This is a genomic window from Ruminococcus flavefaciens (assembly GCF_900108555.1).
Classification (GTDB): domain Bacteria; phylum Bacillota; class Clostridia; order Oscillospirales; family Ruminococcaceae; genus Ruminococcus; species Ruminococcus flavefaciens_P.
This window is the reverse complement of record NZ_FNWV01000001.1, coordinates 666,673-724,343: the sequence shown is the minus strand read 5'-3', so window position 1 is coordinate 724,343 and position 57,671 is coordinate 666,673. Positions and strand designations below refer to the sequence as shown.

Below are 57,671 nucleotides of genomic sequence, written 5' to 3'. Positions count from 1 at the left end.
ATCATGCAGAGCCTTGCAAATCCAAATAAGTACGGACTTACAGGTTCAGACAATAGCCATATCACCGATAAGGGCTCAAAGAACGCAGATGTTTACAACACAGGTGACGGAGTTACAACAAATGACGCAGTATCAATACAGAGATACCTGTTAAAGCTTATTCCTTCACTTCCCGAAAAGGCTGAAAAGTAATATCCAATTTTTAATACCTCTCATAAAAAAGGACTCCGAAAGGAGTCCTTTTTGCTTGACATTGGCGGTAAAATGCGATATAATATTTTTAACAAACATTGAAATGAGGGACTGAAAATGGCAGACAAAAAGGCACTTATCGTAATTGATATGCAGAATGATTATCTCTGGGACAAGAGAATGAAGAAATTCAGCTATGATACCGACAAGCTTACCGCAGAAGTGAACAGGAGCATAAATGAATTTCATGCAAACGGCGATGATGTTATCTATATTGCGCAGATGTTCCCGAATATATTCACAAATAAGTGGTTCATCGGCTTCTCAATAAAGGGAACAGAGGGCGCGGAGCTTTATAAGGGAATGGATAAGGTAACAGACTTGTATTTCGAGAAAAATCTTCCCGATACCTTTACAGCTTCAAAATTCAGGGAGCACATGAAGTCTCAGGGCTATAAAGAGGTAGTTCTTTGCGGACTTGACGAGTGCGGCTGTGTAGGAGCTACGGCAAAGGGAGCAGTCAAGGCAGGACTCACCGTAAGTATAATCGAAAAGAGCACAGGCTGCCGTTTCTCCGATGCAAAGCATAAGAAAATGAGAGATAAGCTCACATCTCTCGGCGTTAAATATATCTGAAAAAAACAAAAACGGAAGGTATCCTGCCTTCCGTTTTTTAATCAGTGAACTCTGTATGGTTCTTGCCGTTGTTTTTGCCTTTATAAAGGCGTTTATCGGCTTTTGTGATAACGCTGTCTATCTTATCTGTCTGTATTCCCGTGTTAACGCCGAATGTCATGGTAACGCCGAATTCACAGTCCTCTATCTCGAAAATATGAGCTCTCAGAGACTTATGTATCTTTTCCGTGAACTCAACACCGTCTTTTATCGTAGCTTCGGGGATAACGAAGAGGAATTCCTCACCGCCCCAGCGGGCAGCGTATCCTCCCTTTGGGATAAGGCTTATGAAGAGATTTGCAACATAGACCAGTACCTTATCGCCTATATCGTGTCCGTAGGTGTCGTTTATCCGCTTGAAGTTGTCGATATCACCGATACCGATAACATAGCTTGTAGAAGGAGTAGGACACTCTCTGCGGATAGTCCTTATGTTCTCGTTCATAGCACGGCGGTTGTAAAGCTGTGTAAGAGGGTCGATAGAAGCGAGATTTTTGAACGTTTCACGCTGATTGATGAGCTTGAACTCCATATATTCACGATGAAGCATAAATATCGCAGAAGAAAAAACCATTATAAATACACATATGAAAACATTAGTCATATGCATGGCTCTGAGAGTACCTGCGTCTTCAAGAACATATTTAAATACGGTATCATCTGTAACTGTCAATTTCAAATAAAGATATGTACCCATTGAAATGAAGGTGATGATAAAAGGTATATAGAACCGTCTGCTCTGAGTAAGAAAGGTTGCAGGGATTATCAGCAGCAGGAACATTGCAAAATCGGGCTTCCAGCCGAGAAGATGTGTGGCGTATGTAGCATGAGCTATGATCTCGATGTCAGATAGATAGATCAAAAGGCTTTTTTCATTTTTTAATATCGGTACAAAAATCAAAGTAGCTAAATAAAATGCGATGCTGCCAATATTGAAGTACATCATTTCCTTGATATTAAGCATATAAAACATGATCAAATAGGAAATATGTGTAAAAAGGCAACTGCTAAGACCGATTATATATATCGTCTTTTCGTGTGTTTTGTCAAATAAATGCTGATGATCTTCTATAAACTCACGCAGGATCTCCGAACTGTTTCGGAAGGTCATATAAAAAGTCACTTCCCTTCGGGTGAGTTTTTACTCATAAAAATCTATTATAGAATAGTATACACCAAATCAATACAAATTTCAATAAATAAATTGTAAAAAATAGCCTGTACAGGAAAAAATCACAAACATTGCTGTATTTTCGGCTTTATTTGGTGGAAAGGAAGAGGGTAAAAACTTTTGAGCGTGAAAGCGCAATTTTTGTAAAATACGCCATAGGAGAGCAATTTGTGACTATATGCACAAAAATGTTATATTGTCGAAAATTAGCCGTTTGCAGGTGGGTTTTCAGATAAATATTTGTCCATTATTTCAGCAGCAGTACGAACGAACCTTACACAAGGGCGCACCTTGTAATATTCCTCTGTTCTTTTCTCCGGCTCGGGAGTGCTTGTGACAGCCAGTCCTTTCAGCAGTTCGCGGCAGATAATGGTATCATGCGCCTCTTTGAACTGAGAAGCGAGATACTGTATCCTCTTGTAATGCTCCGATTTATCCTCGTGTGAGAAGCTTTCGCCCGGACCGTAAACTATACCTGCTATCATAAACATGGCAGAGCAGGTACCGCAGACCTCGCGCATACGTCCCATTCCGCCGCCGAATGAGGAGGAAAGCTTTACAGCAAGCTCTCTGTCAAGTCCTGTAACATCGCAGAAAGCCACAAGGACAGACTGAGCACAGTTGAGTCCGTCTGCAAAAAGCTGACAGGCTTTTTCAGCATGATCGTATTTCATAAAAACAGCTCCTTAATATGTATCAGTGGAATAATTATATAACTTTTTCGGCATAAAATCAACGCAGAAAGGATAAAAAGTCTGCATTATTGTTATTATATACTAACAATAATGGGGGTTATTTTTGAGCTTTTTTCTTGATTAACCTAATGAAATGTAGTATAATGTTTACTGTATGCAAGGGCAGTTTATTCGGCTGTCTAAAAACCGAAAGGAGTATTTATAATGATTTATTCGCACGAAGTTGAAACAATGTGCCCTATCGCACAGGGCGTTGCTCACGGCGCAGCTCCGATACCTGAGGAAGCAAAATGGGTAAAGGCTAAGGAGATAAAGGATATTTCCGGATTTACACACGGTATCGGTTGGTGTGCACCTCAGCAGGGTACCTGCAAGCTCACACTTAACGTTAAGGAAGGTGTTATCCAGGAAGCTCTCGTTGAGACTATCGGATGCTCAGGTATGACTCACTCCGCTGCTATGGCTGCTGAGATCCTCCCGGGCAGAACAATTCTTGAAGCTCTTAACACAGACCTCGTTTGTGATGCTATAAACACAGCTATGAGAGAGCTCTTCCTCCAGATCGTATACGGACGTTCACAGTCTGCATTCTCTGAGGGCGGTCTCGTTATCGGTGCAGGTCTTGAGGATCTTGGTAAGGGACTCCGTTCACAGATCGGTACTACATACGGTACTCTCAAGAAGGGACCACGTTATCTTGAACTCACAGACGGATATATCACAGGTCTTGCTCTTAATGAGGACGACGAGATCATCGGCTACAAGTTTATCAACTTTGGTAAGATGATGGACTTTATCAAGGCAGGCGATGACGCAAACACTGCATTTGAAAAGGCTCAGGGCCAGTACGGCAGAGTTGCTGACGCAGTTAAGATCGTTGATCCAAGAAAAGACTAAGGAGGACTTGTAAAAATGGCTTTATTTGAATCATATGAGAGACGTGAGAAGCAGATTCTCGCTGTTCTTAAAGAATATGGCATCAGCTCTATCGAAGAGTGTGCTGACGTATGCAAGGCTAAGGGACTCGACATCTACAAGCTCGTAGAGGGTATCCAGCCAATTTGTTTTGAAAATGCAAAGTGGGCTTACACAGTAGGCTGCGCTATCGCTATAAAGAAGGGCTGCAAGAGAGCTGCTGACGCTGCTGCAGCTATCGGTGAAGGTCTCCAGGCTTTCTGTATCCCTGGTTCTGTTGCAGATCAGCGTAAGGTTGGTCTTGGTCACGGTAACCTCGGTAAGATGCTTCTCGAAGAAGATACAGAGTGTTTCGCATTCCTCGCAGGTCACGAGTCATTCGCTGCTGCTGAAGGTGCTATCGGTATCGCTGAGAAGGCAAACAAGGTTCGTCAGAAGCCACTCCGCGTAATCCTTAACGGTCTCGGTAAGGACGCTGCTCAGATCATTGCTCGTATCAACGGCTTTACATACATTGAGACAGAAATGGACTACGCTACAGGCGAAGTTAAGGAAGTATTCCGCAAGGCTTACTCAGATGGTCTCCGTGCAAAGGTTAACTGCTACGGTGCAAACGATGTAAGAGAAGGCGTTGCTATCATGTGGAAGGAAAACGTTGACGTATCTATCACAGGTAACTCAACAAACCCAACACGTTTCCAGCACCCGGTTGCAGGTACATACAAGAAGGAGCGCGTTGACGCTGGCAAGAAGTATTTCTCAGTTGCTTCAGGCGGCGGTACAGGACGTACACTCCACCCAGACAACATGGCAGCAGGCCCTGCTTCATACGGTATGACAGATACACTCGGCCGTATGCACTCTGACGCTCAGTTCGCAGGTTCTTCATCTGTTCCTGCTCACGTTGAGATGATGGGACTTATCGGTATGGGCAACAACCCGATGGTTGGTGCAACAGTTGCTTGCGCAGTTGCTGTTGAAGAGGCTATGAAGTAATTTATTACCGAATATACAGAAAGAGCAGTCCGTTTGGACTGCTCTTTCTTATGTGAGAATAATGTTGATGTATCAGAAGAGAAAAAGGACCGCCTATAAAAGGCGGTCCTTTGCGTTGTCAGATCTTGCAGAATACGTTTGAGATAGCACAGCTGAGTGCCTGATACTGATGACCTAACTCGAGGTCTTCAACGTATTCATTGATTTCTTCTCTCAGATCCCTTGGTGTCTCATCTTCGTCGATGAGAACGCTGTCAACCGAATACCAGAAGTTGCTGTCCATAGTGAAAACAAGAACTCCGCACTGCTCACACTTTCTTCCTAAGATCTGGTTGACAAACTCTTTGCTGACAGGCAGATATAAGCAGTCATAATCCTCATCGTAGATGTAGGAATTTGCACCTGTCGTGATGTCGTCGTAAATTGCTCCTAACATTGAAAAAAGTTTCATAAAAAAGCCCCCTATAAAATAAAAAATTATGTTATTATAATACCTGTAATAGGGGGATTTGTAAACCCCTTTTTTTGAAATGTTACAGTTTATTAATTTTATTCGTTATACTGCCTTAAAAAAATTCCGCAATGTTGTCTATATTGCTGTAGAAAAATAGGGTGTAGACTTGTAGAAAACGACGATATGTTGCTATTTTGTAAACTCGCTGTTTGAATGAACAAAGAAACACTGCGGTAACATTCATAGTTACCGCAGCAGATAAACATATTTAATAAAGCAGGCTTTCATCTGAAGGGAATTTTACTCTTGTAAAGAGCACTTCTTCATTGCCGTCCGTAACAGACATTTTATCTCCCTCGATCTTTATTGTACCCGGACCATTAAACAGTACCATAAGGTTTTCATTTTCTGATAATTCAATTCTGTTTCCGTTCAGATCATAAGAGTAGTAATTTTTGAAAACTATCTTGCTCTGACCGTTTTCGTAGAAGTCAAGTATAGCATAAATAGGATTTACTTCTGATTTGCGGTCAAGCTTGAAGCCGTTTATCAGAATGTCGTATAACTTACCGCCATAGAAGTGGTATGTTCCGAGATATCCGTTTGTACTTTTTATCCTTTCCATTTCGATAATATTTTCTTTACTGTCGTTGATCACGATCTTGCCGTTATCATCAGAGAAGAGCGGTGAGGGGACAACTGTATCGGATAAAATGAAATCATCTCCGTCGAAACGGAACATATCGGAGGAAATTTCGTATACTCCGCCTGTACCGTCTTTAGCAAAGAAGAGACCCATTTTGTCGGTATCATCTTCGTCATCGGGAACAAGCTCCCAGAAGCCTATGATATCCTCGCTGTAATCTACAGATACAGCAGTTACCGTGGTGGTAACAGCGGTCGTAGTCGTTGTTGTAGTGGTTGTGGTTACAGCCTTAGTAGTCGTAGGGGGATCGTTTACGTAAGTTTCAAGGTCGAGAGTACCGCTTGTGGACTTGTATGCGTAGTATGCAAGGATATGTGAAGCATCAACTGCATCAACATGATCATCATGGTTGACATCAGCGGCTTTTCTCTGTTCAGTCGTGAAGCTTCCGCCTTTCTCAGTCGCGCTGCTTGCGTATTCCGACAGAATGAGCGATGCGTCTACTGCGTCTGCAAATCCGTTGTTATTGACATCACCGAGCTCATATGCAGCAAATGCGTGAGCAGCAGATGATATCATCAATACAGAAGCAGAAAGAAAAGCCGTTACTAATTTTGTTACTGTGTTTTTCATATGTTACCTCCATAAAAAATAAGATACATTTATTTTAGCAGACTCGGCATATAATGTCAATGATTATGTATACCGTCCTTTGCGGTTGTTGACATCAAAAATCCAAAGTGGTATAATTAACAGAAAGCAAGGGGGAAAGAGCAATGAAAAAAGTACTGAAAAGAGTATTCATAGCATTATTTTTATTTCTGATAATATCTTTTGTAATAGCATACATAATAACGTCAAAGGAAATGTCGAAGAGCTTCGGACGAGGCGATTATCCTGACAGGAACAAAGCTGCAACATGGTTCTACGACCACTATGAGAATGAATATCCCCGTGAAGAAGTAAGCTTTAAGTCGGGGGACAATACTCTCAAAGGCTACATATACGGCATGGACAACAACAAGGGACTTATCGTATTCGCTCATGGCATAGGCAGCGGTCACGAGATGTATCTCTCGCTTATTACGCGGCTTGTGGACTGCGGCTGGCGTGTATTCGCCTATGACGCTACAGGAAGCGGCTACAGCGAGGGTGAGGGTACAAAAGGACTTGCACAGTCGGTCCTCGACCTTGATAACGCACTTACTTATGCGGAAAGCGATGCGCGTCTAAATATACTTGATAAATTTGTGCTGGGACACAGCTGGGGCGGATATGCAGCGGCAGCCGTGCTCAATTTTGACCATGATGTAAAAGCAGATATAACTATGTCTGGCTATAATACACCGTTTGAAGAGCTTTCAGAGACTTGCGGCGTAAGATATGGCTTCTGGGGCAAGCTGCTTGATCCTGTGGTATGGCTGTATAATAAAATGGAATTCGGCAGCAATTCCTCAATATCGGCAGTTGACGGCATAAACAAGTCTGGAATACCTGTGCTTGTGCTCCACGGAAACGATGATGATGTCATAGGCTATGACGGAGCTTCCGTTATTGCGCATAAGAGCGAGATAACAAACCCGAATGTGGAATACAAGGTGTTTGACGAAGAGGGCAGGAATGGTCACAACAGCTATTTCTATACTCCTGAGTACAAGAAATACAAGGAAGAAGTCATTAATCCAAAGCGTGAGGAGCTTGAGGAGAAATACGGTGACGATATTCCCGACGATGAATACATAAAGTTCGTTGATATGATCGTCAAGGAGCTGTATAACGGTACGAATGATGAGCTTGTGGAGCTTATAGATGAGTTTTTCAGCAAAAATCTGTAATAACGAGGGCTGCTTATCAGTTACTTCATCTTAACGGAAAAGTGGGTTACCGAGCCTGTGATCATGGGTTCGGTAATTTTATGCCGCGATCTCACCGTAGGGGCTCTCCTTTCAGCAGCCTTTTTTCTGGAAAAAAGTTTTTATGCGGCTTGATTTTTTGAAAATATAGTGGTATAATATGATTGAAAATGAAATTGATTATCAATTTATAAGGAGCGTAAAAAGATGTCTTTAAAAAGATCTTTATTTATACCGCTGCTTTTAGCAGCGAGCCTTTGTTCCTGCGGAGCACAGAAAGAAAGCGCATCATCTGATGCTGATACATCTGCAAAGTCAGAAGCAGCTGTTGCTGTAAACGGATACGATGTGGATCTGACAGAGCTGAATTCACAGATGGTCTATGCACAGGTCTATGATATGGTATCAAATCCTGACAATTATATGGGACAGAAAATACGTGTAAAAGGTCCTTTTTCATATTTCAAGGACGATCAGACAGGCAATGAGTACTTTGCTGTGCTCATAAGTGATGCTACAGCCTGCTGCTCACAGGGAATAGAGTTCGTACTTGACGGCGAGCACAAATATCCCGATGATTATCCTGCTCTTGACAGTGAAATAACGGTATCAGGTACTTTCAATTATTACAAAGAGGGCGTAAATCTGTACTGCCAGCTTCTTGACGCTAAGATAGAGGACAATAAGCTCTCATGGTGAGATGATAGTGAAAGAGCTTCGGACAAAGTAATTGCCCGAAGCTTTTTTATGTCCGCAAGCCGAGTTCTATTGACAATATCGGCGTATAATGGTATAATCACCTATGGGAAATTTGCTCTGCTGGTGCAGAGATGTATAAAGCTGATGGAAACGAGGAAAACTGAATGAGAACTGCGGTCATGACTGACACTAACAGTGGTATATCACTTGAGGAGGGCAGCCGATACGGCATATATGTTTTGCCAATGCCTGTTATTATTGACGGAAAGGATTATCTTGAGGAAGTGACACTTACCCATGACGAACTTTATAAGGCACTGAACGAAAACAAGGATATTGTTTCGTCTCAGCCGTCCCCGGGAGCAATGACGGAAATGTGGGACAAAATACTTTCCGAGGGGTATGACGAGCTTGTCTATATCCCAATGTCAAGCGGTCTGAGCGGTTCGTGCAGTACAGCTAAGGCACTTTCGGCAGAATATGACGGAAAGGTGGTCGTTATCGACAATCACCGTATATCCGTAACCCTTCTTGACTCTGTTTACGATGCTAAGTATCTTGCGAACAAAGGAAAGAATGCTGCCGAGATAAAGGAGCTGCTTGAAAAAAATGCGTATCAGAACGATATATATATAACGCTCCACAGTCTCAAGCGCATAACAAAGACAGGCAGAATAACCGCCGCAGGTGCTGCTATTGCGACTGTGCTCAATCTGAAGCCCATACTTAAAATACAGGGCGGCAAGCTTGATGCATATGCGAGAGTCAGGGGAATGGCAGGTGCCGAGCAGAAAATGCTCGAAGCCGTTCACAAGGATATTGCTGAAAAGTATGCAGGCATACCCAAGGACAAGCTGAGCATAGGTGCGGCAGGTACTTTTGAGGACAAACGTGCTGCGAAACAGTGGTTTGACAAGGTCAAGGCTGAGTTTGTAGGATATAAGGTAGTATACCGTCCGCTTTCGTGCAGCATCGCCTGTCATGTGGGAACGAACACACAGGGCGTAGCAGTGGGAATGACCGAGCGTACACTTAAAATAGACTGATAAAAAGCCCGAAGGCAGTTTATTAGCTGCTTTCGGGCTGTATTTTTATGTGTATTTATAAAAGTATCCTGTTCATCTTTCTGTAATCGCTGTCAGGGTGTCTTTTCTGAGCGACCTCAACAAGCTTGCGTGAAACTGCCTTGTACATTGACTTGTCGCTTTCCTGGTTAAGACATTCGATATGTTTCTGGACTGTCTGGACATCATTTCGCTCAATAGGACCTGTAAGAGCTTCCGCAGGACCTACCTTGAAGATATGGCGGATATTGCTCATTACAAGGGGCTGGAGAGCTGCTAAAGCTTCGTTCTCGCTGAAACCGCACTTTTTGAGAAGATCAACGCTTTCCTCCGCAAGTGCGCATACGAGATTGCTGGAAACAGCGCAGGCTGCATGATATTCATGCTTGTGGCTGCTTGAGATGACTCTCACGGGATTGCCCATGTCCTCAAATATCTTTTTCCACTGCATAACATGAGCTTCGCTGCCTTCAAGGCAGAAGAAAGCATTATGGAATTCCCTGTATGAGTCGTATTTGCTGCTGACAGGGAAAAGCGGGTGTATAGAGCAGCCGCTGCCGCCGTATCTTGCGATATCGGGGAAAGCTTCAAGTGCAGACATCGCACCGCTGCAATGGCATATCAGTTTTCCTGCTATGCCGATATCCCTTATCTGCTCATATACTTCCCTGATAGCGCTATCGGGGACGGTTATGAACACCGTATCGCTGCTGTTTAAAAGATCAGCCAGCTCGTCGAATGCCTTTGTTCTTGTGAAGCGTGAAGCTTCCGTTCGTGACTGGATATTACGGCTGTAATATCCGGATACGGTAAGTCCGTTTTCAACGAAATATCTACCGAGTGAAAACCCGACTTTACCGGCACCAATAAAACCAATTTTCATTTTAATATCCTCCTGTAACCCAATATTGTTACTATACTAATTATATCACGATTGTGCTGTGCATACAATAATTTGTGCTAAAAATCTGCAAAAAATCAACTTGTACGCATCAATTTGCAGTTGTATTATGTCCCCTGACATATGGTCAGTTTTATTTTTGTGCAATTTGATAGAGGAAAACAGGCGTTTTTTAGCAGAGGAGTTGTTTTATCCGATATTTTGTGATAAAATATAACGGAAAAAATTTTTTTCATACAGCGTCACAGTCGTTTTCGGGACTGCGAGTATATATTACAGAGCGTGACAAATGCATTTGAACAGCTTAAAAAATAGATCACACAAGCGGGGAGGGATCAGATGACTGACGAAAAACTGCGCGAGCTTTTAAAAAATAGTCCTGACAAGGCACACAGACTTATATTCGATGAATACTATAATTATGTTTATACTATAGTTTTCAACCGTCTGAGAAGTTTTGCTTCGAGGGAGGATATAGACGAATGTGTCAGTGATGTTTTCTCGGATATTTTTTTGAAGTACGATCCCAACAGGGAGTATAGCGGTAATATCAAAGGCTATGTCGCAACAATATCAAAGAGACGTTCGATAGATATGTTCCGTAAGCTTAATGTACGGAAGGCGGATACGATATCTATTGACGGCGATGATGTCATACAGATTCCGTCTGCGGAGAGAGTTGATGAGATCGCAGAAAGAGCGGAGACCGCCCATGAAGTTCTTGATGCGGTAAATTCTCTCGGCGAACCTGATTCGACTATAATCATGCAGAAGTATTATTACGGAAAATCCTCTTACGAAATAGCAGATATGGTCGGAATGAAAGCAGATGCAGTAAGAAAAAGGCTCAGCCGTGTATTGAAGAGGCTGAGAGATGTGCTTTCGGATATCGGTGAAGGGAAGGTGAGTTAATGATAGAAAGAAACGAGCTCGATTTTCTGGAAAATGCAGAACAGAGCGTAATAGACAGACTCACAGAAGAATATCCTCCTCGTGATTTCAAGGAAAAGGAGAAGATATTCAGTATGAGCGAAAGAAAATTCAAAGATAGATCAAACCAGACAGAAAAAACAACAGAACAGGTCGTAAGCGGCGTTGAAGTATACAGCCGACCTAAGTGGCAGAGATTTCTCAGTGTCGCAGCTGCCGCTGCACTTGTAATTGGCGGATTGGGCGGCGGTGCGCTGGCGTACAACCATTTCAGAAACAGCGAGTCGGCTATGACAGATGCCGATACCGCAAATAAGACAGCTCCCTTCGGTGACTTTGCGGAGCTTGAGTATCAGCTCTGTCATTATAATTCAGAGCCAAAGACAATATATATTGATAATGAGACAGATGAAGAAGGCAAGGTGTATTTTTACAGAGGCAAGGATATAACACAGGAGCAGCGTGAACAGATCGCCGGATTCCTGAATAACTACGACTATGAAGAGATATCCGACGCTGATGTTTTATTATCTGCTATCAATCAGTCGCTGAAAGAGGCAGATAACGAAGAAGCTGCCGGTGATGATTTTAAAAATGCACCGTCTTTTGTCTATGAAAGCGGAAACGAGATCAGAAGTATAGATATACAGGAGTTAGACGGTACGGGTATACTGCGATACAGCTGCTGTAAGTATACCGACGAGGACGGCAGACTTGTTGCGGCAGCACAGGATTACTCCGTAAATGCATGGAAAATAGACTATGATCTTTTCAAGTCCACTATTGAAGGAATACTCGGCACTGAAACCAAGCAGCCAACAACAGAGGCAATTGAGGAAACTGTACCGTTCAATGATTTCTTTGCACATGAAATAACTGTATCAAGTGATGATCATACAAACATCAGTGTAACTACGGACGAAGACTATCTTGCGTATGTAACTCAGGGCAGGAAAATACCTTCGGATAAGTGTGAGCAGCTTGGCGAACTCTTTAACAGCCTGACGCTGGAAAGAAAGGACAGAGATCCGTTTATTGAAGATATGCCGTTCCACTTCCAGTCTTTGGACAAACTTGATTTTGTATACCTCAATGGCAACGAACTTGCTTATATCACTCTGCGCAGGGATTCAAATATTCTTGTTTATGATTCGATGCACGTTGAAACGTTTAATAACGGAAGTAATTTAGAAGGTTACTACAATTACAAATGTACAGATGAAGGTCATACAAGAGATAATATCAAGGTTTACGATATTAATTATGATGAGCTTGCAGGCAGGATAAGAGAGATACTCGGTGATGATTTTGCTGTTGAAACAGCACCGAAAAATAATTTCGCCTTCTTCAACTGGAAGGTAAAAGACGATACGGACATATATCTTACAGATAACGATAAAGAAGCATTATACAATATATTAAATTCCTGCAAATGGGAAGTAGAAAGCATGAATGAATCTATCACCAATGAAGCTGACATCAATGCTGACGATAGCATAGTTATTTACAGTGAAGATGCTAAAATGCATTTTATTGTCAGCTTGCAGACTCTTCCTGAGTATACATTAGCTGAAATTTCCGAATATAGAAAGAATGATTCGGGAGAGATCATTCGCTCAAAGACGGGACAGGTCTATAGAGCTTATGATACCGAATTAGTACAGAAGATAAAGTCTTATCTGTCTGGTGAAAATTCGGGAGATGAGCTTATCAGTTTCTCATTCCTGAATGACGGAAGCTGGGGCTGTCGTGTCAATAATGAAGATGTTCCGTATAATCAGGTAGACTTATATAACAAATTTAAAGATCAGTACGGAGAAGAAACGGAAGCCACTTTACAATTAGTTCAATATACAAATTATTTGTCGGACGATAAACTGATGAAGATATCTTCTCTCCTTGACAGTAAGGAATGGCGGTTACCTGACTTTGAAGAAATGCCTTCCGAACAAAACGGATTTGTAGATTTTACCACACGAACAGTTGATCATTTTATAGGTATGCATGTGCAAAGCGGAGAAAACAGCACAACTATTCGTTTCAGTGCAGATGGTTATGGACTCAAAGATATGGCATCAGGCGAAAATGCAAACCCGCGTTTGGAAGCTGCTGATTATGTCTATGTCTATAAAGAATACCCATATTACTTCCTGTCAAATAGCTTATGGTTCTCATGCGATGACCCATATCTTGCACAGGAAATAGCAGATATTATAGCTGAATAAAGCTTATGCCGTCCTCATTTGAGGACGGCATTTTTGCAGCTATACCGAAAAAGACCGCTTTATAAAGCGGTCTTTCATACAATATCAATTTTTGCTCACACGTTCACGCTGCATCATACGTCTCTGACGTTCAGCTTCTTCGGTCTGCCGCTGACGCTCCTGATTTCTTCTGATCTGTTCGGAATAATAAGCCTCATCAGCTCTTTGCTTGCTCTTGTGAATAAAGAACATAGAAACAAGGATCAACAGTACGAGCAGAGCTATCCCGACAATAAGTATTGGCTGCATTTCGTTTCCCTCCTTTTCAGTAAATTTGACTTCTGGTAATATGTTACTTAAATTATACCATAATGTATCACTGCCTTCAATCGTAAATCCGACGAATTTTTTTCTTTCTCATTGTGCATATATTACAATCAAAAACGAATGTGGATTTTATACAGAAATATTATTCGTATTTTATTATGAAAACACATACTTTTTTTATATATCAAATGAAATTATGCAGACTTTTTAGTTGAATCTGTTGTTTAAGTCATATAAGTTATTGGTATTTTCAAATAAAATTCACTGGACTTTTTACGACAAAAATGCTATAATATAACATAATGATACATTAACTTTATCTTAATAATAGTTAAGAAAGGAGTTAGTATGGACTTTCAAAAGTATGTTGATAATTTTGAACCAATGACCTGCATAATCTCTATAGAGAAGCTGGAGAACGGCGGATATGGCGATATCAGAATAGTTGCAGGAAACAAGGCTTATGTTGAGTCGATAGAAGATCCCCACCATGTATCTTCTTCATCTATGCTTAACAACAAGTTTGTGCCAAATAGTCTATATGAAAAGTATATCCCAAAGGACCTGAATTTTGAGGACTCTGTTTATAGCTGTGCTGTTAAAAAGAAGATAATGCATACATATATCCACCCTGAGAGATATGATTTCTGGATAAATATGGTAATGATGCCGCTGAAATCAGATGATCCGAATATGGGGTACTGCTCATATTCTCAGGAGCTTACTATAAAAAGCGATGCCGATATGATGGCAAATACATCGGCTGAAACAGCTTCTGCTGTTATAAAGACCTGTATCAAGCTCAGAAGCACCGAGAACTTCACTGAAACTATGAACGAGATCATTTGCGATATCAGAGAACTATGCGGTGCAGATCAATGCTGTATACTGCTGACTGATTTCAAAGAGAGAGAATGTTCCGTGCTGGCTGAATCTGTTTATGACGAGAGCAGAACAAGGCGTATGGATTTTTACATCAAAGAAGGCTTTTTTGATGTTGTTGAATCGTGGAAAAATACTATTGCAGGCAGTTCGTGCCTTATTGTGCAGGACGAAAAGGATATGCAGGTGTTAAAGGAAAGAAATCCTGTATGGTATGCTTCTCTTAACAATGCAGGTGTTAACAGCGTAGTATTATTCCCGCTGAAGCATAATAATGAGGTTCTCGGATATATATGGGCGGTAAATTTTGATATCGAACAGACTTCAAAGATCAAGGATACCCTTGAGATAACGTCTTACTTTATAGCTTCCGAGATAGCCAATTATCAGCTCCTCAACAAGCTTGAGGTACTCAGTTCCGTTGATCTTCTTACTGGTATATATAACCGTAACGCCATGAACAACCGTGTTTTCAACATTACTTCCGGAAGAGAGCCCTCACCGCAGCAATTCGGCATAATCTTTGCCGATCTTAACGGTTTGAAGCAGAAAAATGATGAAGAAGGTCATGTGGAAGGCGACAAGCTTCTGAAAGGAGCAGCAGCCCTGTTGAAAGAGACCTTCCCCGAGTGTGAGATATATCGTGCAGGCGGCGATGAATTCATGCTTATCGCCATTGATGTCTGTGAAAGAGTCCTTAAAGAGCGTGTGGAGAAGCTCAGGAAAGACTCCGAAAACCCCGATAATATCAGCTTTGCACTTGGTCTTTACTGTGACGACAATGGCGGTGATATCCGTGCAGCCATGAGAACGGCAGATGAGAGAATGTATGAGGATAAAAAGCGCTATTACGGCAAATATCCCGAGCGAAAGCACAGGTAAAATAATTCCCTTTATCAGAGTTTGGTTTATATGAAAGTCAAGCCCCGAGGCTTTGCCTCGGGGCTTGTTTGCTTGATGTGAGCACAGCGAACACATCAACTCTCAACTCTCAACTTTTTAAAGTATTTATAGCCGACTATCCCAACGGCAGCAATAACAATACAGAGTATCTGATTTAGTGATATTATCTTATCCGTGTGAGAAGCGCGGAGGAAATCAAGTCCGCCCTTGCCGAGTACAGATGCGATTATGACGAAAAGCTCGGTGTTCTGTTTTTTCTTCATAAATAAGATGATACCCGTAACGAATATGGCGAAGAACAGGAGAGTTTCCGCAAGTTGTACAGGGAATACGCAGATATCTCCCGTTCTTTTGCCTGTGTACTCAATACAGAACGCTCCATGATAGGCTATTCCGCGGCAGCAGCCTGCGCACAGACAGCCTATCTTTGATATGCTGTACATCAGCGGCACAACGAGAGTGCAGCTGGTGAGCATTGACATGAATTCGCGGCGGTCTTTGCCTATAAGTGCTATGGTCACAACTGCTGCATACATTCCGAAAAGTCCGCCTAAAGAGGAAAGTCCCACGCCCTTTCCGAAAGTAGTTATATACGTGAGCAGCAGCCCGAAGAATATGCTCATAAAAGGTGCGAGCAGGGAAAGATATCCTGCCATGTGTTTTCTGACTCCGCTCTTTACGTTCAGAAAAAACATAGAACCGATACCTGCTGCAAATGACAGCATTATCATTATGGCATAGGGCGGTATCTTACCCCAGTCAGTGTCAATGTGCAAAGTCATAATATCATCTCCAAAACCTTGTTATCCCGGGATATTGTGGCAGCTGTCCAGTATCTCTCCTGTTATCATTCCGCAGGCAGCCATTGCGAGAAGTATTCCGATAAAGAAAAGTACGCCGAATACGATGTAGATTATCATAAGCACTTTTCCGAATGTATTCTGCGGATAATTAACGCGGACTATTATCATAAGCACAAGAGCCGCTATCCAGCACGGAAATGTCAGAGCAGGTGCCACAGATGAGACAATAAATCCCAGACCTATAAGTCCTAAGGATATACCGCACATGGTATTTGCTTTGTTCTCGTCCTGAACGCTGTTCTGAGCGTATGGCATATAATTAGGCGGATAATAGTTCATTACAGGCTTGTCGAAGCTGAAGACCACCTCATCGCTCCCGCTGAACGACATAAGATAGTAGTATTCCTCACGTGTAAGGTAGTGGAACCATCTTCCGTCCAATGCCTGTATGAAGAAATGTCTCTGCAATGTCTCTGTATCGACTCCCTCGGGAGCGAAGATCGCAGGGATCCCTTGCACCATATCATATGTGCAATTCCTGACCTCATAAAAGTGTATTATCATAATACTGCCTCCCCATTGGCTTTCATTGATTATATTTTACAATATCTTCCGTGTATTTTCAAGATGACAGGAATAATTTATTCAGTGACATATGTAATCATTTTTTCTTATTGACTAAAGTGCTGCAAACTGCTATAATTTATATTGGAGTGTGTATTGAACACAAATAAACGGAGGCTTTATTATGCGCTTTTCTATTGAAGATCTATCGAAAAAATATGACGACAAACAAGTACTAAGAGATATAACATTCACTTTTGAATCAGGCAAGATATACGGACTTCTCGGCAGGAACGGAGCAGGAAAGACTACTCTTTTCAACTGCATAAACGGTGATATCACTTCTGATTCGGGAAAATATACGCTTCTTACGGATACAGGCGGCAGAGACCTTGTCCCCGAGGATATAGGATATGTGCTTTCTACTCCCACAGTTCCCGAATTCCTTACAGGACGTGAGTTTCTGAAGTTTTTTACAGAGATACATTCGGACAAGATACACGACTTGAAACCCCTTGACGTATATTTCGACTATATGGGTATCGACCGAATTGACCGCGACAAGCTCCTCAAGGACTATTCTCACGGTATGAAAAACAAGATGCAGATGCTCATAAACTTCATAGCACAGCCCAATATACTTCTGCTCGATGAGCCGCTTACCTCCCTTGACGTAGTAGTTGCCGAAGAGATGAAGCAGCTTCTCCGCACACTTAAAGGTAATAAGATAACTATTCTTTCGACTCATATCATGGATCTTGCACTTGATCTCTGCGATGAGATAGTGCTTCTCAATCACGGTGTACTTGAACCCGTATACAAGTCAGACCTTGACAATAACGAATTCAAGGACAAGATAATCGCAGCACTGAGGGAGGATAACAATGCTTAAAACCCTGCTTATTTCCTTCAAGCTGAAAAATACATACCGTGTCAACGCTATCCTTCACGGTTTCAGACAGATACCGCTCATAAAGAAGATCTTTCCGCCTGATGTCTACAGTATGACAGGCTTCAAGGTATTTGCCTATATCATATCTATTCTCTGGCAGTTCTTTACGATGTTTGCATTCAAGATCGCTTATTTCTTTTTTGCAGTTACGGTCTGGTGCGGCGTGTTTGAGATAAACAGGGCGGACTCACCGAGATTTTTCCTGCACTTGCTTGTACCGCTTACCATTGCGGGGGCATTTGTGAATAACTATATGTTCACTCCCGAGAAGCACAAGTATTATGCGATGATACAGCTTGGTATGGACGCTAAGAGCTTCACTCTTGTCAATTACTTCTTCAATCTCGCAAGGCATTTTATCGGCTTTACTGTGGTTGCAATTTTTATCGGACTCGATAACGGTATGGCTCTGTGGGAATGTCTGATGATTTCGGTATTTGGTATCGCAGCCAAGACAGCAGTATGTCCCATAGAGATGATACGCTTCAAAAAGGGCAAAAAGCTTGCGACAAAGGCAAAGCTCAATGTATTGACCATGCTGCTTGGCATCGCGTTCATAATGGGACTTTACATTCTGCCTGTATTCGGCTATATGATACCTCTTACGGTATCCTACGCTGTAATGGCGGCAGTCATAGCAGCAGCAGTTATCGCCCTGCCGTATATATTGAAGTTCAAAGAATACCGCGCACTTAACAAGGAGATACTCAATGCCGAGTTCGTATCTCAAATGGACTCAAAGGCAGTTAAGCAACAGAATTTCCGGAAGAACACACAGAAGAATATCAGTGCCGATACCGGTATTACCAGTGACAAGAGCGGATTTGAATACCTCAATGAGCTTTTTGTAAAGCGTCATAAAAAGATATTGTGGGAAAGCTCCATAAAGGTAACATTTGCTCTGTCGATCGTACTTATACTAATGTGTATCGTCTGCATTTTGGTTCCAAAGGAAGCAAAGGGGATAAACAAGTATATAAGCAATTCTCTCCCGTATTTCGTATTTGTTATGTATGCAGTGAACCGCGGTATGCAGTTCACACAGGCACTTTTTGTAAACTGCGACCACAGTCTGCTCACCTATCCTTTCTATAAGGAGCCCAAGTCCATACTCACATTGTTCCGTATACGACTGCGTGAGATAATCAAGGTAAATCTTCTTCCTGCGGTAGTCGGCGGCATCGGGCTCGCATTGCTGCTTTACCTGTCAGGCGGAACTGATAATCCTGTAAACTACGGAGTCATTATTGTTTCAATATGTGCACTGAGTATATTCTTCTCCGTGCATTATCTTACCATATACTATCTTCTCCAGCCTTATAATGCAGGTACAGAGATAAAGAATGGCACATACCGTTTGATAACTATGGTGACATATCTTGTGTGCTACTTTATGATATATTTACACGTTCCTACACTTCTTTTCGGTATCCTTACCATTATTTTCTGTGTGGTGTATATCATAGCAGCCTGCCTGCTTGTCTATAAGTTCGCACCCAAAACTTTCAGAATACACAGCTGATAATAAGAAAGCAGACCTAAAAAGTTTTTTCGGGTCTGCTTTTGTTCGGGAAAATCTCTTGAAATATATGCTGAAATAATTCAAATATATAGATGTGGACTTATCATCTTGAAACAGGAAATACAATGTCAGTTTTTTTGCTGACATAACGATTATTCTATATGGAATTATCTTTTATTATCAAAAGAAAGGTGGATATTATTGTCAGTAAAAATAATCGACTGGATAAAGGAACACAGTAAAAAGCTCCTCATAATACTTCTCTCGGTACTTATGATAGATATCCTGCTTATTGTGATATTATCGCTAAAAGGCAATGCTGAGCCAAAGGAAAATGATAATAACAGCGAGGCTGCTGTGGAAATAACAGAGGTCAAAGAGTCGGCAGATAATAACGCACCTACCGAAGAGGCTGAAAAAACAGGACATCAGACCGCATCGGAGAATAAATACGAGTTTGATACGGAATATCTGCCCTACTGCAAGGCTTCTGCCATATATTCCATGAAAAATGGCGAGCTGATATACAGCAATAACATATATGAAGAAACAGCTCCCGCAAGCCTTACAAAGCTGCTTACAGCCTCAGTTGCCATGCAGTATGCTGATATGGACGAGGTATTCACAGCAGGCTCTGAGCTTGCATACGTAAATGAAAATTCCAGCCTTGCAGGTCTTGAAGTGGGGGACAGCCTTACTCTCCGCGATCTTATAACGGGAATGTTCCTTGCTTCGGGAAATGACGCAGCCCATACGGTGGCAGTTTCGGTGGCAAGAAAGGTATTCCCTGATGCAGACCTTAACGATACAGAAGCTATAAACTGCTTCTGCGGACTTATGGGACAGTTCGCAGAGAAAATAGGCATGGAGGACAGCTCGTTTGTAAGTCCTGACGGCTGGGACGATTATGAGCAGTATACAACGGTATCAGACCTTCTTAAACTCACTGAATATGTCATGTCAGAGCCCGAGCTTTGTGATATTGTAAAGCTGCCGCAAAAGACTGTTTATTCTACAGCAGGAAAGGTATTCACATGGCAGAATTCAAACCAGCTCCTCGATATTAACGGCAGCTATTACTGTGAGAACGCCATAGGCGTAAAGACGGGAACTACCCAGAATGCAGGCAGCTGTCTCATATCAGCCTTTGAGGACGATGATGATACATATATATCGGTAGTTGTGGGCTGTAATACAGACGATGACAGGTATGCTTATACACTGGATATGATATATCAGATACTCTGAGGCGAATTTCTGCGAAATATTTGAATTTATTTCCGTAATATCATCTAAAATCTATTGCATTTTATAAAAAAATGTGTTAGAATAATAAAAACTGCAATTTTGCAGGAACGAGGTGTATTATGGATATCAAAGAAGCGATCAAAGCACGACACAGTGTAAGACAATTTATCAATAAACCAATAGCAGATGATCTTAAAGAGAAACTCAACATACTGATCAAAGAGTGCAACGAAGAAGGCGGACTGGGTTTTCAGATAGTGTATGATGATCCCGAATGTTTTAACACATTCCTTTCTCACGTCGGAAAATTCGAGAATGCAAGGAATTATATAGTGCTCTCGGGAAAGAAATCACTTGAAGACCTCGATGAACGCTGCGGATACTACGGCGAAAAGATAGTACTTGCAGCACAGCAAATGGGACTCAATACCTGTTGGGTAGCAGGAACATACGGCAAAAGCAAGGTCAGAGTAGATATACCTGACGATGAAAAGCGCGTATGCGTTATCGCAATAGGTTACGGAGCAAATGAGGGAACAAAGCATCGTTCAAAGCCTATCGAGAAGCTCTGTGATATCAGAGGAGATCAGATGCAGCCGTGGTTCAGAAATGGCATGGTAGCAGCAATGATGGCACCTACCGCACTTAATCAGCAGAAGTTCTTTGTTACTCTTGAAAATGACGAGGCTGTTATTACAGCCAAAAAAGGTATGATGACAAAAATTGATCTTGGTATAGTAAAGTACAATTTTGAAGCAGCATCAGGCCATAAGTGCCGTGCATGATTAAAAAAGTAAGGGCGGATATATCCGCCCTTTTTCTTGTATGTAATAGAAAAAGCCATGGCATTGATCATAATGCTAATATAGAAGTTTAGGCGATAGTAGGGGACGGCGTCCTCGACGTCCCGTTGTAGAGGCGGATATTATCCGCCCTTACAATTGCAAAAAGCCATAGCATCACTATTAATGCTATGGCTTTTTGGTTTTACTTTAAGAAACCGTTTATTATCTGTTCCTCGGCTTCAGCCTCTGTAAGACCGAGAGTCATGAGCTTTATGAGCTGCTCGCCTGCGATCTTTCCGATAGCAGCCTCGTGAACAAGTGCAGCGTCAACGCTGTTTGCTTCAAGAGAGGGGACTGCAAGTATTCTGCCGTTGTCCATGATGATAGAGTCGCACTCCGTATGACCGCTGCAGGCTGCACTGCCGTTTATGCACAGATCAAGCTTCTGGTAAGAGTCGTCACGTGCAACTGAACGGGAAACTACATCAGCACTTGAACCGTCGCCGTTAAGGTCTACCTTATAGATACTGAAAGCCTGCTGCTGACCGTGAGTCATAAGTCTCTCGCGGACTAAAAGCTTTGCATCAGACTTGAGTTCTGCGATAGTAGTACGCTTTGTGGAGTCAACGCCCTTTATCTGCACCATTTCCATTTCCATAGTGCTGCCCTCGTCCATGTGTACTTCCGTTACAGGATTGAGTATACGTTTACCGCTGCCGTCGCCTGAGCCGTAATGCTTTTCAACATAGCGCACCTTTGAATTCTTGCCTATGAAGAAGCGGTGTATACCGTCGTGCTCGGAGTCCTGAGAGCCGCAGTTGTCGATACCGCAGCCTGCTACGATAAGAACATCGCAGTCATCGCCAACGAAGAAGTCGTTGTAAACGTCCTCCTTGATACCGCTCTGGCTGAGTACAACAGGAATATGGATACTCTCGTTTTTAGTGCCTGATTTTATGCGTATATCTATACCGCTTACATCAGTTTTTGACTGTATGTTGATATTTGCGGTAGTATTTCTCATTAATGCCTTGCCGTTTGCACGGAGGTTATATGCTCCCTCGGGGACACCGTGAAGATCGGCTACCTCCTGAAAAAGTCTTTTCTGAACTGCATCTATCTGCTCCATATCCTTGCCTCCTTACGCCATTTTATGACAGATATTTGTTGCGTTTTCCGTGCCTGTGATCTCAGGGAGGATAATATCCTTGTCGCCGTGCTTTAAGATATTGCCGTCAGATATAACGATTATCTCGTCAGCGATATTGAGGATACGCTCCTGATGAGAGATAACGAGGATAGTTCTTCCTTGGCGTTCCTGACGCATTTTCTCAAAAATGCGGATAAGGTTATTGAAGCTCCAGAGGTCGATACCTGCCTCGGGCTCGTCAAAAATAGCAAGCTTTACATCTCTTGCGAGGACTGTAGCTATTTCGATACGTTTAAGCTCACCGCCCGAAAGGGAAGCATTGATCTCACGGTCGATATAGTCTTTTGCACAAAGACCTACTTCCGAAAGGTAGTTGCAGGCATCTGATACGGACAGTGTCTTGCCTGCGGCGATCCTGAGCAGGTCGATAACAGTCAGTCCCTTAAAGCGGACAGGCTGCTGAAAAGCAAATCCGATACCCAGTCTTGCACGTTCGGTGATGTTTTTTTCGGTAATATCAACACCGTCAAAAATGATCTGACCTCCTGTATTCGGCACGATACCTGCAATTATCTTTGCGAGAGTAGATTTACCGCCGCCGTTAGGACCTGTTATTACAACGAATTTGTTGTCACCGATAGTATGGGAAATATTTCTGATAATTTCAATATTTGAGCCGTTGTCTTCAGCACTGAAGGAAATATTTTTCAGTTCAAGCATTTTCAGAACTCCATTCTTTTTGATCGTAAAGTTACATTGTTATTGCTTTATCAATTATACCACTTATTATAGAGAAAATCAATAACCGCAGCTATATTATTGTACCGAATTTATATCATAATATGATGAATATGGCGTAGAATAGCGAAAAAATCTGTTATCATGTGCTAACATCGCGGCGCATTATCCGGATTTTTAAAAAAAATTTTTCCGATATTCAATGGTTTTCCGTTGAAAAAACGGGTTTTTCAGCCCCTTTATGAAAGTACTTTCAAAAATAATTTTTCAGGAGGCAAGATAATGCTTACAATTTTAAAAGAAAAGTTTATGAGTTTCAATGGTGAGAGATCACTTGTTATCGCAGAGCTTGCAGTCGATACAAAGAACGATCTCCCTGCTGAAAACGGAGTTGACGGCAGACTTATCTCACAGGGGACAATTGCATGGGAGATAAGCACGGGCGATCTTTACGGTTTCGGCGGCGACGGAAAATGGGTAAATCAGGCAACGGGTGAAGCGTATGATCCGACGAACAGAGAATGATTCGAGCCTGCGCGAGATATTATTTGCAAACAGAGGAGCTGCCGCCGATGATCTGAAAAAGCTTATTGCTTCAAGAAAGATCAATTTCGGTGAACGTGAGCTCACAAGGGCACTTCCGCTTCGTTTCCGTTCTGACGGAGCATCTCTGCTCGACTGGAGCATAACAGGAGCAGCAGGCGGAGTTGGAAAGCTGGGGAAGAACTATCTTAAACCACGCCTTGAGGCTATTCCGAATGGCTCGATGGGTACTTTAGTTAGCACTACTGGTTGGCAGAGTAGTGATGGTTATACATTTAACACTGGCGATGCAACTAAAATGATGATTCTGTTTAAACACAATGGAGATGCTGAGATATTGCCTTCTCATATAGGTGATATTATGCTTGTAGAAGGTTCGACAATACCAACCTCTTACGATGCTTCTGCGACATTGTTTGATGCCGAGATAACACAAGGAACTACAACTCGCCACGACACTCCTGATTCAACCGCACAATCACAAGGACTGTTTTGTGGTCTTGACCAATATGGAAGGTATAATTTATACGGACAAGAAGCGTCTTGGTTAAATAAGCGTTGTAAATCGTTTTTAATAGATGTTAAACCTAATACCGATTATTCGGTAAGAATGTTTAATTCTTCATATAACGACATTAAGATAGCGCCTGGATTATATAAAGCTCCTGGTACAGTAACTCCAGTGTTTACTGGCTGTTCTGCTTACACACAGAAATCAATCCCTGGCAACGGAACTTTTGTCACAAATAATGAACAATGGATAAGTCTAAACTATTCTCAATCAAGAAGGTTGGAATATTACTATGCATTACCTTGTGACGTAAGACCTATAAGATATGAGTTCTGTAATTACTATGCTACTCTTAAAGCTGGCACTTATAAAGTTATGATTGACACTTGGGGTAATAACCGCTTCTTTAATCCTGCTCTCGCTACTGGTATACAGGATTATACTGGCTGTGTGGATGACAATTTCAATTATACGGGTAATCAAGGTAATGAATGGTTCGCATTAGTTGAAGAAAACAATACAGTAATTATACAGAAAAGAGATATTTTGCCAAGTGGTATTTCTTCCAAGACAAAAACAATCTCTGACGGTGCGCCGTATCCAAACTATTTCCATAATGAAATTACATTCACTCTTGACCATGATTGCAAAGTTGGTTTAATTCATAAAGCTTATTACGAATCATTGTCATATTCCAAACCTGCATATCATCGTTTTATGATAGTGGACTCCGACGTTGAAGCTGAGGAGTTTACAACAACAGGTGCTGTTCCGTGTGATATGAACGGCTATAGTGCGTGGGAGAAGTATAACGTGAGCCTGCCCGTAAATATCAGCAGCAGAGGTCAGACACAGACTGTAACTGTCGATCTCGGGGATTCTTTCCTCGGAGCAGGTGATACCATATCACTTGCGGACACTCATACTGCTATACCTACCTACAGCGGTACAAATACAATAACTGTTGACAGCGAAGTACAGCCAAGTGAAATGTACATAAAGTATGTAGGATAATAACCAGCTCACGTAGCTGTGGTTCTTATATAGCAGTTTATATTAATTTATCGGGGGAACCCTTTCTGAGGAAAGGTTATCCCCCGAACCCCTTTCCAAAGACTTTTTAGCTGATTTTTTCTCAGGTAGGGCACACACCAAATTATTACAAAGCTTGTTTATTTAACGGTGTGCCCTATCTGAGAAAAAATAAAACCAGAAGTTTTCGGGAGAGAGTTTGAAAGTGACTTCCCACAGTGCGGGGAGATGTCACGCAGTGACAAAGGGGTTCTCTCAATAATCAGTATAAAATCTACTATATAAGCATTACGGTTATCGTGAGCTGTATAAATAAGAAAGCCCCCTCGGTCATATAGGGGCTTTCTTATCTATTATTCAGAGAGGTGGGTCAAGCGTGTACTAAGATGGGAAAGAATTTCCCGATACGGAGACGGAAAGTATCGCAGGATAAATCATCACGATCTTTCCGCTGCCGTAAATATCAGATGCCTTATTTTCTGATATTCCGTCCTTTGCAATTATAAAAGCTTTTCAGAGAGCAAATCTTATAAACCATTATCATTTTTTCACCATTTATATTTTGTCCTGTAACTGTTAAGAGTGGTATGTTCAATGATAAACGGTAATCCTGAGAAGGTGCAGACTCCTAAGGAATATGCGGATAAAATGTTCATCTCTCTGTAATACTTTTGCGGTGCAGTGAAGAACCCGCCAATTCCCGATCGCTGAATCTATCAGGTACACATCACATTTATTGCTGTATACAAGAGATCCAGCGGTCTTTTTATTTGTTTTTAGTATGGAAAAGGTAGGGTTCAGGGAGGGGGGGGTACAAAATTGTAGAGTAATAATCAGTTTTGGATCTGTTGTAAGGTTTTTCCATAGTATGTGCAGATCATCGGCAGTTCAGATGGAGAATTGCCGCATTTTTCGCTTCTCTCGTGACACATGGACAGATCACAGCAAGGAGAATACGAAATCTGCACAGCAGCCAAACATTGCACCTTTAAGCTCCGACTTTGAAAAAAGCGGTCAAAATGTGCCGTAAAAAAGACCTGCGCACTCCCATTTTCCGAAATGTTTTTTCAGGTCTGTAGTACCGCTTACGATGACATACAGTTCCGTAGCTATGAGCTGTTTATAGCTTCATATGCGCCTACACATGAAGTGCCATCGTGTATTTTTCTCTGTCGTCAGCTGCTTTCAATGAGACTGCTGAAGAAAGTCTTTTTTAACTTTCTGACATTATTATATTACAAATATTTGGCTATTACAAGACATTTTTTGCCTGAAATTACATTCATTGATCGTTTTTTGCTCTTTACATATTTTCATTGGAGAGAAATTTGACAGTTTTGCATGGTGTGTATATAATGAAATAGAAATAAGCTACACAAAAGACAATAAAAGGATACACAAAAGACACATCGCAGTCTTATAATACAGTTAAAGTAATAAGGAGCGCGCATCTTATGAAAAAAATTCTGCTTATAGAGGACGACACCGAAATATGTGAGGTCATCAAAAACTACTTCAATACAAAAGGTACGGAAGTATCTGCGGTAAACAGCGGAGGCGAAGCCTTTGATATCATCAGAAGCGATGATATGGACTATGAGCTTGTTCTGCTGGATATCATGCTGCCCGAAACAGACGGCTTTACGCTGTGCAGACAGCTGCGCATGAGGAGCGATATACCCGTGATTTTTATAACTGCAAGGGGAAGGGAAGAGGATATCCTCTACGGCTATGACCTTGGCTGTGATGACTATATCGTTAAACCATTCTTGCTCTCTGTACTCTACAGCAAATGTGAAGCACTTGTCCGCCGTGCAGGCAGCAATGACGACAGCAAGGTGCTGAACTGCGGCGGTATAAGCCTTGACACAATGACACTCCGCTGCTTTGCTGAGGGGACAGAAGTGGAGCTTCCGCCTAAAGAATTTGCTATACTACGCTATCTTTTAGAGCATGAGAACTGGGTAGTCACCCGTGATACTCTACTTGACAGGATATGGGGCTATGATTATTTCGGCAGCGACCGCGTAGTGGACAATCATATAAAAAAGCTTAGAAAAGCCCTCGGCAGCGCAGGTGCGCAGATAAAGACTCTTGTGGGACGGGGGTATAAGCTTACAAAGGAGTGAACAAAATGAAAAAAGGACTTTTCAAACGCAGACCCAAACGCACAACATTAGGAAAAATGTTCGCAAAGGCGATGATACTTCCCGTTATACTGACTGTGGCTTTTGCCGCTTTGCTCAATTTAGGCATAGAATATTTAGCCTGCGAGCAGGCACAGAAGCAGCAGAGCCGTTTTGAAAGCCAGCTGATACAATCAATTCAGTTCAATGAGGAAAAGTCGGGAAAATTCGGAGATAAAATAAATGGCATATCTATGAAAATGGGGTTTGGTACTTTTTATGACGTACTTTATGAAGAACTGACACTTCCGTTTATAGGAGGTGCTTCATCAATGACCGATAAGAACGGCATTGCAGTATCAGCTCTTATTGACAGCAGCGGAAATGTTATAGCTACAAATTCGGCAAAGATGTGGTGTGTTGTCAGGTTCGGTGATAAACCTGATGATATTTGCTGGTTATACTGTGATCCTGCCGAAGTCAACATTCCCGAGGTGGATAAGCTTGTCAACGACCATATTCAGGGGGAATATTCCGACGATCATTATTATTCATATGATATAATAAGTGCGTATATTAATATTGATGAGCATAAAATGATCCCTCATGAAATTAAGATCTATGAAATAAGAAAAGATGAAGAAGATTATGAAAGTCTGGAAGAACATTTTCGTAATGCGGAAGTGATAGTAATAAATGCTGATGCAGAAGGCTTCGAGCTTATGGAGTTCTATGCGGATAAATATTCGGATACTGATATTGTTAAAACGGAATATCCGAGCTGTGGATTTGAGAATATATGGGGCGTTGAAAAGAGCAAGGTGGATAAAGAAATAAATGACAATTACAATAATCATGGTGAGGGGTATAATTATGAAAGTGATTACAGGTTTGTGGTAAATGAATCTATCATTCACAGAAATGTATTCTTTAACGGCGAAAAATGTACCCTTTTCATGGATTACAAAGTCAATGTATGGACTCGTTCTATAATAAAAATGTACATTTTCTTCGTAACGGTATTCTTCCTGTTCCTGACATTCATCGCATTTCTGCGCTGCTGGAGCAGGAATGTCAAGAACAAGGCACAGTACGCCTTTGAGGACTATCAGAGAGCCCTCACGAACAATCTTGCGCACGATCTGAAAACTCCTCTTGCGGTAATAGGCGGATATGCCGAGAACCTTATGGAGATGCGCAAGGACAGCGGTGATGCAAAAGAGCTGCAATATCTCAGTTCTATTATGAACAACGTGTCCTATACCGATGATATAATCGCTAAAACGCTGAAACTAAGCGAAACAGAACAGAAAAAGAAACTGAACAAAAAGAAAGTCGATATAAAAGCCCTTGCGGAGAAATGTGCAGAGAAATACAAAGACGCTTTTGAAGAGCGCGGCATTGAAATTTCTATTGAGGGCAGCGGTGAGGTAAATGCCGATGAGGACTCCCTTTCGCTTGCCGTTGATAATCTTATATCCAATGCAGTGAAGTACACTCGCAATGACGGTTCTGTGAAAATAACTGTAAGCAAAAAGGAATTCGTCATAGAGAACGATACTGCCGAGGATATAGATACTAAAGAGCTGAAAATGCCTTTTGTAAAGGGCGATAAGGCTCGAAGCGACAAGAGCAGCAGCGGTCTGGGACTATCAATTGCAGAGGCTGCCGCAGTGCAGAACGGCTTCGCGTTGAAGCTGAGCTGCAAGGATAAAAAATTCAAAGCCATGATAGAGATGTAATATAAAAAAGACAGGCTGCAAATGTACTTGCAGCCTGTTTGCTTTTATTAGTTTTTTTATTAGTTTTCCGGAAGTGATTTGATAACGCCTTCGATGTATCTGCTTATTGAGCGAGCGTCCTGATTTGTAAGTCCGCCGCCTGGCTCGTAAACGTCAGCGTTTGACAGTCCCTGTACAGTAATATGTGCCGGGTTAGTGCCCTTTACGCCGTAGCTTGAAGGAAATGCAACAGCCTTCATTATAAGGCTGACATCTTCGTCGTCAACGATACCGTCGCAGTTTGCATCGCCTAAAAGTGTAGGCTCAGAAAGCAGTATCTCTTTTCCTGTGTAGTAGTATTCGGGTTCGTCTGCTTCATGGAAATATACGCGGAAATAATCCATAGATCCATTGAAGTAGTTGCCCGAATGACCGCGCGCTATATAGCAGCGTGTGAGCGGACTGAACGTCTGCTCGGGAAGTGTGGTAAGCTTTTCGCTTCCTATAGTTTTTCCGTTTATTATGAGCTTTGCGGTATTATCGCTGATTATAACGCGGACAATATACCATGCGCCCTTTTCAAACTCGGTCCTTGATACTATCTTTGTATCTCCGATGCCGAACTCAGGTCTGCCGTCCTTGTTTGCAGGTGTGAAGTACATTGAAGTACCGTTTCCAAAATCAAAAACACGCTGATCGGCATTGCCGCCGCGCCAGAGAACAGAAGTGCATATCTCCATATTCTTGTAGTCCACAAGAGTCTTATCGCAGATGATGTACTGGTTTTCTCCGTTGAAGGTTATTACTCCGTCCGCAGTAGCGCGGTGCTCCTGCCAGAGAGGTGCATTTCTGATTATGCCGTTCGTAGCACCGTATGTATCGTAGGCAAATACGTTGCTCTTGCGGTCAAATTCATATCCTGCATACAGACCGTCAGTATACGGGAGCTTTTCGTTGTATTCGTCTGATTCGAGCCAGCCAAAGGCTGCGCCGTGTGAAACAGAGCTTTCATTGTAGAAATCACCGTCGAGTATAGCCTGACCTGAGGCAACTCCCTTTCCGTAGCAATAAGCAGTACCCTTTACGGTAGCGTTATCAGTCACGGAGTATTCATCGAGGAGGTAGGCATTGCCCATTACACGGGCATTCCCCGATACAGAAGCACCTGCGGTAACAACGGCATTCTCGCCGATCTTAGCGTTTCCGCTTATAGTTGGTGTAGCCCACCAAAATCCGTAAACACAGGCATAATCGCTTATTCTTGCATTATCGGAAATAGTGGCATTATTGACTACGGCGTGGTCTGTGATAACAACATTGTCTGTGATGACCGAGTTTCCGAGCACCATTGCGTCCTGTCCGACGTAAACGGAGTCGTCTATCTCAACAGTCTCGGCAACAAAGCCGCCGCCGTTGGGGTGTTTATGTCCTTCAATACTTTTCTTGATATCACGGTACATAGGTGAAGCTCCCTTGATATCAAATTCGTAGGGATAGCGGCGTTTATAGTCGCTTTTTGTGTATGAGTATTCGTCTCCGCTTTCAGCCTTGTCATAGAAATTGTTCGGGATAATTTCATCGGGAGTAGCTGCTACAGTAAGGTAAAGAGCTGTCTCTGTGCCGTCGAGGGCAATGGTCTTTGTACCTTCCGAGAAGAGTGTAGAATAATAAGTTGTTCCGTCCTTCTTTTCCGTAACGAGACAAGCACGCCAGTCGGCTTCTTCAGCGTCGGAGATGCCGCGGAGTGTGACGGACACACGTTTGCCTTCGATATTCAGTGGTATAACATTCAGACCTGTCTGCATAGGAGCTTTTTCCTCGGGAACTATGTAACAGTTCTCTTTATCGGGAGCAGGCTCGGGCTGAGTGTATATGAGCTGCCATACAAAGGGATCTTCGAGGGATTTGCTGAGGGCTTCGTTGTACAGCTCCTTGTTTTTGAAATCGAGGGTAGCCATGTGTTTTGCGAAACTACCGATAAGCTCCTTCATATCACAGCCGGAAAGTCTTTCGATAGTATCGAATGGGTATTCGTTTGGTTTAGCTTCGGTCTGAAGCCGCATGATAAAGTCCTTGCCCAGAACGTCAAAATTGTCAGGATTTTCGGAAAGATACTGGAGGAATATCCACGCCTCATAGTACATTCTTCCATGGGGGATAGTTAGATTCATATTTCTGAGATAGGGAAGGAAAAAATGCGTTGTAGGAGTTTCAAGGGTATCGAAATACTGCTCCTTGAACCAGTTTGCGACTGCTTCCCACCAGGGACCTGTGATAGTCTGGTCGGTCCAGCCTTTTGAGTGATAGGTAAGAACGTGTCCGTATTCGTGAGGGAGAGATGCTGAGTCGGTACCGTCCTCCTGCGTCATTGCGGCAGGATCACAGAAAATGTAGGCAAATCCTGTGAATGGTTCGGCACTCATGTATGCCCAGCCCTCCTCGAAATCGGGAAGCCCCGTTCTTGTAAGATAAATGTTGGTCTTGTACTTTTTCCCGTCGGGGGTGAAAACGGATTCAGAGGAGTCATTCATGCCAAGCTCTGTTGTATAGATTTCGCGGTATTTTTCAAGTTGATCGAGGTTGAGCTTGATGAACGTGTCATTGATTAGACCTGTCTGATCGTCATTTCCCCAGATGATCTGGAAATGTTGGGAAGTTGCAGTGTTGTACTTGTCCATGTAGTGCTGGTCGCCTGAGAAGTCGTGATAATCTCGGCACAGATACTCGTCTTCTGCATCCGCCGCCACAACGATGGTAGTGGGGAATTTGGCAGTGCTTCCGACCAAAAGGAAGGAGGCAGCCGCAGCCAGCAGCCTTTTTAAGACCATTTGAATTCCTCCTTTTTTCACGGAAAACGGGGAGGCGTTTACCGTTCTCCGATAAACTTACAACCATATTATACCACAAGTTATAGAAAAATTCAATAGTTTTTGTACAGATTATTTCAAAATTTTTTCCGCAATGTGAAGATTATCACTTTTTGCTTAACTGCCAGAAGGCAACAGCACTGGCTGCTGCGACGTTTAACGAGTCTACACCGTGCTGCATCGGTATCTTAATTGTATAGTCGCAGGCTGAAATTGTTTCCGCTTTCAGACCGCTTCCTTCTGTTCCGAGAATGACTGCCAGCTTTTTTTCTGAGGCGAGCTTTGCATCGTCTATCCTAACTGTGTCATTTCTCAGAGCCATTGCGGCTGCTGCGAAGCCGTACTCCTTTAATGTATTTATGTAGTATGGCGGCTCGTTTTCAAGATAAGTCCAGGGAATCTGAAATACTGTACCCATGCTGACACGTATCGAACGGCGGAAAAGGGGATCGCTGCAAGAGGGAGTGAGCAGCACTGCATCGAAGCCGAGTGCCGCAGCTGAGCGGAAGATCGCGCCTATGTTTGTCTGGTTCATTATATCTTCCAGCACCGCGATGCGCTCAGCACCTGCGAGTATGCCCGCAGGTGAGGGCAGAGCCCTGCGGCACATGGCGCAAAGTACGCCCTGTGTCATTTTAAATCCTGTCAGCTCTGTAAGCACCTGCGATAGAGCAGTATAAACAGGAATGTTTCCACATAGTTCAATAATATCGGCAGCTTGTATATTTATATATTTACGTTCCATAAGCAGCGAAATCGGGGTAAAGCCAAAATTTAATGCAGTTCGGATAACATTCGGGCTCTCGGCAACGAAAATGCCCGAAGCGATAAGTGCTTTTTCAGATGTGTTCCTGTATGGTGCGAGTTCGGGTGCTGAAAGGTCTGATATCTCGATAATATTTGCCATAATTGCCTCCTTTGGGTTAAATCAAGAAAAGCTGCCTTTACGGCAGCTTTTTGATGACTGTTTTATTTTACTCTTGTGAATGTTTCAGTTTTTTTCTGACTTGTGATAGACAGCTTGTCGCCGTCTATCTTATAATCGTAAGGACCGTCATCGCTTGTGATGCCCATTATTGCGGAGTAGCCTGAAAATGAAAGCTTGCCGTCCTTTATTTCGTAATTGAAGAGATCGTTGAAGAGCATTTCGCTGCTTTCACCGTCGAATTTAAGAGAGATATCAACGGACTCGGGCTTTTTCTCGGCACCATCTGACATTTCAGCGGAGAGCTCCTCATATAAGAGTCCGCCTTCAAGTGAATATGTTCCGTCATATCCTTCTGTGTCATCAAGCTTGGTCATTACAAGCAATTCCATTCCCGAAAGATCTACTGTTAATTTCTTTCCCTCTTCCTTGAAGTATTCTTTTGAGATAACTGTGGAATCTGACTCGCCGTTGCCGAGCTCAAGACCTTCATCGTTGAAGTGGAGTATTTTTGAGCTGTCTGTGTAAACAGAACCCTTGCCGTCCTGGAAGATGATGCCGCCGTTCTGCAAGGTATCGTCTTCGAGTGAATCGATGGACCATTTACCTGTTATGTCAGCAGATTCAGCTGCTTTCTCTGATTTTTTGCTTCCGCATGAAGCAAGAGCACAGACAGCTAATGAGCATACTGCTATAGATGAAATTACCTTTTTCATGATCTTATCCTCCGTAATTGTATCTTATTTTCGTTAAAGTTCACTGCAAGCGAACGAAATATAAGCTTATGTATATATCATTCTGCATCTGCCTTTAAGGCAAAATGAGCTTGACATCAAAAATTTTGAAGCGCATTTTTATAAAAAACTGCGCTTGCCGAACTTGGTTCGCGGCAATAAACGCCGTCAGGCGGTCATTGCGGACACATTACATTATATCATGGCGTTTTTTGTATTGCAAGTGAAATACTGAAAAGTCGCCGAAATGCAATTAAAAAACGGTGCGCCGAATTGAAAAAATGTTCCTTTTGCACATAAAAAACGGTTTTAATGCTTGACACAGTCTGTTATAAATGATAGAATTATGGCATAAAAACTATCTTTCAAAACAGGAGGCGGTATTTATGAAGTGTATCAAAGCGTTGGCAGCTGCGCTGGTATTTGCGGCGGCTGTTCCTGTCTCGGTATGTGCTGACGGTACTGCTGTCATGGACTATAATAATGACGGCATTGTTGATATATTCGATATGGTAAGTGCGAGGAAGGGCGGTGCTTCCGAGTCGGAGCTGAAAAGACTAAGCGGTTTCCTGCTGGGAAATGGTGCGGAAGCTGCTCCCGAGGACGGCTACAAACTCATATGGAGCGATGAATTCAGCGGCAATTCGCTGGATATGGATAAATGGTCCTATGAGCTGGGCAACTGGAAGCTTGACGACAACGGTAACTACGTGACCAACGGCTGGGGCAACAACGAGCAGGAGTTCTATACCGACAAGAATACCACCGTCAAGGACGGTGTCCTTACCATTGCCGCAAGAAAAGAAAGACTTGCCGATGAGGTGCAGGGAACGTATGATTATACATCTGCCCGTATCAATACCGCTCACAAGTTCTCGACCTGCGGCGGTAGAATTGAAGTAAGGGCGAGATGCGACTCGGGAAAGTCCCTGTGGCCTGCTATATGGATGCTCCCCGAGGACAGTGCCTACGGCGGCTGGGCTGCATCGGGCGAAATAGATATAATGGAGGGCTGGGGAAGCACTCCCGAAAAGATATGCGGAACTATCCATTTCGGCGGACAATGGCCTAACAATACTTATCTCACCAATGACTACAAATTCCCTGAGGGCGACGGCACTCAGAACTGGCACACATACAGTATCGAGTGGGAGCGCGGCGAGATACGCTGGTATGTGGACGGAAACCTGTACAGCACTCAGACCGACTGGTATTCCGACGGCTTCAGCTATCCTGCGCCCTTTGACCAGAATTTCTATATTATCCTCAATTTCGCTGTCGGCGGACATTTTGACGGTATCGACGGTATCTACGCCGAACCTAATACCTTTGCAGACGGCGAAAAGCACTTCAATATAGATTACGTAAGAGTTTACGAAAAAACGGGTTCTCAGTTCGTTCCTTCCGAAATGAGCTCTCTGCCGCTTGACAATTACATAGAGGGCGCAGAGGCTTCTGTTGCAAATAAAGAGGGCTGCACCGTAGTGGATATCAAAAATGCAGGTTCACTGGAATATGCTGTTATGGGACTGCTGAGAGGACAGGCTGTCAAGGCAGGTGAAAAGCACACCGTCAGCTTCGATATAAGCTCCACCGCTCAGCGTAGTATGGTGCTGACTGCCGAGGACAGTGCGTATACCCGTTATCTTGACGAAAAGCTGACGCTTACTCCCGAAAAGAAGCATTACAGCTTCGATGTGGTATTCCCAAGCGATATGAAAGCGGATATAAAGTTCCAGCTCGGAAATATCGACGACGCTGCCGCGATAGGAGCGCATACTGTCACTATCTCGGATATTTCATGGGAGTGAAATGAGTAAGATGTGCGATTTGGTAATATAATGATTGGAAATCAGCGAAATATCGCATTATTTGACCAAATTATGCTCCCTATAGCAATAAAAGTCTTGATTTATCAATGGGGCGATAATATAATTGTCTGTGTAAAAGGCAGAATGGGCAGAATGAGCACTTGTTCTGTTTTCAGGACGCTTTTTGCGCGGAACTGCACTCCGCAAAGAGATAGAAATTTATTGTAAGGGACAAATCAGAAGGAGCTGTACTGCAATGGTACAGCTCTTTTCTTACGGCTCATCGTAGCTTTTGTACGAAAAAAAATGATTTTTTATATAATTTTGGTTGAAATTGTTTGAGAAGTGTGATATAATATTTTTATATAGATACCAAAATGTTTTATCAAGCTTCATATATCCTGTGGTGGAGCTGTCTGAAATGACGGAGTATGCAGGTTTTGTGGACGCTGCTGCTTCAATGGTAATAAATTGACATGGTTCGTATCTGTAATATAAATTGTGCGCAAAAAGTGCTTTGACACTTTTATGATATTCTGATATATTATTTTTGAGATGAAATGTTAGGGAGGTGCGCCATGAAGGAGCTTCTCAAGAAACTCTGTGACAAGTATCTGCTCAATCTCGGTCTGTTTACCGATCTTTGTCCGCTTGAAAGGGATATACTCTATCCTGTATGTGCAAGTGTTTTCTGTGCTGCTGATGCGGAATTTGACCTGGCAAAATACAAAGCCAGCATGACATTCATCAAGGCTGATCCCAAAATGCTTTCAAGCTTCCGCAGTACTATACGTCCGCTTATCGCTTCGCTTATTTCCGTAAGCGATGATCCGCGCGGCGAATTGAAGCAGTATATGCAATGCTATGATACTATGCGGAAATATTTTGCGAATTCGGAGCATCTGGCTCTGCTGTCCATGCTTTTTACAAAGATAGTCCCTGCCGAAAAGGCTGAGGAGTATATCAAGCGCGGAAGGCAGCTATACGACAGAATGAAGAGAGAGCACCGTATCCTTACCACAAAGGAGAATATCGCTTTTGCGGTCATGCTGGCATTTTCGGAGAAGTCCGACGACGACCTTATAGAGGACATGGAAGCGAGCTACAAGCTCCTCAAGCACAGTGACGCAAAGAACAGTATGCAGTCGGTATCCCATGTTCTGGCAATGTCTGACGGCAAACCCGAGGACAAGTGCGCGAAATTCAAGGAGCTTTATGACAGTATGCTCAAAAAGGGAAAGAAATACGGCAAGCGGTACGAACTGGCGATGCTGGCAGCAATGTCCATAGCTGATTTCGACAGCAGTGAGATAATCGGCGATGTCAGCGATGTCGAAGCCTTCCTTGCTCAGCATAAGGCGGTGTTCGATCTTTCGGGATTTGACGGCGACGAGCCGGGCTGCCATGCTTTCATGCTTCTGACAACTGCTTATGCAAGAGATATAAATATAAATGACGAACTAAAAAAACGTGTGCTCATGGCGGCAAGTCAGGCTGCGCTGTACTCCCTTATGGTCTACAGCATGATGACTGTTGCGCCTGTAGTGCCCGAAATATGATACAAAACAAATAAAGCAATGATCCCATAAATGAACGGAGGTAATCACAATGAAGGCGGAAAAGTACATCATCGGAGGTAAAAAGACCGATATAAGGAAACTCCCCACAAACAGCAAAGAGGATAATGTTGATAAGGAAGAGATCATAAAAAAATATGAGGAAAACAAGCTGGAGCTTGCTGCATTGCAGGACAAGTTCTATGCTGATGCAAGAGAAGGACTTATCGTCGTTATCCAAGCGTTGGACGCTTCGGGAAAGGACTCCACTATAAAGAATGTTTTCAGCGGCATCAATCCGCAGGGAGTAAAGGTACATTACTACAAAGCACCTACTGCCGATGAACTGGCTCACGACTATCTCTGGCGAATTCACCAGAATATCCCCCGCAGGGGCGAGATAGCCATATTCAACAGAAGCCATTACGAGGACCTTGTTACCGTACAGGCTGAGAATATATGGAAGGGCTACCATATGTCGGAAAGGGTACTTGACGACTCGAAGAAGGATTTCTTTGAGAAGCGTTATGAGCAGGTGAACAATTTCGAGAAGTATCTCTATGAGAACAGCTACCGCGTTGTTAAGATATTCCTCCATGTTTCAAAAGAGGAACAGACTGCGCAGCTTCTTGAACGTATCGAGCTTCCCGAGAAAAACTGGAAATTCCGCGCTGATGACCTTAAAGTAAGGGACAAATACGACGCATATCTCAAATGCTTCAACGATGTGATAAACAAGACCTCCACAAAGGAGTCGCCGTGGTATGTGCTCCCCGGCGATCAGAGGTGGTATACAAGATATCTCGTGACCGAGATACTCCTTGACGCTTTGAAGGCTTGCAAGCCCGAGTACCCTGAGCTTCCCGATGATGAAAAGGAAAAGCTGCCTGAGTGCAGAAAGGTGCTCACAGAGGCTATGGCTGAGTATGAAAGCGGAAAAGCAGAGAAAAAGTCCGAAAAGAAGCCTGAAAAGAAGACAAAGAAAAAGAGCAAGAAGTGATATTCACGCCCCTGCCGTTATAGCAGGGGCTTCTTGGATATGACACTCATATTAAAAGTATATATGCTGTCACGAAACAGGATTTTTTTAGGGAAAATTCCTTTGGTGTGATACATATAGTCTTTTTCTGCGAATGTGCCGATATTAGGGGGATCGGAAAATATTTACATTTATGCTGTTGACTTGATCAAAAAGATGTGCTATAATTTTTATATACCTTTATTATTATATTTATATAAGGAGGAGCTATGGGGAACAGTGAATACCGCAAGACGATCGACTATATACTTGACCTTATCAGAGGCGGAATGCTGCAGGTAGGGGACAAGCTGCCGACTGAACGCAGTATCTCGGAAAAACTCGGGATCAGCAGAAACACTGTCAGAGAGGCACTCAGAGGTCTTGAAATACTTGGGATTGTCAATGGAAAACAGGGCTCGGGAAATTATCTTACCGATAATATCTCAGAGTCTATCGCTAAGGCTATGGACGTAATGCTGCTTATGAACAGAACTACAAAAGAAGAGATATGTTCTTTCAGAAGAAGCATGGAAAAGACTGTTTGCAGTTATCTTATCGGAAGAGGATGCAGCAATGAGCACAAGCTCAATATAGTTGCAGCTCTAAACAGACTAAAGGAGTCAGAGGGAACAAGTGAGAATTCGCTTGCGGACAGAGACTTCCACTATTCGCTTATTTACGCTACCGAGAACAGCTTCTGGATAACCTTTATGAATGCTGTATCAGAGGTGTATATGAGGTGGATAGATGATTTTCTGATAACTGCCGATCACAGTATGCAGATGAAGCTTCAGGAATGTCATGAAAAAATGGTGCAGGGCATTATAACAAGTGATACGGAGTTCTGTCTGAAAGCAATTGACGCTCACTATGACCTTATTGATGATGGCTTTTAATGTAAAAGCGAAAGGATTATTTTTTATGAAAACTAAACGTGTTATCGCAGCCGCAGCTGCATTTTTATGCGCTGTCGGCTCGTTTTCATGCGCAAAGAAAAATACAGACAGCAAAAAGGAGCAGGAAGAAACCACTGCTGCGGTGACAGAGGTACAGACCACTGAGGCTGCGGCTGAGACAGAAACAGCAGAGCCGACTACAGAAGCGGCAAAAGGCGATGAAACGGATATTAACGATTATATATCCACGACTGATATCGCTCCTGCCATGTGGAAGGTAACAGATCCTGCTACAGGAAATGAGCTTTACATGATGGGAACTATCCATGTTGTCACAGACAATACTTTTCCGCTTCCCGATTACATCATGGACGTTTACAAAAACTGCGACGGCGTAGCTGTTGAGCTGAATATAAACAGTCTCATGGACGATATGGAGCAGCTCCAGGATTTCTACAATAAACTTGTATATACAGACGGAACTACGGTCAAAGACCATATCTCGGAAGAGACTTATGAGAAAATGAAGAACTATCTCTCTGCAAAAAATATGTACAGCCCTATGTTTGATACCTACAGCGCAGGCTTCTGGGCTACGCAGGTCGAGTCTGTAAGTATTCTCAGCATCGGGAATATTGATGAAACAGGTGTTGACGCAAGATTTATAACTATGGCAGACGAGGACGGCAAAAAGGTCGTTGACATAGAGACTATAGATATACAGGCAAGCGTTATTACTTCTCTTTCCGATGAGCTTTCGGACTATATGATATGCGAGACTATAGACAAGGCAGATGATATGAAGGAATTCACAAAGCAGTTTGCCGAAATGTACGATGCGTGGGCTTCGGGCGATATAGACGGTCTCGATGAAGAGGACGATGAAGATGAAATGCCCGAAGAGCTTGAAGATGATTATGCCGACTATATGGACACTATCCTCTACAAGCGCAACGCAGGTATGGCTGAAAAGGCTGAGGAATACCTCAAAAACGGCGATAATTACTTCTTCATGGTCGGCGGTGCGCATTTTGCAGGCGATAAGGGTGTTGATGATATACTGAAAGAAAAAGGCTACATCGTCGAAAGAGTAGATGCGGCATGATAAAAAGCTGAGAACTTAACCGCGATGCTTATATAGAAAGTTCTATACTGATTATTGAGAGAACCCCTTTTGAAAAAGGGGTTCTCTCAAACTCTCTCCCGAAAACTTCTGTTTTTATTTTTTTCCATATAGAGCGCGACTTGTATTCTTACAGGTCTTTTTTATTATCTATACGCGCTCTATATGGAAAAAAATCAGATAAAAGTCTTTGGAAAGGGGTTCGGGGTTGACTCCCCGCAGTGCGGGGAGATGTCACGCAGTGACAGAGGGGCGCGCCTCCGTCAGAGGAACCTTTCCTCAGAAAGGGTTCCCCCGATAAACTAATAGAAACTTCTGTATAAGTATTGCGGCTAAATTAGTTCTTAGCTTTTTTATGTAGAACGGCTGTCAGTGAAAAGACAAAAATGCACAAAAAAAGCACCTGTTTTTTGTGAAATCAGGTGCTTTCGATAAATCTTTTCATAGTCCCTTGACATTGGACAGGAACTGTATTATAATGTAATAATGTATCAATATGGAATAGTCTCGCTATTTTGCAAGATATTATAGCACATTATGCACAGGCTTGTCAATAGTTTTTGCGAAAAAAATTTTTTCATAGGATACGATAACAAACAATAATTTCTGCCGCTCATGCGCCGGTCGCTTACGAACGGCAGTAAAAAAATACAAGGAGGTTCCGCCTATGGTGAATGTTACACCTAAGCAGCTGGGAAAGAATGTCAGAATGAGCTTCGGTAAGATTACCGAGCCTCTGGAGATGCCGAACCTTATCGAGGTACAGAAGAACTCGTATAAGTGGTTCAAGGAAGAAGGTCTGCGCGAGGTATTCCGCGAGATGACCGCTATCACCGACTATAACGGCAATCTTGTCCTCAACTTCAAGGACTACAGATTTGACGACACTCCCAAGTATTCTCTTGCAGAATGTAAATCAAGAGGAGCTACCTATCAGGTCGCTATGAGAGCTACCGCTACACTTGCAAACAAGGAAACGGGTGCTGTCAGCGAAAGCGAGATATATATGGGTGACTTCCCCCTTATGACCGACAGCGGTACCTTCGTTATAAACGGTGCCGAGCGTGTTATCGTATCTCAGCTCGTCCGTTCACCGGGTGTTTACTACTCTTTCACAAAGGATAAGACAGGTAAGGACCTCTTCAGCTCACAGATAATCCCTAACCGCGGTGCGTGGCTGGAGTATGAACAGGATTCAAACGACGTTGTTTACGTTCGTATAGATAAAAACAGAAAAATACCGCTCACTACATTCATCAGAGCTCTCGGCGAAGAGGGTACAGATGAAGAGATATTCGAGATATTCGGCGACGATGAGCGTCTCAGACAGACTATCCTCCAGAAGGATCAGACAAAGAACCGCTCAGATGCCCTTATCGACGTATATAAGAAGCTCCGTCCGGGTGAGCCTCCTACGGTCGAAAGTGCAGTAAGCCACCTCAACAACCTCTTCTTCGAGGCTAAGAGATATGACCTCTGCCGTTTCGGACGTTACAAGTACAACAAGAAGCTGGGTATAGCTTCAAGACTTTCGGGCAGAACTCTTGCAGAGCCTATCATCAACGAGATGACAGGTGAGATACTCGCAGACGCAGGTGAGACTCTTACCTACGACAAGGCTTGCGAGATCGAGCAGGCAGGTGTTTACAGCGCATTCGTAACTGTTGAAGCCAAGGAATACTACACCGACGACCGCGGAGAGACTTCTATCCGCATGGTGGAAAAGACCGTTAAGGTCATCGGTAACGGTATGGTAGACATCAAGGGCTATGTTGACTTTGATGCCGAGAAGTACGGCATCAACGAGAAGGTATCCTTCAATGTCCTCAAGGACATCATCGACAATGCCGCTGATGCAGACGAGCTTGAAGAGACTGTAAAGAAGAAGGCTGATGAGCTTTCTCCTAAGTATATCACTCTTGACGATATCAAGGCTTCTATCAGCTACTTCCTCAACCTCTGCGAGGGCGTTGGTACTGTTGATGATATCGACCACCTGGGAAACAGACGTATCCGCAGCGTTGGTGAGCTTCTCCAGAATCAGTTCCGCATCGGTTATACAAGAATGGAACGCGGTATCCGTGAGAGAATGAACCTCCAGACTCAGGACGTGAATACCCTTACTCCACAGACTCTTATCAATATCAGACCTATTTCTTCAGCTATGAAGGAGTTCTTCTGTTCTTCACCGCTTTCACAGTTCATGGATCAGAACAACCCTCTTGCTGAGCTTACTCATAAGAGACGTCTTTCAGCCCTCGGACCAGGTGGTCTTTCAAGAGACCGTGCAGGATTTGAGGTACGTGACGTTCACTACAGCCACTACGGAAGAATGTGTCCTATCGAGACTCCTGAAGGTCCTAACATCGGACTTATCTCCTATCTGGCTACTTTCGCAAGAATAAACGAATACGGCTTTATCGAAGCTCCTTACAGAAGAGTCGACAAGGCTACAGGCGTTGTTACAAATGAAGTAATCTACATGACTGCCGATATGGAGGATAACTTCGTAGTTGCTCAGGCGAACGAGCCAATCACAGATGACGGTAAGTTTGCAAGACCTCGTGTTAATGCACGTTACCGTGAGCAGATCCTCGAGTGTCCGAGAGAAAATGTTGACTACATGGACGTTTCTCCTAAGATGGTCGTTTCAGTCGCTACTTCAATGATCCCGTTCCTCGAGAACGATGACGCTAACCGTGCCCTCATGGGTTCAAACATGCAGCGTCAGGCAGTTCCGCTCCTCAAGACAGAGCGTCCTTTCGTTGGTACAGGTATGGAGTACAAGGCAGCTGTTGACTCGGGCGTATGCGTAGTATCTGAATACGACGGCAAGGTAACCTATGTTGACGCTGACAAGATCACTATGGTGGACACAGACGGTGTTGAGCATAAGTACGAGCTTATCAAGTTCAAGCGTTCAAACCAGGGTACTTGTGTTAACCAGAGACCTATCGTTATGGCAGGTGAGCAGGTAAAGAAGGGACAGGTACTCGCAGACGGTCCTGCTACAGCAGACGGCGAGATCTCTCTCGGTAAGAATGCTCTCATCGGCTTCATGACATGGGAAGGTTACAACTACGAGGACGCTGTACTCCTTAACGAGCGTCTTGTAAGAGAAGATGTATTCACATCAGTTCATATAGAAGAATACGAGATCGAGTGCCGTGATACAAAGCTCGGACCCGAAGAGATCACAAGAGATATCCCCAATGTTGGTGATGATGCTCTTGCAAATCTCGACGAGAACGGTATCATCCGCATCGGCTCTGAAGTAAATTCAGGCGATATCCTCGTTGGTAAGGTAACACCTAAGGGTGAGACAGAGCTTACAGCCGAGGAAAGGCTCCTCCGTGCTATCTTCGGTGAGAAGGCAAGAGAAGTCCGCGATAATTCACTTAAAGTACCTCACGGTGAATCAGGCGTTATCGTTGATGTTAAGGTATTCACAAGAGACAACTGTGACGAGCTCTCAGCAGGCGTAAATATGCGTGTCGTATGTTACATCGCTCAGAAGCGTAAGATCACTGTCGGCGATAAGATGGCAGGCCGTCACGGTAACAAGGGTGTCGTTTCACGTATACTCCCTGAGGAGGATATGCCATTCCTTCCGGACGGTACACCTCTCGACATCGTGCTCAATCCTCTCGGCGTTCCTTCACGAATGAACATCGGACAGGTACTTGAAGTACACCTCGGTATGGCTTGTAAGGCTCTTGGCTGGCACATCATGACTCCTGTATTCGACGGCGCACACGAAGATGATATCCGTGAGTGCTTCAAGATGGCTAATGAAAAGGCTCAGCAGCACAAGGAAGATATGTTTGAGCTCAAGGCTATGGATAAGGTAATAAATCCAAATGCTCTTGAATTCACAGAGGATTGTAAATTCACACTCTATGACGGACGTACAGGTGAAAAGTTCGATAACCGCGTAACTGTGGGCTATATGTACTACCTCAAGCTCCACCACCTCGTTGATGATAAGATCCACGCACGTTCAGTCGGTCCGTATGCACTTGTTACACAGCAGCCTCTGGGCGGTAAAGCTCAGTTCGGCGGACAGCGTTTCGGAGAAATGGAAGTTTGGGCACTCGAAGCTTACGGTGCTGCTTATACTCTCCAGGAGATCCTTACTGTCAAGTCTGATGATACTATCGGTCGTGTAAACACATACGAGGCTATCGTTAAGGGACAGAACGTTCCTACTCCTGGTATCCCTGAGTCATTCAAGGTACTTATCAAGGAAATGCAGTCTCTCTGTCTCGATGTCAAGGTACTCGACATCAATCAGGAAGAGATCGACCTCAAGCAGAACTTCGACGACGACGATCCGATGCCTTCACGCGAGTCATTCTCAGATGAGGATACTGCTGACAGCACAAGCTACTCAGACAGCGATATGGAGGACGCAGGATTCGGCTTTGAAGATGACGAGAACGGTGATCTTGATGACGACTTCGACAGCGTTGACAAGGACGATGAGTTCAGCTTCGACGAGGGCGAGGACGACGATGACTTCAATTTCGGCGACGATGAAGAGGAAGGAGATCTCTTCGACAGCTTCGACATCGACGATCCTTCCGATGAGGACTAATATACATCCGAAAATATAATACGCGGCACGGCTTTAACGCCGCGCTCCGCGTCAATGTAAATTTGCAGGAGGTAGCATGGAATTTACAACTTTTGAATCAATAAAGATCGGTCTTGCTTCGCCTGAACAGATCAGAAGCTGGTCTTATGGTGCAGTTGAGAGACCTGAAACTATAAATTACAGAACTCAGAAGCCTGAGCGTGACGGTCTTTTCTGTGAAAGGATATTCGGACCTACAAAGGACTGGGAGTGTCACTGCGGAAAGTTCAAGAAGATACGCTTTAAAGGCAAGATATGTGACCGCTGCGGCGTTGAGGTCACAAGAGCAAGAGTAAGAAGAGAGAGAATGGGCCACATCGAGCTGGCTGCTCCTGTTTCTCATATCTGGTACTTCAAGGGCACTCCTTCAAGAATAGGACAGGTGCTTGAGGTATCTCAGAAGAGACTGGAAGAGGTTCTCTACTTCACAAAATATATCGTTACCGATCCGGGCAACACAGAGCTTATCAAGAAGCAGCTCCTCTCAGAGAAGGAGTATCTCTCATACCTCGAAAAGTACGGAGATGACTTCAAGGCTGAAATGGGTGCAGAGGCTATCAGAAAGCTCCTCAATGAGTATGACCCTGCAAGATATGACACTCACAAGCAGAGACTTATCGAAATGGGTAAGGTATCTCTCGGCGGCAAGAAGATAGAGTGCTTCAACAAGCCTACAGAGTGTGAGTGCGAAGAGTGCCAGAAGTTCAGAGAACTGGAGGACATCGACTGGAGAAACAATCTCGAGATCGTTGCCGATGACCTCAAGGCTGAGCTTGTAGGACTCCCAAGCGGTCAGAAGAAGGTAAAGCTCCTTAAGAGATTACAGATAATCGAGGCATTCCGCCTCTCGGGAAACAAGCCTGAGTGGATGATACTCAGCGTTGTTCCTGTTATCCCGCCTGATATCCGTCCTATGATCATGCTGGACGGCGGCAGATACGCTACATCAGACCTTAACGACCTCTACAGAAGAGTTATCAACAGAAACAACCGTCTCAAGAGAATGTTAGAGCTCGATGCTCCTGACATCATCGTAAGAAACGAAAAGCGTATGCTCCAGGAAGCTGTTGACGCTCTTATCGACAACGGCAGACACGGCAGACCTGTTACAGGTCCGAGCAACCGTGCCCTCAAGTCACTTTCAGATATGCTTAAAGGTAAGCAGGGACGTTTCCGTCAGAACCTTCTCGGTAAGCGTGTTGACTACTCAGGACGTTCTGTTATCGTCGTAGGACCTGAGCTGAAAATGTATCAGTGCGGTCTTCCTAAGGAAATGGCTCTCGAGCTCTTCAAGCCTTTCGTACTGAAGAGACTCGTTGACAAAAAGGCTATCGCTAATATAAAGAGCGCGAGAAAGCTTATCGAGCGCGCTGACAATAAGGTATGGGACGCACTTGAGGACGTTATCAAGGATCACCCTGTAATGCTCAACCGTGCCCCCACGCTTCACCGTCTCGGTATCCAGGCATTCGAGCCTATCCTCGTTGAGGGTCGTGCTATCAAGCTCCACCCACTGGTATGTTCTGCGTTCAACGCTGACTTCGACGGTGACCAGATGGCTGTACATCTTCCGCTTTCAGCTGAGGCTCAGGCAGAAGCAAGATTCCTTATGCTTGCTGCTAACAACCTGCTCAAGCCTTCTGACGGTAAGCCTGTTGCCGTTCCTTCACAGGATATGGTACTCGGTTCTTACTACCTTACAATGGATAAGCCGGGCGAACCAGGCGAGGGCAAGGTATTCCGCGATGTAAACGAAGCTCTCATGGCTTACAATGAGCATGATGTATCGCTCCACGCTAATATCAAGGTAAAGATCACCAAGGATATCGGCGACAAGAAGGTATCAAAGATCATCGACGCTACAGTGGGCAGACTTATCTTCAACGAGAATATCCCACAAAATCTGGGCTATGTTGACAGAACAAACTCAGATAAGCAGTTCGATCTCGAAGTTGCATTCCTCGTTGGCAAGAAGCAGCTTTCAGATATCATCGAACGCTGTATAAAGATACACGGCACAACAACTACTTCCGAAGTTCTTGACCGTATCAAGGCACTCGGTTATAAATATTCAACAAGAGCAGCTCTTACCGTTGCTGTATGTGACGCTTCTATCCCACCACAGAAGAAAACTATCCTTGCTGAGGCTGATGCAGAAGTTGCTGAGATCACAAGCGAGTACGAGTACGGTTACATCTCCGAGCAGGAGAAGTCAAAGAAGATCATTGCTCTCTGGACTGATACAAACGACAGAGTTACTGCCGCACTGAAGGCAAACTTCGACAGATACAATCCTATCTGGATGATGGCTGACTCAGGTGCCCGTGGTTCTATCTCACAGATCCGTCAGCTTGCAGGTATGCGTGGACTTATCGCTAATACATCAGGCGGCGTTATCGAGATCCCGATCAGAGCTAACTACCGTGAAGGTCTTAACATCTTGGAGTACTTTATCGCTTCACGAGGCGCGAGAAAGGGACTTGCCGATACCGCTCTCCGTACCGCTGACTCAGGTTACCTTACACGTCGTCTTGTTGACGTTTCTCAGGACGTTATCATTCGTGAGGAGGACTGCGGAACAACAGACGGTATCGAAGTATTCGAGATCAAGAACGGCAACGAAGTCGTTGAGCCGTTCGATGAGCGTCTTGTTGGCAGATTCCTTGCCGAGGACCTCCGTGACGAGTCAGGTGAGCTCATCGTATCACGCAACAAGCTCATAAATGACGCTGACGCTAAGAAGATAGTTGACAGCGGCATCGAGAGAATAAAGATACGTTCTGTCCTCACTTGTAAGTCAAGAACAGGTGTATGTGCTAAGTGTTATGGTGCAAACCTTGCATTCAACAATATCGTTTCAGTCGGTGAAGCTGTTGGTGTTATCGCTGCTCAGTCTATCGGTGAGCCAGGTACACAGCTTACCATGAGAACCTTCCATACCGGTGGTGTTGCTTCTGCCGATGCTGAAGATATCACACAGGGTCTTCCTCGAGTTGAAGAACTTTTCGAGAGCAGACGTCCTAAGGGTGCTGCTATCCTTTCAAGAATTTCTGGTAAGATTCACATCGAAGAGATCAAGACTACAAGAAATATCATCGTTTCAAATGACGAGACAGGCGAGTCTGAGAGCTATATGATCCCATACAACCTCAAGATCAGAGTTCAGGAAGGCGAGTCTATAGAAAAGGGTACAAGACTTACCGAAGGTAATATCTACCCTGCTGATATCCTTAATATCCTCGGTACACAGGCTGTTCAGAACTACATCATCAATGAAGTTCAGAAGGTTTACCGTTTACAGGGTGTTGATATCAACGATAAGCATATCGAAGTTATCGTTCGTCAGATGCTCCGCAAGATCAAGGTAGAGGAAACAGGCAGCAGCTATCTGCTTCCGGGCACTCTTGTTGACAGCAAGGAGATCGACGTTATCAATGAAGAGCTCCAGGCTCGTATCGACGCAGGCGAGTACGATGTACAGCTTGTAAAGACAAGTCCTGTTCTTCAGGGTATCACAAAGGCTTCTTCAAATTCAGACAGCTTCATGTCAGCAGCTTCATTCCAGGAGACTACAAAGGCTCTCACAGATGCTGCTATCAGAGGTAAGAGCGACCGACTCCTGGGACTTAAGGAGAACGTTATCATCGGTAAGCTCATACCAGCAGGTACAGGTATGGAGTGCTACAGAAACGTTGAAGTCGTTAAGAACGAAGGCTACGGCGAGCATAATACAGCTGCTCCTATTGCAAATCAGATATAATATCAAAGCTCCCGAGGTGTATTCTTCGGGAGCCTTTCTTTTAGTTTAGAGTTGAGAGTTGAGAGTTAAAGCAGGGACTGGCGCACTAACAGCTGCACGTACCCTCTGTCAGCTCTGCTGACATCTCAATACAGTGTAGGGAGTCATTCGTCAGCCCGTAAGTAAGAATTGTAGGGAACGCCGCCCTCGGCGTTCCGCAACTCTCAACTATTTAAAACAGGAGTAAGAAATATGAATATAAAGCTTGAACGTATCGGCGTGAATGACTGCGAAAAGCTCTGGAAAATGCAGGTGGAAGCCTTTTCGGAGCTGCTGGAAAAGTACCGCGACTACGAAACAAGTCCTGCAAACGAGCCAGTGAGCAGAGTGGAGGAGCGTCTGAAACAGCCATTTACATACTATTACTTCATTATGGACGGCGAAACTGCTGTGGGAGCTATCCGCGTAGTCGATATGAAGGACGGCAGCCGCAAGCGTATCTCACCTGTATTTATTATGAAGGAGTACCGCGGAAAGGGCTATGCTCAGAAAGCTATTATCGCTGCTGAGGAGCTTCACGGCAGGGATAACTGGGCTCTCGATACCATATTGCAGGAGGCAGGGAACTGCTATCTGTACGAAAAAATGGGATATCATCGCACAGGCGACAGCAAGGTAATAAATGACAGAATGACCATAGTGAATTACGAAAAAAACTGAGCATATCCTGTCCGAGCACTGCATATAATGCAGTGAGGTGAGATGTATGAAGAAATTCTTCGCAGCTGCCTGTGCAGCTGCTTTTCTTTTGTCAGCAGGCTGCTCAACAGTTGTAAAAACTGTAGACCACGGGACGGAGTGCAGCGAATCAAAAGCTCCCGTAACAGAAAATGAAGCATATGAGCCGCTGAATTACAGGGAGCAGGTGGGAATGTGGCTGCCGTATGTCCGTTTCCCTGATTATATGCAGGGAAAAAGCGAGGAAAGCTTCCGCAAAAGTGTGGCGAAGATAATGGAGGACGCGGCAGCAGACAGCGTGAATACGGTGTATTTCCATGTCAGACCGAATGGCGATGCCTACTATGTTTCGGAGCTTTTTCCGAAAGGCGCATACCTTGACGGTGACTACGATCCGCTGGCGATAATCCTTGAAGAAGCACATGACCGCGGCATATCGGTCCATGCATGGATAAATCCTTTGAGACTACAGACGGCTGAGCAAATGGAAAAAGTCCCTGACAGCTTTATAGTGAAGAAGTGGATAAATGCAGGTGAGCCCTATGTGAAAAATGTAAACGGACGCTGGTATCTTGATCCTGCTTATCCCGAAACGGTGGAGCTAATCGAAAACTCCGTAAGCGAAATACTAGAAAATTACGACGTTGACGGAGTACATATCGACGACTATTTCTACCCCACAACTGATACTGAGTTCGACCGTGAAGCCTTTGAAGCAAGCGGAAGCACAGAGCTTGCGCAGTGGCGTGTCGATAACGTGAACCGCTTTGTAAAAGCCATGTATGATACGGTCAAGGAGAAGGACACAAGGATTGTTTTCGGTATAAGTCCGCAGGGGAATGTTGACGCGGACTACAGCACTCAATACGCCGATGTCATACGTTGGGGAAGTGAAGCGGGCTTCTGCGATTATATAGTTCCGCAGATATATTTCGGATTTGAGAATGAGAACAGTCCCTTCCTGCCGACTCTGAAACAGTGGGAGGAGCTGGTTGATGAAAGCAAAGCCGCACTCATTATCGGGCTTGCCGCATACAAGCTCGGCAGGGAGGATAAGTGGGCAGGAGAGGCTGCGGAGCTGGAGTGGATAAACGATCCCGACATTATTAAAAAACAGATAAAGGAAGTGAAGAATTCCTCCGCTGACGGATATGCACTTTATTATTGACAGCTGAAAGCTTTTATGTCGCTGAAAATGCTGTATGCATTGACAAATTGCCGCTAATGTGATATAATGTATCCGTATTCGGGGCATTAGCGCAGTTGGGAGCGCATCACACTGGCAGTGTGGGGGTCAGGGGTTCAAGTCCCCTATGCTCCACCAATGAGAAAAGCCTATGTTTAGCTGAAAACATAGGCTTTGTTTTTTGCTATTATGCTTTGAGAAAGAAGAAAATAGTAGATTTCCGTTAAGATTTCCGTTACGTGTATCAAGAAACGCATATTGTAACGGCAAATGCTGAAGCAATCACATAATAAAAAAATAAGGCTCTCTATTACGGAGAGCCTCAATTCATTAGTCTGCATTATCTTTGCGCTTTTCTAGCTTGAGTTTATCCTCAAGGGCGTTTGATGCGATCTCGTCCGCGGACTGGATAGCGTGAATATATATCTTACTTGTCGTAGCGATACTGGAATGTCCCAGCCTTCGTGAGACAGTCGGGATACTTACTCCTTCAGCGATCAGAAGCGTCGCATGGGTATGCCGGAGTGAATGCGGCGTAAAATACGGTAGATTGTTCCGCTTTACGAATTTTCGTACCCAATCACTTACACTATATGGGTTCATAGGCGTTGAGTCGACCTTTGTGAACAAGCGGTCGTTGGGGACTGTTTGGGTACTGCCGTCTGCAAGAGTAATCTGTATTTCGTCCTGCCAGTAATCATCAAGCTCGGTTCTTCGTTTCTGCCAATACTGCTGATAATCACGAAGCAGAACTAACACTGTCTCAGACAGCTTAATCGTGCGGTATGAAGTATCGTTCTTAGGAGACTTTGTAATTATCCCCATATGATCTACTGCCTGGCTTGTCCGTCGGATAGATATGACCTTCTTTTCAAAATTTATATCTTTCCATTCTAGTCCGAGCAGTTCACCTCTGCGGATACCGCTGTAAATAAGCAAATACATAATCGTTTTCCACTTGATAGGCTCATTTTCAAGCAGCTCCAGAACGTGCCTTACCTGTTCATCATCAAGGAAAGCAGCTTCCTTACGCTCCAGCTTAGGAGCTTTCATATGGTTCCTGTCGGCGATGTTGAAGGGGATAAGCCTGTCACGTGTCGCCTGTGCCAGAATTGTGCTTATGAGTTTATGGTAGTGGAGTATAGTTTTGTCTGACAAACCTCCAGTATCAAGATGAAGTTCAAATAATTTCTGAACAGGGGTGTTAAGTCCTTTAGCTATCTTCTCGGCTGACTTGATACTGATATGTCCGTCAGGTTTGCAGACAGCGCAGATAGTTGCAGAGGATACTCCGCATAATGCAGCGAACTTATCCTTTGAGAGCTGCATTTTCTTTCTTATATCATCTATCTTAATGTGATACTATTCCTCTTCTCTATAGAATGGACTAAGGTTGATAAAGAGTTGATTGATCTCTTCATCCGACAGTATATCGCCTTTTATAAGATACTCCAACAATTCCTCCTGTCGAGGTTGTCCGAGAGCAAGCCTGTAAAGAGAAAGGATTTTTATAAGCCTTTCATAATTATTCTGATCTCTGCTGAAAGGATACATAGGCACTATACGTTCGATTTTCACCATTTCTTCCGTGTTCTTTAGTCCCCAGAATGGTATCAGATCAGAACCATTGGCACTCTTTTCTTCAGAACAAGCTTTTTTGAACATTTCGTTCCAAACATCTTTTTTGAAGCGAATATCATTATACCTTTTGGCGATATTCTGCCTGATAGCAAGACACTCAAAGCGATTGATCCTTCCTTCCCTTTGCTCAATATCTATAGGATTTGATGGAAGATTCCAATGGACTATCCTGCGACAGTAATTATGAAAGTCAAGACCTTCCTGACCTATAGAGGTAGAAGCAAGTACAAAAGGACGGAAAGGCGAATTAAACGCATTTCTTACGCTCTTTTTTCGATCGTAATCACTCTTATCACCTTCGCCTTTAGTGAAAGAAACAGCAAAATGAGTTCTAAGCTTAATGTCTTTATTTTTGCCTGTTCTTACATAATTGACAAAACTATCATAAGTATCAATTGCATAGAAGTTGTAAAAGAAGGCTAGGCAACAAGTGAATTTTACAGCGGACCTATGAAAGATTTGCCAAGAGTAAAATAAAATGTATAACCAATACAAGCAAAACATTACACGTAATTGGCATAATTTGCATACATATATCTGTAGATTATGCACGATATTCTTCGCGTTTAGAATTTTGATAATGTGCAATCAGACATTTTGCTTGATTTTTGTTGACATCTCAGGCGACATGGTGTATGATAAAGATACAAAAGACGGGAGGCGAGAAGCTTGGACGATCTCCATAAATTGCAACAACATCTCCGATTGTTACGGACAATGCTAGGTTGGAGCGCACAAAAACTCGGTGAAGAAGTAGGCGTCACACGCCAAACTGTCAATAAAATCGAGAATTGCAAATCTCCAATTAGCCAAACATTGTATCTGGCACTTTTAACAGTATTCAAGCGCGAATCATCTGCGTTCAATTTTGAAACTAGGATGATTCAATGTATACTTGATATTCTCATTTTTAATCCGGACTATTACACTTCCTCAGAGACAGAACAAGCCTTGAGAAGCGCTCAGTTGCTTGTTTCGCCGACATCTTCAGATAAAGATACTAAACAAACAATATCTGATGAATGGGTGCGAACTAATAAAAGAATCTATCAAAAATTTTTTGACAGATTGCTTAATGAGAACAAAAGCGCTGCTATCGAGTTGAACCAAATAAACCCAACAGATCAGGCTGATTCCGTTTTTGAGTTAAAGAAGGAAGGAGTGAAAAAAATGAGGGTAAAAACTAGAAAGAGATGGATCGATCTTTTTGAAGAATATGATCGTGATATTAAGGACGCTCTTTTTGAACTCTACATAAAATATGTCCTTGATACCGTGAGACATGAACTTTGGATGTACGTCGATGATGATGGTGAAGTTAGCCTTAGGACAAATATGGGTTATGCTTCAAACATAATATCCAATGAACAGCGTTGCTTCATATACGCTTGTGGTGGAGAGAATCTCACAGCATGGGATATTTTACCAAGACTTGAGTACCTTCTCAATGCAGAAGATTTACACTCTTACTGTGATGCCATTAGGAAAAATCCTGGTGACCGAGTTCGTGTCAGTGAGCTTCAAAAATATATTGAGACAGAACATCCTGGCTTGATAGAGGAATGGCTCGAAGAATACTTCGAAGATCCATCTGGATACTTGGAAGACTGTACTCAGAGAGTATACGAAGATATCTTGAAAAGGCTCGACGGTTGATTATAATATTATTCTAGTCAACTATATGAGGCGTTTTTCAAATGCTATGATAGGCTATCCCTATGTAGAAATAGTGATAGCCTATTTTTACGATAAACGTTCTATCAGCTGCCCGTAAAGGGCAGTATTTTATTACATGTGAAATTGATACATCTGATAATGGAGCCATCTATTCCGCCTACAAGGTCTATTGCTATTGCTATTTTGATTTAATTTAACACATACACGAAAAATGCACCCAATGGGTGCAAATATAGCCGTAAGGTGCATAAGTGCAACAAAGAACGGCACTACGCCGTTTTTGCTTAGTGCCGATACTTGATAATATAATTGGCAGTTTTGTCATTTATCTGTTTTTTTCCCGCCACGTTTATAAGGATTGACATGAACAGTCCTGCCATTTTGCTGACGATCATATCCTGAAACATTGTGTTCACGAGGCGATGAGCGACTTGCTTTCTCGATTATTTCTTCAACCTGCGTAACAATATCAGACTTAACAGAAGAAGAGGAGCTTTTTTCTCGGCTTATACTGCTACCGTTGTTTCTGCTAGAACTAATGGAGTGAACGATTTTTACCGCACCGCCAATTGTGACTCCTGCTATCTCGATTGACTCAACGGGATGCTCAACAATAAATCTACCTACTGCTTTTAATACTCTAACGACTTTCTTTTCTCTTTTTGGCGGCTTAGGCACAGTTTTCTGTGATTGCGCTACCTTTTCAAAAGTAGTGTCGTGTTTGTCTATACTCGGTGGAGGGGGGGACCGACTTTACTTTTATCAGAACCTCTATTGTTTTCTATTACCTTTGTTTTCTTGGGGGGTGACGTTTCCTCAACCTTCTTTTCCGATTCTATATTTTCTTTTGATTCCTCCGTCGAAGGTTCTTCCGAAACTACATCAAGTGAAATTCGGTATTCTTCGGGGTGAAAATTAATGTAGTCATCGGGAGGAAATTTGCTATAATCATACACATCAAAATCATAAAACGTCTTTGTGTCCGGATCATAATACCAATTCGTTACATTATGCCAATCTCCCTTATGTGCTTCAAGGTGTTCCTCTTGCGAGAGAAGTTGAATATTATCTGCATCGCCTTGATTATCAGGGAAACCGCTGACGCTTTTCATATGCTGACCAATAAAGGCTTTTCCATCGGCATCATACACCTTACCTTTAGTGATGAGTTGTTCTCGTTGCTCTGGTGTCCAATTTCGTGAGCCTTTTCCAGCAAGAACAAGTTCCCGCTCGCACGCCCATGCTTTTCTGATTGCTCTGTTACAAGCAGCATTATCTCTTGCCATAGGATCACTCTCCCATGCCGAGATAGTCATAGAGACCATTTAAGAATGCAAAGAAGTCATCGTATACTTCCTCTTCTTCAATTTTACCTTCCTCTTTATTATAAATTGAAATGGTTTCTGAATCCTTTTTTATCAATACAGGATCACCATTCGGTGTTCCGCCAATCACAACATAACTGTCATCAGGTCTAGTCTGATTGTTGACATCAATAAGGGGCTTATGCGCAACACCATAGAACTGAACACCAGCGGGTAAAAAGCATTCACCACCGTCAGAGAATAGCAACCACTCTCTGAATTTAGAAGGAAAAGAAAGACTGTTATTCTTTTCGAAGTCAGAGATTTGCTCTTCAGTAGCCGCCTCGAAAAAGTCCATTTCACTCTCAGTTTGCTGAGCTTGGTTTTCAAGCGTATTAATAATAGATTTAAACTCTTCTGAAACCATACATATCACTCCTTCGCATTAATGCTTATTGTTACATACCGAAGGACAACTGTCCTAATAACATTATAACGCATTTAGCCAATTATTACAATACCAAAACAACAAAAATACGCTCTATCAAATTGAAAGAATGTATTCATGCATCTACGCTTCATATCGTCATCAATTCCCTAAAACTTCAACTCATTGCCGCCCTTCACGGGCGGTTTTCCTTTTGTTCTATGCTCATATAACTCAGTTGGGATAGCGTTTTGGTTATCTAGCCGAAAATATGTTCGTATTCATTGTGGAGGATGATGAAGTTTTTAGAAAATGTTTTCAGACTATTGACAGAACATTTGTTTCGTGATAGAATTGTTGATACAAACAGAAGATATCATTTTATGGGAGGCGTAGATATGGGACGAGTGTACTTATGTATTGATCTGAAATCGTTCTATGCTTCTGTTGAATGCGTTGCCAGAGGCTACGCATCAAATTCAGTTAATGGCTGATACAAGCCATACAAAAATTATCCCCGTGCGGATATGACTTAAAAAGAGACCTCACAGCCGAAATCATCTGTGAGGTCTCTTTTTTATTCCTTTACTTTTCCTGCTTTTAGTCTTGTTAAGTAATCTTTTGTCTCGGAGGATATTACTCCCGAGAGCAGGATTATCGCTACAACATTAGGTATTGCCATAAGACCGTTGAATATGTCCGCCAGATTCCAGACTGCTTCAACAGCAAGGTAAGGACCTATGAAAACAGCGGCGATGTACACCCAGCGATATATTCCTGTTATCTTTTTGTTAGCGCCTGTCAGATAAGAAAGGCATCGCTCCGAATAATAGTTCCAGCCGAGTATGGTGGTAAACGCAAACACTGCAAGACAGGACATGAGTATGAACGAGGATATTCTCTCGCTGAACGGCAGCCCGTAGTCAAATGCATCCATAGTTATCATAACGCCTTTAAGTTCAGAGGTATTGTGGCTTCCTGACATGATTATGGCGAGACCGGTCATTGTACAGACAATGATAGTGTCGATGAATGTGCCTGTCATAGTAACAAGACCTTGACGTACAGGCTCGTTGGTTTTGGCGGCAGCGGCTGCAATAGGTGCAGATCCGAGGCCTGCTTCGTTTGAGAAGATACCTCTTGCAACACCACTTTTCATAGCGTACATCATTACAGTTCCAGCCGCACCGCCTGCGGCAGCTTTAAGGCTGAATGCGCCTTTGATGATAGATGATAATGCCGTGGGTATCTCTGTTATATGGCAGAAAATAATAGTAAGACAGCAGCCTGCATATGCTACTATCATAACAGGCACGACAACCTCAGAGACCGTTGCGATACGCTTTATACCTCCGATTACGATAAGCGCGGTAAGCAGCGTTATGAGAGCACCTGCGATAACTGTAGTCCATGTGTATTCCATGCCGAGTATAGTCACTGTATGGCTCTGCTCCGGGTCAAAGAAGGTATTTGCCGCAGAGGTTATGCCGTTTATCTGAGTTATAGTACCTATACCCATGATACCTGCAAGAAGTCCGAAAAGTGCGAAGGTCTTGCCCAGCCATTTCCACTTCTTTCCGAGACCGTTCTCTATGTAGTAGAAAGGTCCGCCGAGGATATTGCCGTTTTCGTCCCTGACGCGGTACTTTACTGCGAGAAGTCCCTCAGCGTATTTAGTGGCCATACCAAGAAAGGCAGCAAGCTCCATCCAGAACAGAGCGCCTGCTCCGCCTGCCGCGATAGCCGTGGCGACGCCGACGATATTGCCTGTTCCAACTGTAGCCGAAAGGGCTGTACAAAGGGCTGCAAAGCTGGATACCTCGCCGCTTCCGCCTTCTTCGTTCCTGACCATGTATTTGAGTGCCTTGCCAAGCTTGCGCACCTGCAGGAATCCCAGTCTCACAGACAGTATCACGCCGCATGCCATAATGAGAATAATAAGGGGAAGTCCCCATACATAGCTGTCGATCTGACTGATTATATCGTTGATCTTATCCATTGACACATCTCCTGTCTTAAACTTCGTTAAAATTATATCATACTTTTGCGTGAAAGTCAACAGGATAAATGTACAGACTTGGATTTTGTCCGTAGTATTTCCATAGTCTGACAGATATTCATTTTTCCATTTATTCTGAACATAGCCCATATCTGTCTTATGAACGCCTGCGTGTGCGAGTTTATCTTT

The 57,671-nt window shown here is 43.4% G+C and carries 48 protein-coding genes, 1 tRNA gene and 1 pseudogene (1 of these 50 running past the window's edge); 30 read left to right on the top strand and 20 right to left on the bottom strand.

What is annotated here, in order from left to right; genetic code table 11:
• Window positions 1-192, top strand: partial view of a glycoside hydrolase family 44 protein gene (locus BLW60_RS03060; RefSeq protein ID WP_074714411.1) — the 3' end only. It extends 2,274 nt beyond the left edge of the window; only the last 192 of its 2,466 coding nucleotides appear in the window; its start codon lies beyond the left edge, outside the window; its stop codon occupies window positions 190-192.
• Window positions 193-309: 117 nt separating this feature from the next.
• Window positions 310-828, top strand: coding sequence for a cysteine hydrolase family protein (locus tag BLW60_RS03055; protein ID WP_074714410.1), 519 nt, complete (start codon window positions 310-312; stop codon window positions 826-828).
• A 37-nt stretch (window positions 829-865) separates the two neighbouring features.
• Here BLW60_RS03055 and BLW60_RS03050 read toward each other — a convergent pair whose 3' ends face one another.
• Together BLW60_RS03050 and BLW60_RS03045 are read right to left on the bottom strand one after the other, a co-directional pair.
• Entirely contained in the window at window positions 866-1,831 is a 966-nt protein-coding gene (locus tag BLW60_RS03050) for a GGDEF domain-containing protein (RefSeq protein ID WP_207645901.1), read from the bottom strand.
• Between the two features lie 413 nt (window positions 1,832-2,244).
• Window positions 2,245-2,712 carry a C-GCAxxG-C-C family protein gene (locus tag BLW60_RS03045; protein ID WP_074714408.1) on the bottom strand — a complete coding sequence of 156 codons (468 nt, stop codon included), beginning with the start codon at window positions 2,710-2,712 and terminating at the stop codon, window positions 2,245-2,247.
• Window positions 2,713-2,937: 225 nt separating this feature from the next.
• Between BLW60_RS03045 and BLW60_RS03040 the strand changes: the two genes are divergently transcribed.
• Complete coding sequence (locus tag BLW60_RS03040) at window positions 2,938-3,630, top strand: iron-sulfur cluster assembly scaffold protein (protein ID WP_009985666.1); 693 nt, start codon at window positions 2,938-2,940, stop codon at window positions 3,628-3,630.
• A gap of 15 nt (window positions 3,631-3,645) precedes the next feature.
• Window positions 3,646-4,644: a GGGtGRT protein gene (locus tag BLW60_RS03035; RefSeq protein ID WP_074714407.1), complete on the top strand. Its 999-nt coding sequence runs from the start codon at window positions 3,646-3,648 to the stop codon at window positions 4,642-4,644.
• 118 nt (window positions 4,645-4,762) lie between these two features.
• Here BLW60_RS03035 and BLW60_RS03030 read toward each other — a convergent pair whose 3' ends face one another.
• Window positions 4,763-5,095 carry a hypothetical protein gene (locus BLW60_RS03030; protein ID WP_074714406.1) on the bottom strand — a complete coding sequence of 111 codons (333 nt, stop codon included), beginning with the start codon at window positions 5,093-5,095 and terminating at the stop codon, window positions 4,763-4,765.
• 271 nt (window positions 5,096-5,366) lie between these two features.
• Window positions 5,367-6,377 (bottom strand): dockerin type I domain-containing protein, encoded by a 1,011-nt coding sequence (locus tag BLW60_RS03025; protein ID WP_074714405.1) that lies wholly within the window; start codon window positions 6,375-6,377, stop codon window positions 5,367-5,369.
• A gap of 143 nt (window positions 6,378-6,520) precedes the next feature.
• Between BLW60_RS03025 and BLW60_RS03020 the strand changes: the two genes are divergently transcribed.
• The 3 genes from BLW60_RS03020 to BLW60_RS03010 all read left to right on the top strand — a co-directional run bounded on the left by BLW60_RS03020 (window position 6,521) and on the right by BLW60_RS03010 (window position 9,342).
• Window positions 6,521-7,579 carry an alpha/beta fold hydrolase gene (locus tag BLW60_RS03020; RefSeq protein ID WP_074714404.1) on the top strand — a complete coding sequence of 353 codons (1,059 nt, stop codon included), beginning with the start codon at window positions 6,521-6,523 and terminating at the stop codon, window positions 7,577-7,579.
• A 225-nt stretch (window positions 7,580-7,804) separates the two neighbouring features.
• A complete protein-coding gene (locus BLW60_RS03015) occupies window positions 7,805-8,296 on the top strand; it encodes a hypothetical protein (protein WP_074714403.1) in 492 nt (163 codons plus the stop codon).
• A gap of 164 nt (window positions 8,297-8,460) precedes the next feature.
• Window positions 8,461-9,342, top strand: a complete 882-nt coding sequence (locus BLW60_RS03010; protein ID WP_074714402.1) for a DegV family protein — start codon at window positions 8,461-8,463, stop codon at window positions 9,340-9,342.
• 55 nt (window positions 9,343-9,397) lie between these two features.
• On the opposite strand, the gene BLW60_RS03005 is transcribed toward BLW60_RS03010, so the two are convergent.
• Window positions 9,398-10,243, bottom strand: a complete 846-nt coding sequence (locus tag BLW60_RS03005; RefSeq protein WP_074714401.1) for a Rossmann-like and DUF2520 domain-containing protein — start codon at window positions 10,241-10,243, stop codon at window positions 9,398-9,400.
• A 357-nt stretch (window positions 10,244-10,600) separates the two neighbouring features.
• Here BLW60_RS03005 and BLW60_RS03000 point away from each other — a divergent pair, with 357 nt between their 5' ends.
• A complete protein-coding gene (locus BLW60_RS03000) occupies window positions 10,601-11,173 on the top strand; it encodes an RNA polymerase sigma factor (protein ID WP_074714400.1) in 573 nt (190 codons plus the stop codon).
• Window positions 11,173-13,416: a hypothetical protein gene (locus BLW60_RS02995; RefSeq protein WP_074714399.1), complete on the top strand. Its 2,244-nt coding sequence runs from the start codon at window positions 11,173-11,175 to the stop codon at window positions 13,414-13,416. The genes BLW60_RS03000 and BLW60_RS02995 overlap by 1 nt, the downstream gene beginning before the upstream one ends.
• Before the next feature lie 84 nt (window positions 13,417-13,500).
• Here the strand turns inward: BLW60_RS02995 and BLW60_RS02990 are convergent, their stop codons facing one another.
• A complete protein-coding gene (locus BLW60_RS02990; protein ID WP_074714398.1) occupies window positions 13,501-13,704 on the bottom strand; it encodes a hypothetical protein in 204 nt (67 codons plus the stop codon).
• Window positions 13,705-14,070: 366 nt separating this feature from the next.
• Between BLW60_RS02990 and BLW60_RS02985 the strand changes: the two genes are divergently transcribed.
• Window positions 14,071-15,486 (top strand): GGDEF domain-containing protein, encoded by a 1,416-nt coding sequence (locus BLW60_RS02985; protein ID WP_074714397.1) that lies wholly within the window; start codon window positions 14,071-14,073, stop codon window positions 15,484-15,486.
• Window positions 15,487-15,581: 95 nt separating this feature from the next.
• Here the strand turns inward: BLW60_RS02985 and BLW60_RS02980 are convergent, their stop codons facing one another.
• Window positions 15,582-16,289 carry a prolipoprotein diacylglyceryl transferase family protein gene (locus BLW60_RS02980; RefSeq protein WP_074714396.1) on the bottom strand — a complete coding sequence of 236 codons (708 nt, stop codon included), beginning with the start codon at window positions 16,287-16,289 and terminating at the stop codon, window positions 15,582-15,584.
• Between the two features lie 21 nt (window positions 16,290-16,310).
• On the bottom strand, window positions 16,311-16,874 hold the full coding sequence (locus BLW60_RS02975) for a hypothetical protein (RefSeq protein ID WP_074714395.1): 564 nt from the start codon (window positions 16,872-16,874) through the stop codon (window positions 16,311-16,313).
• A gap of 184 nt (window positions 16,875-17,058) precedes the next feature.
• Between BLW60_RS02975 and BLW60_RS02970 the strand changes: the two genes are divergently transcribed.
• The 4 genes from BLW60_RS02970 (at window position 17,059) to BLW60_RS02955 (ending at window position 21,381) form a co-directional block, all read left to right on the top strand.
• Window positions 17,059-17,766, top strand: coding sequence for an ABC transporter ATP-binding protein (locus tag BLW60_RS02970; RefSeq protein ID WP_074714394.1), 708 nt, complete (start codon window positions 17,059-17,061; stop codon window positions 17,764-17,766).
• A complete protein-coding gene (locus BLW60_RS17115) occupies window positions 17,759-19,348 on the top strand; it encodes a hypothetical protein (protein ID WP_074714393.1) in 1,590 nt (529 codons plus the stop codon). Before BLW60_RS02970 ends, BLW60_RS17115 begins: the two co-directional genes overlap by 8 nt.
• 201 nt (window positions 19,349-19,549) lie before the next feature.
• Window positions 19,550-20,596, top strand: a complete 1,047-nt coding sequence (locus BLW60_RS02960) for a D-alanyl-D-alanine carboxypeptidase family protein (protein WP_074714392.1) — start codon at window positions 19,550-19,552, stop codon at window positions 20,594-20,596.
• 119 nt (window positions 20,597-20,715) lie between these two features.
• Entirely contained in the window at window positions 20,716-21,381 is a 666-nt protein-coding gene (locus BLW60_RS02955) for a nitroreductase family protein (RefSeq protein ID WP_074714391.1), read from the top strand.
• Window positions 21,382-21,583: 202 nt separating this feature from the next.
• Here the strand turns inward: BLW60_RS02955 and BLW60_RS02950 are convergent, their stop codons facing one another.
• Together BLW60_RS02950 and BLW60_RS02945 are read right to left on the bottom strand one after the other, a co-directional pair.
• Window positions 21,584-22,510: a SufB/SufD family protein gene (locus tag BLW60_RS02950; protein WP_074714390.1), complete on the bottom strand. Its 927-nt coding sequence runs from the start codon at window positions 22,508-22,510 to the stop codon at window positions 21,584-21,586.
• A 12-nt stretch (window positions 22,511-22,522) separates the two neighbouring features.
• Window positions 22,523-23,251 (bottom strand): ABC transporter ATP-binding protein, encoded by a 729-nt coding sequence (locus tag BLW60_RS02945; protein WP_074714389.1) that lies wholly within the window; start codon window positions 23,249-23,251, stop codon window positions 22,523-22,525.
• A 300-nt stretch (window positions 23,252-23,551) separates the two neighbouring features.
• On the opposite strand from BLW60_RS02945, the gene BLW60_RS02940 reads away from it, so the two are divergent.
• From BLW60_RS02940 to BLW60_RS02925, 5 genes are all read left to right on the top strand, one after another.
• Complete coding sequence (locus BLW60_RS02940) at window positions 23,552-23,794, top strand: hypothetical protein (RefSeq protein ID WP_074714388.1); 243 nt, start codon at window positions 23,552-23,554, stop codon at window positions 23,792-23,794.
• Window positions 23,772-25,337 carry a hypothetical protein gene (locus BLW60_RS02935; protein ID WP_074714387.1) on the top strand — a complete coding sequence of 522 codons (1,566 nt, stop codon included), beginning with the start codon at window positions 23,772-23,774 and terminating at the stop codon, window positions 25,335-25,337. Before BLW60_RS02940 ends, BLW60_RS02935 begins: the two co-directional genes overlap by 23 nt.
• An 886-nt stretch (window positions 25,338-26,223) precedes the next feature.
• On the top strand, window positions 26,224-26,385 hold the full coding sequence (locus BLW60_RS16965) for a hypothetical protein (RefSeq protein WP_207645900.1): 162 nt from the start codon (window positions 26,224-26,226) through the stop codon (window positions 26,383-26,385).
• A 424-nt stretch (window positions 26,386-26,809) separates the two neighbouring features.
• Entirely contained in the window at window positions 26,810-27,484 is a 675-nt protein-coding gene (locus BLW60_RS02930; protein WP_074714386.1) for a response regulator transcription factor, read from the top strand.
• A gap of 5 nt (window positions 27,485-27,489) precedes the next feature.
• Window positions 27,490-29,223 (top strand): sensor histidine kinase, encoded by a 1,734-nt coding sequence (locus BLW60_RS02925; RefSeq protein ID WP_074714385.1) that lies wholly within the window; start codon window positions 27,490-27,492, stop codon window positions 29,221-29,223.
• 59 nt (window positions 29,224-29,282) lie between these two features.
• Here BLW60_RS02925 and BLW60_RS02920 read toward each other — a convergent pair whose 3' ends face one another.
• The 3 genes from BLW60_RS02920 to BLW60_RS02910 all read right to left on the bottom strand — a co-directional run bounded on the left by BLW60_RS02920 (window position 29,283) and on the right by BLW60_RS02910 (window position 33,710).
• Window positions 29,283-32,030 (bottom strand): DUF6055 domain-containing protein, encoded by a 2,748-nt coding sequence (locus BLW60_RS02920; protein WP_074714384.1) that lies wholly within the window; start codon window positions 32,028-32,030, stop codon window positions 29,283-29,285.
• 145 nt (window positions 32,031-32,175) lie between these two features.
• On the bottom strand, window positions 32,176-32,976 hold the full coding sequence (locus BLW60_RS02915; RefSeq protein WP_074714383.1) for a TrmH family RNA methyltransferase: 801 nt from the start codon (window positions 32,974-32,976) through the stop codon (window positions 32,176-32,178).
• A 62-nt stretch (window positions 32,977-33,038) separates the two neighbouring features.
• On the bottom strand, window positions 33,039-33,710 hold the full coding sequence (locus BLW60_RS02910; protein WP_074714382.1) for a hypothetical protein: 672 nt from the start codon (window positions 33,708-33,710) through the stop codon (window positions 33,039-33,041).
• 404 nt (window positions 33,711-34,114) lie between these two features.
• On the opposite strand from BLW60_RS02910, the gene BLW60_RS02905 reads away from it, so the two are divergent.
• From BLW60_RS02905 to BLW60_RS02860, 10 genes are all read left to right on the top strand, one after another.
• Window positions 34,115-35,539 carry a glycoside hydrolase family 16 protein gene (locus BLW60_RS02905; RefSeq protein ID WP_074714381.1) on the top strand — a complete coding sequence of 475 codons (1,425 nt, stop codon included), beginning with the start codon at window positions 34,115-34,117 and terminating at the stop codon, window positions 35,537-35,539.
• A gap of 578 nt (window positions 35,540-36,117) precedes the next feature.
• Complete coding sequence (locus BLW60_RS02900; protein WP_074714380.1) at window positions 36,118-37,098, top strand: DUF4003 family protein; 981 nt, start codon at window positions 36,118-36,120, stop codon at window positions 37,096-37,098.
• A gap of 49 nt (window positions 37,099-37,147) precedes the next feature.
• Complete coding sequence (locus BLW60_RS02895; protein ID WP_074714379.1) at window positions 37,148-38,095, top strand: PPK2 family polyphosphate kinase; 948 nt, start codon at window positions 37,148-37,150, stop codon at window positions 38,093-38,095.
• Between the two features lie 248 nt (window positions 38,096-38,343).
• On the top strand, window positions 38,344-39,012 hold the full coding sequence (locus BLW60_RS02890) for a FadR/GntR family transcriptional regulator (RefSeq protein WP_074714378.1): 669 nt from the start codon (window positions 38,344-38,346) through the stop codon (window positions 39,010-39,012).
• 25 nt (window positions 39,013-39,037) lie between these two features.
• The gene (locus BLW60_RS02885; protein WP_074714377.1) at window positions 39,038-40,117 is read left to right on the top strand and encodes a TraB/GumN family protein; all 1,080 of its coding nucleotides are present in this window, start codon (window positions 39,038-39,040) and stop codon (window positions 40,115-40,117) included.
• A 685-nt stretch (window positions 40,118-40,802) separates the two neighbouring features.
• Window positions 40,803-44,732, top strand: coding sequence for a DNA-directed RNA polymerase subunit beta (rpoB, locus tag BLW60_RS02880; protein ID WP_074714376.1), 3,930 nt, complete (start codon window positions 40,803-40,805; stop codon window positions 44,730-44,732).
• Window positions 44,733-44,808: 76 nt separating this feature from the next.
• The gene (rpoC, locus tag BLW60_RS02875; protein WP_074714375.1) at window positions 44,809-48,531 is read left to right on the top strand and encodes a DNA-directed RNA polymerase subunit beta'; all 3,723 of its coding nucleotides are present in this window, start codon (window positions 44,809-44,811) and stop codon (window positions 48,529-48,531) included.
• 231 nt (window positions 48,532-48,762) lie between these two features.
• A complete protein-coding gene (locus BLW60_RS02870) occupies window positions 48,763-49,230 on the top strand; it encodes a GNAT family N-acetyltransferase (protein WP_074714374.1) in 468 nt (155 codons plus the stop codon).
• Window positions 49,231-49,276: 46 nt separating this feature from the next.
• The gene (locus BLW60_RS02865) at window positions 49,277-50,416 is read left to right on the top strand and encodes a glycoside hydrolase family 10-like protein (protein ID WP_074714373.1); all 1,140 of its coding nucleotides are present in this window, start codon (window positions 49,277-49,279) and stop codon (window positions 50,414-50,416) included.
• An 80-nt stretch (window positions 50,417-50,496) separates the two neighbouring features.
• Window positions 50,497-50,572 (top strand) — tRNA-Ala (locus tag BLW60_RS02860).
• A 192-nt stretch (window positions 50,573-50,764) separates the two neighbouring features.
• Here BLW60_RS02860 and BLW60_RS02855 read toward each other — a convergent pair.
• The 3 genes and pseudogenes from BLW60_RS02855 to BLW60_RS17105 all read right to left on the bottom strand — a co-directional run.
• On the bottom strand, window positions 50,765-51,763 hold the full coding sequence (locus BLW60_RS02855) for a site-specific integrase (RefSeq protein ID WP_074714372.1): 999 nt from the start codon (window positions 51,761-51,763) through the stop codon (window positions 50,765-50,767).
• 33 nt (window positions 51,764-51,796) lie between these two features.
• On the bottom strand, window positions 51,797-52,099 hold the full coding sequence (locus BLW60_RS17110; RefSeq protein ID WP_242872819.1) for a hypothetical protein: 303 nt from the start codon (window positions 52,097-52,099) through the stop codon (window positions 51,797-51,799).
• A gap of 87 nt (window positions 52,100-52,186) precedes the next feature.
• Window positions 52,187-52,579, bottom strand: a pseudogene (locus BLW60_RS17105) (C-terminal helicase domain-containing protein); the annotation flags it as partial.
• Between the two features lie 165 nt (window positions 52,580-52,744).
• Between BLW60_RS17105 and BLW60_RS02845 the strand changes: the two are divergent.
• A complete protein-coding gene (locus BLW60_RS02845) occupies window positions 52,745-53,731 on the top strand; it encodes a helix-turn-helix transcriptional regulator (RefSeq protein WP_074714371.1) in 987 nt (328 codons plus the stop codon).
• Between the two features lie 342 nt (window positions 53,732-54,073).
• On the opposite strand, the gene BLW60_RS16375 is transcribed toward BLW60_RS02845, so the two are convergent.
• From BLW60_RS16375 to BLW60_RS02830, 4 genes are all read right to left on the bottom strand, one after another.
• Complete coding sequence (locus tag BLW60_RS16375) at window positions 54,074-54,430, bottom strand: hypothetical protein (protein WP_139283354.1); 357 nt, start codon at window positions 54,428-54,430, stop codon at window positions 54,074-54,076.
• 47 nt (window positions 54,431-54,477) lie between these two features.
• Window positions 54,478-55,038 carry a hypothetical protein gene (locus BLW60_RS02840; protein ID WP_074714370.1) on the bottom strand — a complete coding sequence of 187 codons (561 nt, stop codon included), beginning with the start codon at window positions 55,036-55,038 and terminating at the stop codon, window positions 54,478-54,480.
• Between the two features lie 4 nt (window positions 55,039-55,042).
• On the bottom strand, window positions 55,043-55,483 hold the full coding sequence (locus BLW60_RS02835) for an SMI1/KNR4 family protein (RefSeq protein ID WP_074714369.1): 441 nt from the start codon (window positions 55,481-55,483) through the stop codon (window positions 55,043-55,045).
• Window positions 55,484-56,060: 577 nt separating this feature from the next.
• Window positions 56,061-57,482: an alanine/glycine:cation symporter family protein gene (locus BLW60_RS02830; RefSeq protein ID WP_081348103.1), complete on the bottom strand. Its 1,422-nt coding sequence runs from the start codon at window positions 57,480-57,482 to the stop codon at window positions 56,061-56,063.
• Window positions 57,483-57,671: the final 189 nt, after the last annotated feature.

Coding starts and splice junctions, on each gene's coding strand:
- BLW60_RS16965 (WP_207645900.1), top strand. CDS start 26,224: ATGTGCAGATCATCGGCAGTTCAGATGGAGAATTGCCGCATTTTTCGC.
- BLW60_RS02905 (WP_074714381.1), top strand. CDS start 34,115: ATGAAGTGTATCAAAGCGTTGGCAGCTGCGCTGGTATTTGCGGCGGCT.
- BLW60_RS03040 (WP_009985666.1), top strand. CDS start 2,938: ATGATTTATTCGCACGAAGTTGAAACAATGTGCCCTATCGCACAGGGC.
- BLW60_RS02830 (WP_081348103.1), bottom strand. CDS start 57,482: ATGGATAAGATCAACGATATAATCAGTCAGATCGACAGCTATGTATGG.
- BLW60_RS03030 (WP_074714406.1), bottom strand. CDS start 5,095: ATGAAACTTTTTTCAATGTTAGGAGCAATTTACGACGACATCACGACA.
- BLW60_RS02995 (WP_074714399.1), top strand. CDS start 11,173: ATGATAGAAAGAAACGAGCTCGATTTTCTGGAAAATGCAGAACAGAGC.
- BLW60_RS03000 (WP_074714400.1), top strand. CDS start 10,601: ATGACTGACGAAAAACTGCGCGAGCTTTTAAAAAATAGTCCTGACAAG.
- BLW60_RS02900 (WP_074714380.1), top strand. CDS start 36,118: ATGAAGGAGCTTCTCAAGAAACTCTGTGACAAGTATCTGCTCAATCTC.
- BLW60_RS03020 (WP_074714404.1), top strand. CDS start 6,521: ATGAAAAAAGTACTGAAAAGAGTATTCATAGCATTATTTTTATTTCTG.
- BLW60_RS02980 (WP_074714396.1), bottom strand. CDS start 16,289: ATGACTTTGCACATTGACACTGACTGGGGTAAGATACCGCCCTATGCC.
- rpoC (WP_074714375.1), top strand. CDS start 44,809: ATGGAATTTACAACTTTTGAATCAATAAAGATCGGTCTTGCTTCGCCT.
- BLW60_RS02895 (WP_074714379.1), top strand. CDS start 37,148: ATGAAGGCGGAAAAGTACATCATCGGAGGTAAAAAGACCGATATAAGG.
- BLW60_RS02930 (WP_074714386.1), top strand. CDS start 26,810: ATGAAAAAAATTCTGCTTATAGAGGACGACACCGAAATATGTGAGGTC.
- BLW60_RS02990 (WP_074714398.1), bottom strand. CDS start 13,704: ATGCAGCCAATACTTATTGTCGGGATAGCTCTGCTCGTACTGTTGATC.
- BLW60_RS02940 (WP_074714388.1), top strand. CDS start 23,552: ATGCTTACAATTTTAAAAGAAAAGTTTATGAGTTTCAATGGTGAGAGA.
- BLW60_RS02910 (WP_074714382.1), bottom strand. CDS start 33,710: ATGAAAAAGGTAATTTCATCTATAGCAGTATGCTCATTAGCTGTCTGT.
- BLW60_RS03005 (WP_074714401.1), bottom strand. CDS start 10,243: ATGAAAATTGGTTTTATTGGTGCCGGTAAAGTCGGGTTTTCACTCGGT.
- BLW60_RS02935 (WP_074714387.1), top strand. CDS start 23,772: ATGATCCGACGAACAGAGAATGATTCGAGCCTGCGCGAGATATTATTT.
- BLW60_RS03015 (WP_074714403.1), top strand. CDS start 7,805: ATGTCTTTAAAAAGATCTTTATTTATACCGCTGCTTTTAGCAGCGAGC.
- BLW60_RS02925 (WP_074714385.1), top strand. CDS start 27,490: ATGAAAAAAGGACTTTTCAAACGCAGACCCAAACGCACAACATTAGGA.
- BLW60_RS02985 (WP_074714397.1), top strand. CDS start 14,071: ATGGACTTTCAAAAGTATGTTGATAATTTTGAACCAATGACCTGCATA.
- BLW60_RS03050 (WP_207645901.1), bottom strand. CDS start 1,831: ATGCTTAATATCAAGGAAATGATGTACTTCAATATTGGCAGCATCGCA.
- BLW60_RS02920 (WP_074714384.1), bottom strand. CDS start 32,030: ATGGTCTTAAAAAGGCTGCTGGCTGCGGCTGCCTCCTTCCTTTTGGTC.
- BLW60_RS02835 (WP_074714369.1), bottom strand. CDS start 55,483: ATGGTTTCAGAAGAGTTTAAATCTATTATTAATACGCTTGAAAACCAA.
- BLW60_RS02955 (WP_074714391.1), top strand. CDS start 20,716: ATGGATATCAAAGAAGCGATCAAAGCACGACACAGTGTAAGACAATTT.
- BLW60_RS02890 (WP_074714378.1), top strand. CDS start 38,344: ATGGGGAACAGTGAATACCGCAAGACGATCGACTATATACTTGACCTT.
- BLW60_RS02915 (WP_074714383.1), bottom strand. CDS start 32,976: ATGGCAAATATTATCGAGATATCAGACCTTTCAGCACCCGAACTCGCA.
- rpoB (WP_074714376.1), top strand. CDS start 40,803: ATGGTGAATGTTACACCTAAGCAGCTGGGAAAGAATGTCAGAATGAGC.
- BLW60_RS17115 (WP_074714393.1), top strand. CDS start 17,759: ATGCTTAAAACCCTGCTTATTTCCTTCAAGCTGAAAAATACATACCGT.
- BLW60_RS02855 (WP_074714372.1), bottom strand. CDS start 51,763: ATGCAGCTCTCAAAGGATAAGTTCGCTGCATTATGCGGAGTATCCTCT.
- BLW60_RS02885 (WP_074714377.1), top strand. CDS start 39,038: ATGAAAACTAAACGTGTTATCGCAGCCGCAGCTGCATTTTTATGCGCT.
- BLW60_RS02970 (WP_074714394.1), top strand. CDS start 17,059: ATGCGCTTTTCTATTGAAGATCTATCGAAAAAATATGACGACAAACAA.
- BLW60_RS02945 (WP_074714389.1), bottom strand. CDS start 23,251: ATGCTTGAACTGAAAAATATTTCCTTCAGTGCTGAAGACAACGGCTCA.
- BLW60_RS17110 (WP_242872819.1), bottom strand. CDS start 52,099: ATGTTCAAAAAAGCTTGTTCTGAAGAAAAGAGTGCCAATGGTTCTGAT.
- BLW60_RS02870 (WP_074714374.1), top strand. CDS start 48,763: ATGAATATAAAGCTTGAACGTATCGGCGTGAATGACTGCGAAAAGCTC.
- BLW60_RS03055 (WP_074714410.1), top strand. CDS start 310: ATGGCAGACAAAAAGGCACTTATCGTAATTGATATGCAGAATGATTAT.
- BLW60_RS03025 (WP_074714405.1), bottom strand. CDS start 6,377: ATGAAAAACACAGTAACAAAATTAGTAACGGCTTTTCTTTCTGCTTCT.
- BLW60_RS02865 (WP_074714373.1), top strand. CDS start 49,277: ATGAAGAAATTCTTCGCAGCTGCCTGTGCAGCTGCTTTTCTTTTGTCA.
- BLW60_RS03045 (WP_074714408.1), bottom strand. CDS start 2,712: ATGAAATACGATCATGCTGAAAAAGCCTGTCAGCTTTTTGCAGACGGA.
- BLW60_RS03010 (WP_074714402.1), top strand. CDS start 8,461: ATGAGAACTGCGGTCATGACTGACACTAACAGTGGTATATCACTTGAG.
- BLW60_RS02950 (WP_074714390.1), bottom strand. CDS start 22,510: ATGGAGCAGATAGATGCAGTTCAGAAAAGACTTTTTCAGGAGGTAGCC.
- BLW60_RS03035 (WP_074714407.1), top strand. CDS start 3,646: ATGGCTTTATTTGAATCATATGAGAGACGTGAGAAGCAGATTCTCGCT.
- BLW60_RS02975 (WP_074714395.1), bottom strand. CDS start 16,874: ATGATAATACACTTTTATGAGGTCAGGAATTGCACATATGATATGGTG.
- BLW60_RS02840 (WP_074714370.1), bottom strand. CDS start 55,038: ATGGCAAGAGATAATGCTGCTTGTAACAGAGCAATCAGAAAAGCATGG.